This is a genomic window from Streptomyces capitiformicae (assembly GCF_002214185.1).
Lineage (GTDB): Bacteria > Actinomycetota > Actinomycetes > Streptomycetales > Streptomycetaceae > Streptomyces > Streptomyces capitiformicae.
The window spans coordinates 9,279,003-9,336,229 of the sequence record NZ_CP022161.1 but is presented as its reverse complement, the minus strand read 5'-3'; the positions used below and the strand labels follow the sequence as shown (position 1 = coordinate 9,336,229).

The 57,227-nt window shown below is 70.2% G+C and carries 49 protein-coding genes and 4 pseudogenes (1 of these 53 only partly in view); 23 read left to right on the top strand and 30 right to left on the bottom strand.

Features of this window, described 5'->3' with window-relative positions:
• The 5 genes in view from CES90_RS41865 to CES90_RS41845 are tightly spaced (at most 34 nt apart) and all read right to left on the bottom strand, a layout consistent with a single transcriptional unit that may run on beyond the window.
• Window positions 1-445, bottom strand: partial view of a 3,4-dihydroxyphenylacetate 2,3-dioxygenase gene (locus CES90_RS41865; RefSeq protein WP_189786217.1) — the start only. 482 nt of this gene lie to the left of the window's left edge; 445 of the gene's 927 nt are visible here — the first part of the coding sequence; its start codon is at window positions 443-445; the stop codon falls past the left edge of the window.
• Complete coding sequence (locus CES90_RS41860) at window positions 438-1,901, bottom strand: aldehyde dehydrogenase (RefSeq protein ID WP_189786218.1); 1,464 nt, start codon at window positions 1,899-1,901, stop codon at window positions 438-440. The genes CES90_RS41865 and CES90_RS41860 overlap by 8 nt, the downstream gene beginning before the upstream one ends.
• Window positions 1,902-1,935: 34 nt before the next feature.
• Window positions 1,936-2,742, bottom strand: coding sequence for an acetoacetate decarboxylase family protein (locus CES90_RS41855; protein WP_189786219.1), 807 nt, complete (start codon window positions 2,740-2,742; stop codon window positions 1,936-1,938).
• A 13-nt stretch (window positions 2,743-2,755) separates the two neighbouring features.
• Window positions 2,756-3,964, bottom strand: a complete 1,209-nt coding sequence (locus CES90_RS41850) for an NAD(P)/FAD-dependent oxidoreductase (protein ID WP_189786286.1) — start codon at window positions 3,962-3,964, stop codon at window positions 2,756-2,758.
• A 2-nt stretch (window positions 3,965-3,966) separates the two neighbouring features.
• Complete coding sequence (locus CES90_RS41845; RefSeq protein ID WP_189786220.1) at window positions 3,967-4,155, bottom strand: ferredoxin; 189 nt, start codon at window positions 4,153-4,155, stop codon at window positions 3,967-3,969.
• Window positions 4,156-4,510: 355 nt separating this feature from the next.
• Between CES90_RS41845 and CES90_RS41840 the strand changes: the two genes are divergently transcribed.
• The 8 genes and pseudogenes from CES90_RS41840 (at window position 4,511) to CES90_RS51460 (ending at window position 13,686) form a co-directional block, all read left to right on the top strand.
• Entirely contained in the window at window positions 4,511-5,839 is a 1,329-nt protein-coding gene (locus tag CES90_RS41840) for a glutamine synthetase family protein (RefSeq protein ID WP_373313535.1), read from the top strand.
• A 17-nt stretch (window positions 5,840-5,856) separates the two neighbouring features.
• The gene (locus tag CES90_RS41835) at window positions 5,857-7,143 is read left to right on the top strand and encodes a cytochrome P450 (RefSeq protein ID WP_189786222.1); all 1,287 of its coding nucleotides are present in this window, start codon (window positions 5,857-5,859) and stop codon (window positions 7,141-7,143) included.
• A gap of 107 nt (window positions 7,144-7,250) precedes the next feature.
• Entirely contained in the window at window positions 7,251-8,192 is a 942-nt protein-coding gene (locus CES90_RS41830) for an LLM class flavin-dependent oxidoreductase (RefSeq protein WP_189786223.1), read from the top strand.
• 112 nt (window positions 8,193-8,304) lie between these two features.
• Window positions 8,305-8,694: pseudogene (locus CES90_RS41825) on the top strand (NADPH-dependent F420 reductase); the annotation flags it as partial.
• 484 nt (window positions 8,695-9,178) lie between these two features.
• On the top strand, window positions 9,179-11,290 hold the full coding sequence (locus CES90_RS41820; protein WP_332836438.1) for a Xaa-Pro dipeptidyl-peptidase: 2,112 nt from the start codon (window positions 9,179-9,181) through the stop codon (window positions 11,288-11,290).
• A 31-nt stretch (window positions 11,291-11,321) separates the two neighbouring features.
• A complete protein-coding gene (locus tag CES90_RS51750; protein WP_332836413.1) occupies window positions 11,322-11,684 on the top strand; it encodes a hypothetical protein in 363 nt (120 codons plus the stop codon).
• A gap of 99 nt (window positions 11,685-11,783) precedes the next feature.
• Window positions 11,784-13,481, top strand: coding sequence for a hypothetical protein (locus CES90_RS41810; RefSeq protein WP_189782381.1), 1,698 nt, complete (start codon window positions 11,784-11,786; stop codon window positions 13,479-13,481).
• Window positions 13,482-13,560: 79 nt separating this feature from the next.
• Window positions 13,561-13,686, top strand: coding sequence for a hypothetical protein (locus CES90_RS51460; protein WP_268257016.1), 126 nt, complete (start codon window positions 13,561-13,563; stop codon window positions 13,684-13,686).
• 78 nt (window positions 13,687-13,764) lie between these two features.
• Here the strand turns inward: CES90_RS51460 and CES90_RS41805 are convergent, their stop codons facing one another.
• The 3 genes from CES90_RS41805 to CES90_RS41795 form a co-directional block, all read right to left on the bottom strand.
• On the bottom strand, window positions 13,765-15,405 hold the full coding sequence (locus tag CES90_RS41805) for a phospho-sugar mutase (RefSeq protein ID WP_189782443.1): 1,641 nt from the start codon (window positions 15,403-15,405) through the stop codon (window positions 13,765-13,767).
• A 280-nt stretch (window positions 15,406-15,685) separates the two neighbouring features.
• On the bottom strand, window positions 15,686-16,510 hold the full coding sequence (locus tag CES90_RS41800; protein WP_189782382.1) for a purine-nucleoside phosphorylase: 825 nt from the start codon (window positions 16,508-16,510) through the stop codon (window positions 15,686-15,688).
• 363 nt (window positions 16,511-16,873) lie between these two features.
• Window positions 16,874-17,311 (bottom strand): gamma-glutamylcyclotransferase, encoded by a 438-nt coding sequence (locus CES90_RS41795; protein WP_189782383.1) that lies wholly within the window; start codon window positions 17,309-17,311, stop codon window positions 16,874-16,876.
• A 244-nt stretch (window positions 17,312-17,555) separates the two neighbouring features.
• On the opposite strand from CES90_RS41795, the gene CES90_RS41790 reads away from it, so the two are divergent.
• Window positions 17,556-19,004, top strand: coding sequence for an NAD(P)H-quinone dehydrogenase (locus CES90_RS41790; protein WP_189782384.1), 1,449 nt, complete (start codon window positions 17,556-17,558; stop codon window positions 19,002-19,004).
• A gap of 102 nt (window positions 19,005-19,106) precedes the next feature.
• Window positions 19,107-20,123 carry a DeoR/GlpR family DNA-binding transcription regulator gene (locus CES90_RS41785; protein WP_189782385.1) on the top strand — a complete coding sequence of 339 codons (1,017 nt, stop codon included), beginning with the start codon at window positions 19,107-19,109 and terminating at the stop codon, window positions 20,121-20,123.
• A 96-nt stretch (window positions 20,124-20,219) separates the two neighbouring features.
• Here CES90_RS41785 and CES90_RS41780 read toward each other — a convergent pair whose 3' ends face one another.
• On the bottom strand, window positions 20,220-20,786 hold the full coding sequence (locus CES90_RS41780; protein ID WP_189782386.1) for a TetR/AcrR family transcriptional regulator: 567 nt from the start codon (window positions 20,784-20,786) through the stop codon (window positions 20,220-20,222).
• A gap of 295 nt (window positions 20,787-21,081) precedes the next feature.
• On the bottom strand, window positions 21,082-22,857 hold the full coding sequence (locus tag CES90_RS41775; RefSeq protein WP_189782387.1) for an acetyl/propionyl/methylcrotonyl-CoA carboxylase subunit alpha: 1,776 nt from the start codon (window positions 22,855-22,857) through the stop codon (window positions 21,082-21,084).
• A 355-nt stretch (window positions 22,858-23,212) separates the two neighbouring features.
• Between CES90_RS41775 and CES90_RS41770 the strand changes: the two genes are divergently transcribed.
• The gene (locus tag CES90_RS41770) at window positions 23,213-23,665 is read left to right on the top strand and encodes a hypothetical protein (protein ID WP_189782388.1); all 453 of its coding nucleotides are present in this window, start codon (window positions 23,213-23,215) and stop codon (window positions 23,663-23,665) included.
• Window positions 23,666-23,674: 9 nt separating this feature from the next.
• On the opposite strand, the gene CES90_RS41765 is transcribed toward CES90_RS41770, so the two are convergent.
• The 4 genes from CES90_RS41765 to CES90_RS41755 form a co-directional block, all read right to left on the bottom strand.
• On the bottom strand, window positions 23,675-24,295 hold the full coding sequence (locus tag CES90_RS41765; protein ID WP_189782389.1) for a nucleoside triphosphate pyrophosphatase: 621 nt from the start codon (window positions 24,293-24,295) through the stop codon (window positions 23,675-23,677).
• Between the two features lie 320 nt (window positions 24,296-24,615).
• Window positions 24,616-24,744 (bottom strand): morphogenic membrane protein MmpB, encoded by a 129-nt coding sequence (gene mmpB, locus CES90_RS51455; protein WP_268257014.1) that lies wholly within the window; start codon window positions 24,742-24,744, stop codon window positions 24,616-24,618.
• A gap of 71 nt (window positions 24,745-24,815) precedes the next feature.
• The gene (locus CES90_RS41760; RefSeq protein WP_149827766.1) at window positions 24,816-25,025 is read right to left on the bottom strand and encodes an acyl-CoA carboxylase epsilon subunit; all 210 of its coding nucleotides are present in this window, start codon (window positions 25,023-25,025) and stop codon (window positions 24,816-24,818) included.
• A 9-nt stretch (window positions 25,026-25,034) separates the two neighbouring features.
• On the bottom strand, window positions 25,035-26,624 hold the full coding sequence (locus CES90_RS41755) for an acyl-CoA carboxylase subunit beta (RefSeq protein ID WP_189782390.1): 1,590 nt from the start codon (window positions 26,622-26,624) through the stop codon (window positions 25,035-25,037).
• Between the two features lie 178 nt (window positions 26,625-26,802).
• Here CES90_RS41755 and CES90_RS41750 point away from each other — a divergent pair, with 178 nt between their 5' ends.
• Both CES90_RS41750 and CES90_RS41745 read left to right on the top strand, forming a co-directional pair.
• The gene (locus CES90_RS41750; protein WP_189782391.1) at window positions 26,803-27,657 is read left to right on the top strand and encodes a biotin--[acetyl-CoA-carboxylase] ligase; all 855 of its coding nucleotides are present in this window, start codon (window positions 26,803-26,805) and stop codon (window positions 27,655-27,657) included.
• Window positions 27,658-27,930: 273 nt separating this feature from the next.
• Window positions 27,931-29,058 (top strand): adenylate/guanylate cyclase domain-containing protein, encoded by a 1,128-nt coding sequence (locus CES90_RS41745; RefSeq protein WP_189782392.1) that lies wholly within the window; start codon window positions 27,931-27,933, stop codon window positions 29,056-29,058.
• 28 nt (window positions 29,059-29,086) lie between these two features.
• Here the strand turns inward: CES90_RS41745 and CES90_RS41740 are convergent, their stop codons facing one another.
• On the bottom strand, window positions 29,087-29,743 hold the full coding sequence (locus CES90_RS41740; RefSeq protein ID WP_189782393.1) for a hypothetical protein: 657 nt from the start codon (window positions 29,741-29,743) through the stop codon (window positions 29,087-29,089).
• 175 nt (window positions 29,744-29,918) lie between these two features.
• Here CES90_RS41740 and CES90_RS41735 point away from each other — a divergent pair, with 175 nt between their 5' ends.
• From CES90_RS41735 to hutH, 3 genes are all read left to right on the top strand, one after another.
• Window positions 29,919-30,758: an enoyl-CoA hydratase/isomerase family protein gene (locus CES90_RS41735; protein WP_189782394.1), complete on the top strand. Its 840-nt coding sequence runs from the start codon at window positions 29,919-29,921 to the stop codon at window positions 30,756-30,758.
• 91 nt (window positions 30,759-30,849) lie between these two features.
• Window positions 30,850-32,028, top strand: coding sequence for a GGDEF domain-containing protein (locus CES90_RS41730; protein ID WP_189782395.1), 1,179 nt, complete (start codon window positions 30,850-30,852; stop codon window positions 32,026-32,028).
• A 120-nt stretch (window positions 32,029-32,148) separates the two neighbouring features.
• Window positions 32,149-33,687, top strand: a complete 1,539-nt coding sequence (gene hutH, locus CES90_RS41725) for a histidine ammonia-lyase (protein ID WP_189782444.1) — start codon at window positions 32,149-32,151, stop codon at window positions 33,685-33,687.
• Between the two features lie 45 nt (window positions 33,688-33,732).
• Here hutH and CES90_RS41720 read toward each other — a convergent pair whose 3' ends face one another.
• Window positions 33,733-34,098, bottom strand: coding sequence for a hypothetical protein (locus CES90_RS41720; RefSeq protein WP_189782396.1), 366 nt, complete (start codon window positions 34,096-34,098; stop codon window positions 33,733-33,735).
• A gap of 110 nt (window positions 34,099-34,208) precedes the next feature.
• Between CES90_RS41720 and CES90_RS41715 the strand changes: the two genes are divergently transcribed.
• From CES90_RS41715 to CES90_RS41700, 4 genes and pseudogenes are all read left to right on the top strand, one after another.
• Window positions 34,209-34,553, top strand: a complete 345-nt coding sequence (locus CES90_RS41715) for a hypothetical protein (protein ID WP_189782397.1) — start codon at window positions 34,209-34,211, stop codon at window positions 34,551-34,553.
• A 248-nt stretch (window positions 34,554-34,801) separates the two neighbouring features.
• Complete coding sequence (locus CES90_RS41710; protein ID WP_229913746.1) at window positions 34,802-36,055, top strand: L,D-transpeptidase; 1,254 nt, start codon at window positions 34,802-34,804, stop codon at window positions 36,053-36,055.
• A gap of 149 nt (window positions 36,056-36,204) precedes the next feature.
• Window positions 36,205-36,582: pseudogene (locus CES90_RS41705) on the top strand (ABC transporter ATP-binding protein); the annotation flags it as partial.
• A gap of 279 nt (window positions 36,583-36,861) precedes the next feature.
• On the top strand, window positions 36,862-40,131 hold the full coding sequence (locus CES90_RS41700) for a S8 family peptidase (RefSeq protein WP_189782399.1): 3,270 nt from the start codon (window positions 36,862-36,864) through the stop codon (window positions 40,129-40,131).
• 64 nt (window positions 40,132-40,195) lie between these two features.
• Here the strand turns inward: CES90_RS41700 and CES90_RS41695 are convergent, their stop codons facing one another.
• Window positions 40,196-41,140 carry a helix-turn-helix domain-containing protein gene (locus tag CES90_RS41695; protein WP_189782400.1) on the bottom strand — a complete coding sequence of 315 codons (945 nt, stop codon included), beginning with the start codon at window positions 41,138-41,140 and terminating at the stop codon, window positions 40,196-40,198.
• Between the two features lie 174 nt (window positions 41,141-41,314).
• Between CES90_RS41695 and CES90_RS41690 the strand changes: the two genes are divergently transcribed.
• The 3 genes from CES90_RS41690 to CES90_RS41680 all read left to right on the top strand — a co-directional run bounded on the left by CES90_RS41690 (window position 41,315) and on the right by CES90_RS41680 (window position 43,859).
• The gene (locus tag CES90_RS41690; RefSeq protein ID WP_189782401.1) at window positions 41,315-42,358 is read left to right on the top strand and encodes an NAD(P)-dependent alcohol dehydrogenase; all 1,044 of its coding nucleotides are present in this window, start codon (window positions 41,315-41,317) and stop codon (window positions 42,356-42,358) included.
• A gap of 144 nt (window positions 42,359-42,502) precedes the next feature.
• Window positions 42,503-42,886 (top strand): VOC family protein, encoded by a 384-nt coding sequence (locus CES90_RS41685; protein ID WP_189782402.1) that lies wholly within the window; start codon window positions 42,503-42,505, stop codon window positions 42,884-42,886.
• 136 nt (window positions 42,887-43,022) lie between these two features.
• On the top strand, window positions 43,023-43,859 hold the full coding sequence (locus CES90_RS41680) for an MBL fold metallo-hydrolase (RefSeq protein WP_189782403.1): 837 nt from the start codon (window positions 43,023-43,025) through the stop codon (window positions 43,857-43,859).
• 55 nt (window positions 43,860-43,914) lie between these two features.
• Here the strand turns inward: CES90_RS41680 and CES90_RS41675 are convergent, their stop codons facing one another.
• The 13 genes and pseudogenes from CES90_RS41675 to CES90_RS41620 form a co-directional block, all read right to left on the bottom strand.
• Entirely contained in the window at window positions 43,915-44,886 is a 972-nt protein-coding gene (locus CES90_RS41675; RefSeq protein ID WP_229913747.1) for a DMT family transporter, read from the bottom strand.
• Between the two features lie 639 nt (window positions 44,887-45,525).
• Window positions 45,526-46,185, bottom strand: coding sequence for a DUF4389 domain-containing protein (locus CES90_RS41670; RefSeq protein ID WP_189782404.1), 660 nt, complete (start codon window positions 46,183-46,185; stop codon window positions 45,526-45,528).
• Between the two features lie 293 nt (window positions 46,186-46,478).
• Window positions 46,479-46,574, bottom strand: a pseudogene (locus tag CES90_RS50590) (peptide-methionine (S)-S-oxide reductase MsrA); the annotation flags it as partial.
• Window positions 46,575-47,219 carry a hypothetical protein gene (locus tag CES90_RS41665; protein WP_189782405.1) on the bottom strand — a complete coding sequence of 215 codons (645 nt, stop codon included), beginning with the start codon at window positions 47,217-47,219 and terminating at the stop codon, window positions 46,575-46,577.
• Between the two features lie 35 nt (window positions 47,220-47,254).
• Window positions 47,255-47,926, bottom strand: a complete 672-nt coding sequence (gene msrA / locus CES90_RS41660; RefSeq protein ID WP_189782406.1) for a peptide-methionine (S)-S-oxide reductase MsrA — start codon at window positions 47,924-47,926, stop codon at window positions 47,255-47,257.
• Window positions 47,927-48,062: 136 nt separating this feature from the next.
• Complete coding sequence (locus tag CES90_RS41655) at window positions 48,063-49,157, bottom strand: hypothetical protein (protein WP_189782407.1); 1,095 nt, start codon at window positions 49,155-49,157, stop codon at window positions 48,063-48,065.
• Window positions 49,154-50,800 carry a M48 family metalloprotease gene (locus tag CES90_RS41650; protein WP_189782408.1) on the bottom strand — a complete coding sequence of 549 codons (1,647 nt, stop codon included), beginning with the start codon at window positions 50,798-50,800 and terminating at the stop codon, window positions 49,154-49,156. Before CES90_RS41650 ends, CES90_RS41655 begins: the two co-directional genes overlap by 4 nt.
• Before the next feature lie 207 nt (window positions 50,801-51,007).
• Window positions 51,008-52,126 (bottom strand): hypothetical protein, encoded by a 1,119-nt coding sequence (locus CES90_RS41645; RefSeq protein ID WP_189782409.1) that lies wholly within the window; start codon window positions 52,124-52,126, stop codon window positions 51,008-51,010.
• 623 nt (window positions 52,127-52,749) lie between these two features.
• A pseudogene (locus CES90_RS41640) lies at window positions 52,750-52,918 on the bottom strand (transposase); the annotation flags it as partial.
• Window positions 52,919-53,069: 151 nt separating this feature from the next.
• Window positions 53,070-53,747, bottom strand: a complete 678-nt coding sequence (locus CES90_RS50580; RefSeq protein WP_229914455.1) for a cupin domain-containing protein — start codon at window positions 53,745-53,747, stop codon at window positions 53,070-53,072.
• Between the two features lie 9 nt (window positions 53,748-53,756).
• Entirely contained in the window at window positions 53,757-54,491 is a 735-nt protein-coding gene (locus CES90_RS41630; protein ID WP_189788097.1) for an SDR family NAD(P)-dependent oxidoreductase, read from the bottom strand.
• A 74-nt stretch (window positions 54,492-54,565) separates the two neighbouring features.
• Complete coding sequence (locus CES90_RS41625) at window positions 54,566-55,672, bottom strand: alanine racemase (RefSeq protein WP_189788096.1); 1,107 nt, start codon at window positions 55,670-55,672, stop codon at window positions 54,566-54,568.
• Window positions 55,673-55,791: 119 nt separating this feature from the next.
• Window positions 55,792-56,277, bottom strand: a complete 486-nt coding sequence (locus CES90_RS41620) for a RidA family protein (RefSeq protein WP_189788095.1) — start codon at window positions 56,275-56,277, stop codon at window positions 55,792-55,794.
• Between the last annotated feature and the right edge of the window lie 950 nt (window positions 56,278-57,227).

Below are 57,227 nucleotides of genomic sequence, written 5' to 3'. Positions count from 1 at the left end.
TGGTCACCCACCGCTTGTCGGGCAGCCCCTCGCCGAGGAACTTCCACAGGTTGATGGTGGCGTAGTAGATCGGCAGGTGGTCGTCGTCGATCGCGGTGATCCAGGTGCCGTGCCGGTCGGCGAACTTCTCAATGTTCCCGGCCAGTTCGGGATCACCGGGGAAGTCGTACGGCATCCGGCACATGCCGCGTGGCAGTTCCTCGGAGGTGAACAGGCCGGCGCGGCGGGCTTGCGCGGTGACGACGAACTCGACGGTGGTGGCCCAGTGGGAGTCCAGGACGACGACGGTGTCGTAGTCGTCGCGGGCGAAGACGTCCTGACGGAGCTGGTTCAGGCCGGTGACGAGGGTGATCTCCTTGCCCCCGTTGAGCTCCAGCCGGGTCTCCTCGGGCAGCACGATGGTGGGGACGTGGGCGAGCAGGCCCGCCCCGACGATCTCACCCATGGTTCCTCCAACCGCTCGGGGCGGTCACGGTGTTCTTGACGTCGCAGTAGAAGTCGAAGCTCCAGGTGCCGCCCTCGCGGCCGACGCCGGAAAGCCGGGAGCCGCCGAAGGGTGCCTGCAGGTCGCGGACGAAGAAGCAGTTCACCCACACCGTGCCCGCGACCAGCCGCGCGGTGACGCGTTCGGCGCACTCGTGGTCGCCCGTGAAGACGGTGGCGGCCAGGCCGAAGCGGGTGCCGTTGGCGAGCCGGACGGCCTCCTCCTCGTCCGTGAAGGTCTGCAGCGTCAGGACAGGGCCGAAGACCTCCTCCTGCACGATCTCGGAGTCCTGGGCTACATCGGTGAGCAGGGTGGGCACGTAGTACTGGCCGTCCCCCCGGTGGCCGCCGATGACGGCGCGGGCACCGGCGGCCACGGCCCGCTGCACGAACCCGTCGATCTTCTCCAGCTGGCGGGGGTGGATGTTGGGCCCGATGTCGGTGGCCTCGTCGCGCGGATCACCCTGCTTCAGCGCGCTCGCCTTCTCGACGAACCGGCGCGTGAACTCCTCCGCGACCGACTCCTCGACCAACAGCCGGGTACCAGCCAGGCACACCTGGCCGGCGTTGTCGTACTGCTCCACCGCCAGGTCGACGGCGAGGTCCAGGTCCGCGTCGGCGAACACCAGCAGCGGCGACTTGCCGCCCAGTTCGAGACTCAGGGGCGTGAGGTTCGCGGCCGCCGACTCCGCGATGCGCTTGGCCGTGGGTACCGAGCCGGTGAAGCTGATGCGGCGCACGTCCGGGTGCGAGGTCAGCGCGTCGCCGATCTCGGAGCCGTAGCCCTGGACGACGTTCAGGACACCCGCCGGGAGCCCCGCCTCGGCGGCGATGTCGGCCAGCAGGGAGGCGGTCAGCGGCGACCACTCGGCCGGCTTCAGCACCACCGTGTTCCCGGCGGCCAGCGCCGGGGCGACCTTCCACGTGGCCAGCATGAGCGGGGCGTTCCACGGGGTGATCAGGACGCAGGGCCCGGCCGGGTCCCAGCTGACGTGGTTGCTGTGGCCGCGTGTCTCGAAGTCCTCGTGCTCCAGCGAAAGCAGCCAGTCCGCGAAGAAACGGAAGTTGTGGGCGACCCGCGGCATCACCCCACGGCGGTGGGAGCGCAGAAGGGCTCCGTTGTCGGTGGTCTCGACGATGGCGAGCTCTTCGATCCGCTTCTCGACCCCGTCGGCGATCGCGTGCAGGATGCGGGCGCGTTCCGCGCGGGAGGTGGCGGCCCAGGCGGGGAACGCGGCCTTCGCGGCGGCCACGGCGGCGGCCGCCTCCATGGCTGTGCCCCGGGAGATGTCGCCGATCGTGCTGCCGTCGATGGGCGAGACGTCCTCGAACGTCTGTGTAGAGGCGACGCGTTCGCCGCCGATCCAGTGCCGGGTGTCGACGGCGACCCCGGCCACGGTGATGGTGTGTTCGCTCATGCTCTGTTCCTCCGGTCTCGCGAGGTGGTGGGGTCTACTCGGCGCCGGAGGTGCCGGATTCCAGCAGTCGGCCGCCGTCCCAGACGACGCCGACCTGGCGGTAGTAGGCGGCGATCGGCTCGCGGATCTCCAGGCGGGCCAGTTCTTCGGTGGGCGCCTCGAACAGCTCCAGCTCCGCGTCGCCGCGCCAGGCCTGTCCCGCCTCGAAGGACGCGGCGCCCGACTCGATCAGCTCGTCCAGGGCGAGGCCCTTGCCCTTCTCGATGGAGGGCAGCCAGCGGTGGTGGGCCATGGGGTGGGCGTTGACGAAGCCGTTCGTCTCCGACGGCTCGCGCAGGGTGACCACGGTGTGGGCCAGGCGCCGGTCGGCGGCGGCGAGCGTGGCGCCGAAACGGGCCCCCGCCTCGATGCGCGGGGCGGGGCCGTACGGGTGCGGGCGCGTCTGGTGGATCGAGCCGAGCTTCTTCGGGTAGCCCTGGTGCAGCCCGCGCGCGATGGCGAAGTCCTTGTCGACCCAGATGTAGACGCAGCGCGAGTAGGTCTGTCCCCGGTACTTGCAGCGGACGACCGCGAAAGCCTCCTTGTACTGGGAGAGCACCGGGTCGAGCAGTTCCTCGCCGGACGCCGAGCAGGACTGCCAGTCGGCCCAGATCAGCGCGACCGCGCCCGGGTCCTCGTCGGCGAGCTCCAGGGGCTCGGGAAGCAGTTCCCGCACGCGGGCCGGGTCGGTGCGGTACTCGACGGTGAGCAGGTCACCGGAGTACCGGTAGGGCGGTGAGGGGATCAGCGACGAGGCTCCGCTCGCCGTCTTGGGGAAGAAGAATCCACGGACGGTGGTCATGTCAGCAATGTCCTTAGGCGGTGAGGGCGGGCTGCTTGAGCAGTTCGGCGCGGTAGCGGGAAGCGGGGGCCGCCGCGGCCTGACCGCCGAGGGCGACGACACCGGCCAACCGGCCGCCGGCGTGGTAGCCGACGACGACGTCACCGTCGAGGTCGCCTTCGAGCACGCGCACGTCCTCCTTGCCGAGCACCGGAGCCCCGAAGGACTGCAGGCGGAAGTCGTGCTGGTCGCTCCAGAAGGTGGGCAGCGGCGCGAACGGGGACAGGTCGTGGCCGGTGCCGGTCAACGCGGCGACGAGGGTCTTCGCGGCGTGCTTGGCGGTGTCCGTGGGGATGCACCAGTGCTCCACACGGCGCGGTACGCCGTCGTAGCGGGCGTTGGGGAAACGGGCGACGTCACCGACGGCCACCACGTCGGGCCGTCCGCCGACGCGCAGGTGCTCGTCGGCGAGGACGCCGTCGCTCAGGTCGAGGCCGTTGCCGTCCAGCCACTCGGTGTTGGCGACCGAGCCGACCGACTCGACCACCACGTCGGCGGGCAGGACGGTGCCGTCGCCGAGGGCGACGCCGGTGACGTGGTCGTCGCCGGTGAAGCCGGTCACGCCCGTGCCGAGGGCGAAGCGCACGCCGCGTTCTTCGTGGCGCTTCAGCAGGGCCCTGGCGAGGAGCTCACCCAGGGGGCCGACCATCGGCAGCGGCAGCGGGTCGACGACGGTCACCTCGCGGGCGCCCAGAGCGACGGCGGTGGCGGCGACCTCGCAGCCGATGAAGCCGCCTCCGACGACGACCACCCGTGCTCCGGGCCTGGTGAGGGCCTGTCGCAGGCCCTGCGCGTCGTCGATGGTGCGGACCGTGTGCCGGCCCGCGAGCGGGCCGGGGCAGCGCAGGCGCCGGGGCCGCATTCCGGTGGCGACGACCAGTCCGTCGTAGGAGAGTGCCTCGCCGTCGTCGAACTCGACGATGTTCTCAGCGAGCCGCGCGGCGACGACCCTGGTGCCCAGCCGCCACTCCGCGTCGGCCACGCTCGCCCGCGGGCGGAAGGCGAGGGACTCGAAGGGTGCCTTGCCGGCCAGGACCTCCTTGGACAGGGGTGGCCGGTTGTAGGGCATATGCGGCTCGTCACCGACGAGCGTGATGGCTCCGGTCCAGCCGGCGGCCCGCAGTTGCTCGGCCGCGCGCAGGCCGGCCATGGAGGCGCCGGCCACGACGATGCGTGCGTTCATCATCAGCCCTCGAGACGGATGGCCTGGAGCGGGCACACGTCGGCGGCTTCCTCGACCTCGTCGCGCAGCGCGTCGTCGGGGTCGGAGACGTACGCCAGGTGGCCGCTGTCGTCCATGGAGAAGACATCGGGGGCGGCGAAGACGCACTGACCGTGGTCCTGGCACTTGTTCATGTCGACGACGACCTTCATGGCCGGTCCTCCTGAAAGTGAGGGCGTCGGGGCGGGGGGCGAGGGGAGGAAAGAGGGGCCCGACCGCTGTGGGCCGGGCCCCGGCCAAGGGCCCGGCCGACTGACCGAGCCCTTACTCATTTGGCTTCAAACAAGATAGGAAGCAACCCAGCCCTGGTCAATACCTATCCATGCGGATAATTTTTTTCCATCCCCTCTTGCGGGGCGCCCGTAGCACCCATACCGTTTGGCACCAAACAAGTCACCCCTGTGCCTCCACCAGCACCGGCCCTCTGACTTCCCTCGCCACCCACACCCCCAAGCGCCCGAGGAGACATCGGTGAGCGCAGTCCCAACCCCCAGCCTCCGTCAGCACATGCAGCGGCTCGCCGCCGAGGGCATCGACGTGGTGCGCGTGACCTATCCCGATCTCATCGGCACCGACCGCGCACGCGACATCCTGCTGGACCACCTGCCGTCGGCCTGCGACCACGGCCTGGCCTTCTGCCGGGCCGCTTACCACACCAGCCCCCAGGGCGACGTGGTCCCCGTCTCCGGCGGCCTCGACGCCGGTCTGCCCGACATCACCGTGCGACCGGACCTGGACAGCCTGGTCCCCCTCCCCTGGGAGCCCGGCGTCGCGTCCTGCCTCGCCGACGTCACCGACCCGGCCACCGGCCTGGTTGCACCGGAGTCGCCCCGCGATCTGCTGCGCACCGTCCTCGCCCGGTGCGCCGAACACGGCCTGCGTCCGGTGGTCGGCCCCGAGCTCGAGTACTTCCTCTGCGACGAGAACCCTGCCTCCCCGAGCGGCTGGAAGCGTTACTCGGGCGCCGCCGGCGTCGTCTACACCGCCGGTCTGCGCGCCGACGGCGACAACCACCTGCTGCGCACCCTGCGCCTGCTGCGGGACATGAACATCGGCGTGACCAGCGGCAACCACGAGTTCGACGGCGGGCAGTTCGAGATCAACCTCACCCACTCCGACGCCCTGTCCGCCGCGGACCGCGCCTTCCGCTTCAAGTCCGCGATCAAGGAGCTGGCCCGGAAGGAGGGGAAACTCGCCACCTTCATGGCCAAGCCGTTCAACGACGCCGGAGGCTCCGGTTTCCACCTCCATCTGTCATGCGACAGCTCCGACGAGGAAGGCGCCGGTAACGCCTTCGACGATCCCGCCGGGCCGTACGGGCTGTCCTCCACCGCCCGCCACGCCGTCGCCGGCATCCTTGCCCACGCCCCGGCCCTGGCCGCACTGGCCAACCCGACCGTGAACTCCTACAAGCGTTTCGGTCCCGACACCCTCGCGCCCTGGCTGATCGACTGGGGCCTGGACAACCGCAGCGCCATGGTCCGCATCCCGCCCGAGCGCGGCTCCGGCGCACGGTTCGAACTGCGCCTCGGTGACGCCAGCGCCAACCCGTACCTGCTGATCGCGGGCACGGTCGCCGCCGCGCTGCTCGGGGTGCTGGCCGGCGAGGAGCCCCCCGCCCCACTGGAGGGGTACGGCTACGACACCGCCAAGGCAGCCGTACTGCCCATGAGCCTGCCGGCCGCGCTGGACGCCCTGGAAGCGGACACGGAACTGACCGACGTCCTCGGCAAGGACTTCACCGCCTCCTACCTCTCCTACAAGCGCAACGAGGTCGAACGCTTCCAACGGCACGTCACCGACTGGGAGTTCACCGAGTACGCCTACCACCTGTGACGACTGGGAGCCATGCGATGACGACCGAGACCCCGACCGCCGCCGTGAACGAGCCGATGCCGCTTGCGGACGTCAACCTCGCCGACCTGGACAACTTCACCGACGGCATCACCCCATGGCGTATGTTCCACACCCTGCGCCACCAGGACCCGGTGCACTGGCAGCCCGAGGAGGCCCCCAACTCCGGCTTCTGGGCGGTGACGCGGCACGCCGACATCGCCCGCGTCGACCGCGACGCAGAGACCTTCACCTCGATGAAGTTCGTCAACCTCGAAGAGGTCGACGAGGACCAGATCAAGACGCGTGCCTCCATCCTGGAACTGGACGGCGTCCGCCACCGCGCCATGCGCAGCCTGCTCCAGCGCCAGTTCGGCGCGAGCGTCATCAACAGCTACACCGACTTCCTGCGCGGCCTGACCGCCACCACGCTGGACGCGGCGCTCGCCAAGGGGAGCTTCGACTTCGTCAAGGAAGTCTCCGCCGACTTCCCCATCAACGTCCTCGCCCGCCTCCTCGACGTACCCCCGGAGGACAACCAGCAGCTCATCGACTGGGGCAACCGCATCATCGGCAACACCGACCCCGACTACGCCGACGTCCTGCTCGACAGCGCGGAGAGCGAGCAGTACCGGCACCTCCCGTTCCGCTCGCCCGCCTCGCTGGAGGTCTTCGAGTACGGCCGTGAACTGGCCCGGCAGCGGCGCGGCGGCGACGGCACCGACCTGGTGTCGAAGCTGGTGAACACCACCCCGAAGGACGGTGTGCCCCTCTCGCCGCAGGACTTCGACAACTACTTCCTGCTCCTCGTCGTGGCCGGCAACGAGACCACCCGCCACACCATCACCCACTCCATGCTCGCCCTGCTCCAGCACCCCGAGCAGCTGGCCCGGCTTCAGGAAGACCCCTCCCTGATCCCGACGGCGGTGGAGGAGTTCCTGCGCTGGGCGTCGCCCGTCTACCACTTCCGGCGCACGGCGACCCGTGACGTGGAACTGGGCGGCAAGCGGATCAAGGAGGGCGACAAGGTCGTCATGTGGTACGCCTCCGGCAACCGCGACGAGGAGGTCTTCGGCAACCCCTACGACTTCGACGTCGCCCGCGCCGACAACGACCATGTGACATTCGGCAAGGGCAGCCCCCACCTGTGCCTGGGCAACCTGCTCGCGCGCACCGAGATCCGCATCATGTTCGAGGAGCTCATCCCGCGCATCGCCGACATCAAGCTCGCCGGCGACGTCCCCCGCGTGCGCTCCAACTTCGTCAACGGCATCAAGAAGCTGCCGGTCGAGGTCACCCTCGCCTGACCGCCTGCCGCAGCCGTCCGGACGGCTGCGGCCGCTGCGGCGCCCCGACCCGCACGAGCGGTCGCCCCTCACACCTGACCTCAACCACACTCGTCCCGAGGATCGCCATGATGACCACTCCCCGCATGCAGCTCGTCCTGAGCGAGAACTGGACCATGACCGGCGGCCGCGCGGACCTGCCGACCGTGATCCGCTGGGCCCGCGAGGCCGAGGACGCCGGATTCGACTCCGTCATGATCAGCGAACACATCGTGCTCGGCCCCGACGCCGGAGCAGCCGGCGTGATGGGCAACCCCCGCGACTACGCCCTACCGGGCAACCAGGACCCCCGCACCCCATGGCCCAACTCGCTCATGCTCCTCAGCGCGATCGCCGCTGTCACCGATCGCCTGCGCCTGGCCGCCTCGGCGGTCATCGCTCCCCTGCGGCATCCCCTGCTCCTCGCCCGCGAGCTCGGCACCCTCGACCTTCTCTCCGAAGGCCGACTGATCGTGCTGCCCAACGTCAGCTGGAGCCGGGACGAGTACGCCGCACTCGACGTCCCGTTCTCCCGGCGCGGCAAGCTCCTCGACGAACACCTGGACATCTGGGCGAAGCTGTGGGGCCCCTCCCCCGCGTCCCACGAGAGCGAGTACTACGCCTTCCAGGACGTCTACTTCGAGCCCAAGGCATACCGCCCGGACGGCCCCCGACTGTGCTTCGGCGGCGCGGGCATGCACGACGCGATGGTCCGCAGGATCGTCCGGTACGGCCACGCCTTCAACCCGCTGGGCAAGGTAACGCCCGAGCACATGAAGACGCTGAAGACCGCGATGGCCGCCGCGGGCCGCGACATCGCCGACCTGGAGATGATCGGCAGCACCCGCGCCGTGTTCCCCGACGACAACTCCTGCGCCGACCTGGCACAGGCTCTCGATCCCATCCCCGAGCAAATCGCCCAGGGCTTCACCACCTTCTGCATCAAGCCCTCGCAGTTCACCGACGACCCGAACGGAGTGGGCGCGTTCTGCCGCGAGGTGATGCGCCGCGTGGAGTCCCTGACCGCCTGACGGCGCGATTCGGTGTCCGGCATCGCGGCCCGAGCGGTCCGCTGACGACGAATGGCACCTGGCCGCAGAAGAGCGAACCGAACGAGCCGAGGACCGCAGCATGACGACTTTCGACGAGGAACTCGCCGGCAAGATCGTGGTCGACTGCGTCAACCCGCTCGGCTTCGGCAAGAAGGGCCTCCGCACTCAGGCCCGAGGAGGGCAGCGCCGCTCAGCAGGCTGCCGCCCTGTTGCCGGACTCCCGGGTGACCGCCGCGTTTCACCTTCTCTCCGCCGTCACTCTGGAAGACCGGCAGATCGAGAAGATCGACACCGACGTACTCGTCCTGGACGACGAACGCGCCGCCACCGACACCGTCCAGGCACTCGCCTCACGCCTCCCGGGCGCACGCGGCCTCTACGGCGGACGACTGTGCAACGCCCAGCAAGTGGAGTGTCGGTAGCCAACCTGATCTCGGTGAACCGCCGCTACAAGGCCCGCGCCGGCCTGCGCCTCAGCGATCCGTCAGGCCGGCGCCGTCTTGCGCTGCCCGCTGGCCACTCGCTTGTGGATCAGCCTCGCGTAAACGGATGGGGAGGTCAGTCGCACAAGCCCGGCTTGTCGTCTGTCTCGAGGTTGGCATAGGCATGCCCGTGCTGGTCGCGGACCGGGAGGCCGGCCGGAGATGCCGTTCCGCGGGACTGTAAATCGTTTGACAGCCCTCTTGATCCTCAAGCAGAACGTGGCCCGGACGGAGAGCTGCAGGGACACGATGCAGGAGCATCTCGGTTCCAGCTGCGACACCGGAGTCGCTCCCGGTGATGGTCGATCGGCTCGGCGTCCTTGGCCATTCGGCGGGGGTGGTCCGGAAGCTCGGCAGACGCGTCAAGGCGTCGGGACCGGCGACGTTGTGCGCATGACTCAGACGGAGTTCTCGCACGAAACGCCACCTCCACGGCACGCGATCATCGTGACCGTGCCCACGGTCGTTGGGCCGCCTCCGCGTATGCAGAAACGCACGCGCTTCACGATCTACAGAACGTACGCGACCGCGTCCGTCGCCGCCCTGCTGGCCGCCTTCCTCACCCCGGCGGCGGCCCAGGCCGCCCCCGCCCCGAAGGAAAGCCAACCGGTCCACTCCTACGCCCATGCCGTCCGTGAGTCCGTCTGGGTGGACACCGGCCTCGACGGCGACGGCGACGGGAGGACCGACCGCGTCGCCGCCGACATCGTCCGGCCCCGCGAACCCGCCCGGCAGGGCCGCAAGGTCCCCGTCATCATGGACGCCAGCCCGTACTACTCCTGCTGCGGGCGCGGCAACGAAAACCAGAAGAAGACGTACGACACGCGCGGTCGCGTCGCCCGGATGCCGCTGTTCTACGACAACTACTTCGTTCCCCGCGGCTACGCCTTCGTCGGCGTCGACCTCGCCGGCACCAACCGCTCCGACGGTTGCGTCGACGTCGGCGGCCGCAGCGACATACGGTCCGCGAAGGCCGTCATCGACTGGCTGAACGGCCGCGCCAGGGCCTACACCAGCCGCCGCGGCGGCACCGCCGTCAAGGCGACCTGGACCAACGGCCGCACGGGCATGATCGGCAAGAGCTGGGACGGCACCATCGCGGGCGGCGTCGCCGCCACCGGCGTCAAGGGCCTGAAGACGATCGTTCCGATCAGCGCGATCTCCTCCTGGTACGACTACTACTTCGCCAAGGGTGCCCCGTTCTCCGAGTTCGGCCCCGACTGGCTGTCCTTCGCAGTGCAGAGCGACAACGCCTCCAGGCACTGTGCGGCCACGGAGCGCAAGCTCATCGACGGAGCCCCGCGCAGCGGTGACTGGACGCCCCTGTGGACTGAGCGCGACTACGTCAAGGACGCGGCGAAGGTACGCGCGAGCGTGTTTCTCGTGCACGGGACGCAGGACCTCAACGTCCGTGCCAAGCACTTCGGGCAGTGGTGGGCAGCCCTCGCGAAGAACGGCGCCGAACGCAAGATCTGGCTCTCCCAGACCGGTCACGTCGACCCCTTCGACTTCCGGCGCGCCGACTGGGTCCGCACCCTGCACCGCTGGTTCGACCACGAACTCCTCGGCTACGACAACGGCATCGACCGTGAGCCCATGGCCGACATCGAGCGCCACCCCGACCAGTGGGTCACCTCGAATGTGTGGCCGCCGCACGCCACGCACACCACCACCCTTCACCCGGCCACCGGAAATCGGCCGGGCGTAGGGACCCTCGGCCTGAGCAAGGGCACCGGCACCGGCACCGGCACCGGCACCGGCACCGAGAGGTTCACTGACAACCGGGCGCGCAGCGAAACCGACTGGGCGGCACGGATCGGCAGCACGACGCCCGAGAAGGCCGGCTTCCTGACCAAGCCGCTCACCCGTGACCTGCGTCTGTCCGGCTCCACCAAGGTCACCGTCACCGCCACCCCGACCACCTCGACGGCCCACCTGTCCGCCGTCCTCGTCGACCTCGGCCCCGCCACCATCCGGGACTACGCCGACAAGGCCGAGGGCATCACCACCCTCACCAACCGCACCTGCTGGGGCAGCAGCACCAAGCGGGACAGCGCCTGCTTCAAGGCAACGCGGGCAAAGAAGAAGTCCGTCGACTACACCGTGTTCAGCCGCGGGTGGGCCGACCTCGGCAACCACGCCTCCGACGGTGCCCTACTGCTCGGGGTTGATGGGTTGGGGTTCTCTGGGCCGCTCCACGCGACGGGCATGACGTACCGGCACGGCCCCTTCCGCCGTCTTGCGGCCGCCCCGTTGGCGTGGCTTGCGGGCGGCCCGTCGTTGGGGTTGCGGGGTGGTCGCCGTGGGGGTTGGGGGGTCGGGCAGAATCGGGGGTATGAGCAACCCGGATCGGGCGTCGAACGAGCAGAAGTCGACGCCGGCAGCAGCCGCGAAGCCCGTGTACAAGGATCGGGTCTATCGGTCGCCTGCTGGGCTGGTGGGGGGTGTGATGCTGCTCGGGATCTTCGGGTGGCTCGGGGGCGATGCGGTGGTTTCGGGGGAGGGGCGTACGCCCTGGTTGGCGTTGGCGGCGATGTTGTGTGCTGTGCCGGTGGTGGTGGCGTTCTCGCTTCGGCCCGCTGTTTTCGCCAATGATGATCGGCTGCGGGTACGTAATCCGTTCCGGGTGATCGAGTTGCCGTGGGCGAGCGTGGCCTCGTTGCGTTCGGGGTTCTCGAACGAGGTGATCGACGAGGCCGGGACCAAGTACCAGTTGTGGGCCATTCCCGTTTCGCTCCGGGCGCGGAAGAAGGCCGCTCGGCGGCAGGCCCGTGAGGCGCGGGGGGACAGCAGCGGTCGTACCTCTCTGGTCGACCAGCCCATGCGGTCCGAGGGCGATCAGATCATGGCCGATCTGAGGGATTTGTGCGAGGCCCGGGCCAAGGCCACCGGGTCCCAGGGGGAGCCCAGTGTGCGGTGGGCCTGGGAGATCATGGGGCCGGCGGTGGCGGGGGCCGTGCTGCTGGCGGTTCTGATCGCGTTGGGGTGACCGGTCGGCGGTCTCTTGGGGTTCCTGCGAACGGGCTTCGCGTTCGGGTCGTACCCATGGCTGGCAAACCACTGTGACGATCCGAGTGTCTGGGTGTCGATGAGCGCGCATATCGAGTTGCAGGGGCAGCCGTCACGGCGGTTGCCCGAGTCCGCCGTGCCCGAGGGGTGTCACTCCTGGGGCGGGGAGCGGGTGCGGGCGTGGGCCAAGGCTCAGCCTCCGGTGTGGGTGCCGGTGCGGACGCGGTCCATCCATGTGCTTGCCGTGGCCGTGGTCGGGCTGTTGTGCGGGCTCTGGCTGGCGAATCTCGTTGATGTGCCGCCTGGTCCTGCCGCGCTGTTCTCGTTGCAGTTGGTGTGGACTCTGGTGCGGCCCGAGGTCGTACGGGTGTCCGCGCCCGTGTTGTTCTTCGTGCTGGCCTGGTACGGGGGATCGCGCGATGTGGCGACCCTGGTGGCCACTCTGGCCGTGACCGCGACCTGGGCGATGGCCGAGATTCGGATGAGTGCGCGGCGGACACAGCGGCAGTGGGCCCTGGCGGCCGCCGAGGGGGTGATGGCCTCTCTGCCGGACGGGGTCGGGCCGCTGCGGCGTGGGCGGTTCCTCGTCGGGCTGGGGCTTGTGCCGGCTGTTCTCGGTGGGGTGCTGGTCTTCTTCGGGTCCGGGTTGGACGTTGCCGCCGATCGGCTCGAGGCGACGTTGGCCGGGTGGTTCGTGGTCGGCTTGGGGGTCACCTCGGTGCTCTCCGGCTGGCTGGGCCGGCGGCGGGCCGCCGCGTTGCGGGGGGCTCCTGTGCCTGTGCTGCGGGTGCTCATGCGTGACGGCGCGAACGGGGACGTCGAGGTGTTCGCCGCCGATGACGTGGACGCGGTGCGGCCGTTGTTCACCGTCGCCGCCGAGGAGTGGTACGGCGACGGGGACGAGGATGACGACGAGGGGGAGCGGCGGCTCAGTCAGGAGGAGATGGATGAGCTGCTCGACTCGCTCGAGAACGATGAGGGGGACGACGAGCAGGCCGGGGCGTTGCGTGATGCCGTGTTGTACGGGGCCCCGTACGAGGGTGGCGAGATCGTGATCGTCAGTGCGCCCGAGGACCTCGATGACGTGGACGAGGAACTCGTCGTGGAGTCCTCCGCCGGGCCTGTGCGGGCGCTGTCCGAGCGGGCCGTACGGCGTCGGGTCGGGGCGGAGAAGGCCCGGGTCAGGCGGAACGCGGCCTATGCGGACCGGCGGGAGGCCGCGGCGGCGGTGACGGCGGAGCACCTGGGGTCGGGTGCGGTACGGCGGTGGCGGGCCGGGTGGCTGGACTGGGCCGTGTGTACGGTGCTCGTGGTGTGGGCGGCTCTCATGGTGCTGCCCGAGGGCGGGTTGTGGCGGTACATTCCGGGCGCCCTGCTCGGGCTCGGCGGCGCGTTTCTCCTGCCCGGCATGGCCGCTTGGTGGATCACCGCCGACCGGGACGGGCTCTGGTTCAACGGCATGGGCCGGGTTCGGCACATCGAGTGGGACCACGTCATGACCGTGAAGTGCGAGGGCGGCGAGCTGAAGGTGGACAGCCGCCGGGCGCGGTTCGGGGCACCGTGGACGACGCATGCGCCGCGGTGGGCCCGGCTGGAGCGGCGGTTCGGGCTGATCCACCCGTACGAGAGGGTGGCCGCCGAGATCACCGCCATGTGGAAGGACCCCGCGCTGCGGCCCACCGAGGTCAGCGCCGAGCGGGCGCGCGGCCGCGTGCTGTGGCCGCTGGGCGTGGTGCTCGCCGTGTTGTGGGTGGCGGTACTGGTGCTGGTGCCATAGCGGGGCGGTGGGTGTGGGAAAGCCCCGGTCGGTGCTTGGGTTCCAGTGGTCGTCGCAACACCCCAGCTCAAGGGGTGCGATGGACTTCAAGATCCGGGAGAACCTGGACACCGTCGCCGCCGAACTCAACGGCCGCCCACGCAAAACGCTCGGCTGGGAAACCCCAGCCGAGCGTCTCGCCAAGCTCCTGGTCACAGCCAGTTGATCAACTTGTGTTGCGACGACCCCTGGAATCCGCCGTGGTCCGGCCGGGGCTTCGTCGTGGGGCGTCTGGCGCTCTGGCTCAGATGCCCGCTGCTGTCGACAGATCCCGCTTGATGGCGGCCAGCAGGTCCGTCGCCTTGGCGTGGGCCTCGGGCAGGCCCTCGTGAGAGGCGACCGGAACGACGACCTCCAGGTAGCACTTGAGCTTGGGCTCCGTGCCGCTGGGGCGGACGATCACACGGGCGCCGTCGAGCGTGTAGCGCAGGCCGTCCGTGGGCGGGAGCTCGTCCGTGCCCCGGGTGAGGTCCTCGGCCCTGGTGATGGTGAGGCCCGCGAGGGCGGTCGGCGGCTGCTCACGGAGCCGCTCCATGGCACGGGCGATGACCGACAGGTCCTGGACGCGGACCGAGAGCTGGTCGGTGGCGTGCAGGCCGTACTCGACGGCGATGTCGTCCAGGAGGTCGAGCAGGGTGCGGCCCTCCTCCTTCAGCTGCGAGGCCAGCTCGGTGATGACGAGGGCCGCGGTGATGCCGTCCTTGTCGCGTACGCCCTCGGGGTCGACGCAGTAGCCGAGCGCCTCCTCGTAGCCGTAGCGCAGGCCCTCGACACGGGCGATCCACTTGAAGCCGGTCAGGGTCTCCTCGTAGGGGAGGCCGGCCTTCTCGGCGATACGGCCGAGGAGGGAGGAGGAGACGATCGACTCGGCGAAGGTGCCGCGCGCGCCGCGCCGGACCAGGTGGGTGGCGAGGAGCGCGCCGACCTCGTCACCGCGCAGCATCCGCCAGGCCCCACCTTGATTGCCCTCCTTGACTGCCACGGCGCAGCGGTCGGCGTCGGGGTCGTTGGCGACGATCAGGTCGGGGTCGGTCTCGTGGGCCTTCGCGAAGGCGAGGTCCATCGCGCCCGGCTCCTCCGGGTTCGGGAAGGCGACGGTCGGGAAGTCCGGGTCCGGCTCCGCCTGCTCGGCGACCAGCACGGGCGCCGGGAAGCCGGCTCGGGCGAAGGCGGCGAGGAGGGTGCCCTTGCCGACGCCGTGCATGGCCGTGTACACCGTGCGGGCGGTGCGGGGGGAGCCGGGGGCGAGGACCGCGTCAGTACGGGCCAGATAGGCGTCCAGGACGGTGTCGTCGAGGGTGTCCCAGCCGGCGTCCGGGCGGGGGACGTCGTTCAGGGACCGGACGGCGTCGATCTCCGCCGCGATCTCGGCGTCCGCCGGGGGCACGATCTGGGAGCCGTCGCCCAGGTAGACCTTGTAGCCGTTGTCGCGGGGCGGGTTGTGGCTGGCCGTGACCTCCACACCGGCCACCGCGCCCAGGTGCCTTATGGCGAAGGCCAGGACGGGCGTGGGGAGGGGGCGGGGGAGGACGGCCGCGCGGAGGCCGGCGCCGGTCATCACGGCGGCCGTGTCGCGGGCGAAGTCGGCGGACTTGTGGCGGGCGTCGTAGCCGATGACGACGAGGCCGCCGGTGGCGCCCTTCCTGTTCAGGTACGCGGCGAGGCCGGCGGCGGCGCGGATGACGACCGAGCGGTTCATGCGCATGGGGCCGGCGCCGAGTTCACCGCGGAGGCCGGCGGTGCCGAACTGGAGGGTGCCGCTGAAGCGTGCGGCGAGCTCCGCGGTGTCCCCGGCGTCGATCAGCTTGGCGAGTTCGTCGCGGGTTTCCGGGTCGGGGTCCTCGGCCAGCCACGCCTTGGCGCGGGCGATCAGGTCGTCGTGCACGGGGGTCAACCTCTCGTCCTTTGTTTGTGTGTGGGGTCGATTTTTCTCGCCCCCGCCGCCCCTACCCTTCCCATCCCCCAGGGGCTGCGCCCCTTCGACCCCCGCAGAAGAGCTCGGGGGATGCGGTAGGTGTGGCGGGTGCGGGTGGGTGGGGATTGTTCGCGCAGCTCCCCGCGCCCCTGAAAGACAAAAGCACGGGGCGCAACCCCTGCTTCTCAGGGGCGCGGGGAACTGTGCGAGCGACCACACACCACCCGCACGTCCGAGCTCTGCCGCGCCGTTACAGCCGGTCCAGGACCTGGGTCAGGAGGGCGCCCATGCGCGCCGCCGAGTCGCGGCCGGCCTGGAGGACCTCCTCGTGGTTGAGGGGCTCACCCGTCATACCGGCGGCGAGGTTCGTCACCAGGGAGATGCCCAGGACCTCGGCGCCCGCCTCGCGCGCGGCGATGGCCTCCAGGACCGTCGACATGCCGACCAGGTCCGCGCCGATGACGCGGGCCATGCGGATCTCCGCCGGAGTCTCGTAGTGCGGCCCGGTGAACTGCGCGTAGACGCCCTCTTCGAGGGAGGGGTCGATCTCCTTGCAGAGGGCGCGCAGACGCGGGGAGTAGAGGTCCGTGAGGTCCACGAAGTTCGCGCCCACGATCGGCGACGTCGCCGTCAGGTTCAGATGGTCGCTGATCAGGACCGGCTGACCGGGACGCATACCCTCGCGCAGACCGCCGCAGCCGTTGGTGAGGACGATGGTCTTGACGCCGGCGGCGACGGCCGTACGGACGCCGTGTGCGACGGCGGCGACACCGCGGCCCTCGTAGTAGTGCGTGCGGCCCAGGAAGACGAGCGCGCGCTTGTCACCGATCTTGTAGGAGCGGACCCTGCCGCCGTGGCCCTCGACCGCCGGCGGCGGGAAACCGGGCAGCTCGGTAACCTGGAACTCGGCCTCGGGGGCGCCAAGGGCGTCCACGGCCGGGGCCCAGCCGGAGCCCATCACGAGGGCGACGTCGTGGGTCTCGGCGCCCGTGAGCTCACGCAGGCGCGCGGCGGCGGCGTCGGCGGCGGCGTACGGGTCGCCCTGGATGTCGTCCGGAAGAAGAGAAGCGTTCACGCGACGAGGGTATCCGGTCCTGGCCTACGCGCGTAGATGATCAGGCTCACGGGATTGGGATCGTTGTCTTGTCGTTTCCAACCAAAGGATGCGTGCGGCGGCCGGGTGGTCACTCGCCCGGAACGAAGATGTCCTTGTCGTTGAAGACCTCGACAATGAAGATCAGTAGGCGGCCCACGCTGACCGTGTACTCGATGAGGGTGCTCTGCGTCAGCCGGATCGTCCGGTCTCGTCTCCGGTGGAGCTTATGGGCCGGGACAGGTCGGGGAACGGGTCCTGGGCCGGCATCGTGATGCCCTTGTCGAACGCGGCACGCTGCTGCGGGTCGTGCGTCGGTCCGGCCAAGCCTGGGGCCGGCCACCCTCAGCAAGGCCGCTTGCGCAGCTCCATCACGTAATCGTGTGGTGCGCCCGCCGACTCGGCGGCGTCGGCGATCTCGCCGAGGTAGCGCGCCGAGGGCAGGCCGCCCTCGTAGCTGTTGAGGACGTAGACCCAGGCCGGTTCCTCGCCGTCCAGGGTGTGTACGCGGACCCGCATCCGGCGGTATATGTCGAGGCCCACCCCGACCCAGCGGTCCATCGCGTCCTCGTCCATGGGGGCGATGTCGTACAGCGCCACGAAGACCTGGGAACGCGGGGCCTCGACGACCGTCGCCAGGGCGCCCTCCCAGCCCATGTGCTCGCCGCCGAAGGTCAGTCGCCAGTCGTTCAGCCAGCCGGTTGCGCGCAGCGGGGAGTGGGGGGCGCGGCGGGACATCAGGCGGGCGTCCATGTTGCCGGCGTAGGCGGCGTAGAGCGACATGGGGGAGAGGGTACGGGAGCGGGAGCGCTCCGCTTGGAGTGCCGGGTAACTCGGGTTGTGCTTCGGGTGCGGGTGGGTGAGGGCTGAGCGCTCCCCCACTCTCGGCTTCGCTCGAGCGGGGGGACCCCCATCGCGGCGGAGCCGCATATGTCACAGCCCTGCGCCCCTTAAGGCGGGGGCGGGCCCCGGCCTTTAAGGGGCGCCCGGTACCCCGGCGCAGTGGCACGGCCCGTAGTACGGGACAATGGGGTACGTGACTCGGATCGTGATCATCGGTGGCGGACCCGGCGGCTATGAGGCGGCGCTGGTGGCCGCGCAGCTCGGTGCGGAGGTGACCGTCGTGGACTGCGACGGTCTGGGCGGGGCGTCGGTGCTGACCGACTGCGTGCCGTCGAAGACGCTCATCGCCACCGCCGAGGTGATGACGACCTTCGACTCCTCCTACGAGGAACTCGGGATCATCGTCGCGGACGACACGCCGCACATCGATACGCCCGCGCGTGTCGTGGGCGTCGACCTCGGCAAGGTCAACCGGCGTGTGAAGCGGCTCGCGCTGGCGCAGTCGCACGACATCACGGCGTCTGTGACGCGCGCCGGCGCGCGGGTCATGCGCGGGCGCGGGCGGCTGGAGGGCCAGCAGGACCTGGACGGGTCGCGGAAGGTCGTGGTGCGGGCCGCCGACGGGTCCGAGGAGATCCTGATCGCCGATGCCGTGCTCATCGCCACCGGTGGACATCCGCGCGAGCTGCCCGACGCCCAGCCCGACGGGGAGCGGATCCTCAACTGGACGCAGGTCTACGACCTCGACGAGCTGCCCGAAGAGCTGATCGTGGTCGGGTCGGGTGTGACCGGTGCCGAGTTCGCCGGTGCCTATCAGGCGCTCGGGTCGCGGGTCACGCTCGTGTCCAGCCGTGATCGGGTGCTTCCCGGTGAGGACCCGGACGCAGCCGCCGTCCTGGAGGACGTGTTCCGGCGGCGCGGCATGAACGTCATGGCGCGGTCACGGGCCCAGTCCGCCAAGCGGGTCGGGGACCGGGTCGAGGTCACGCTCGCCGACGGGCGGGTCATCAGCGGCACGCACTGTCTGATGGCCGTCGGTGCCATCCCCAACAGCGCGGGCATGGGACTGGAGGAGGCCGGGGTCAAGCTCAAGGACTCCGGGCACATCTGGACCGACAAGGTCTCCCGCACCAGCGCGCCGGGCGTGTACGCCGCCGGTGACGTCACCGGTGTCTTCGCCCTCGCTTCCGTGGCCGCCATGCAGGGCCGTATCGCCATGTACCACTTCCTGGGCGACGCGGTGGCCCCGCTCAACCTGAAGACCGTGTCCTCCAACGTCTTCACCGACCCCGAGATCGCCACCGTCGGCTACACCCAGGCCGACCTCGACTCCGGAGTCATCGACGCCGTCGGGGTGAAGCTGCCGCTGCTGCGCAACCCGCGCGCCAAGATGCAGGGCATCCGGGACGGCTTCGTCAAGATCTTCTGCCGGCCCGGCACCGGGATCGTCGTCGGCGGTGTCGTGGTCTCCCCGCGCGCCTCGGAACTGATCCACCCCATCTCGATCGCGGTCGACAACAACCTGACCGTCGAGCAGATCGCGAACGCCTTCACCGTGTACCCGTCCCTGTCGGGTTCGATCGCCGAGGTCGCGCGCCAGTTGCACACGCGCAAGTCCGGTGGCGGCGTCTGACGAGGACGGATCGGTCGCGTTTCTGTCCGGTTGGCCCCTATATCACTTCTCGACCCGCTGTACGTGCAACTTCTGTTATTCGGCGCAAACTGCTGAAAGCAGATGGTCGTTGGCGTTACTGTCAGTTTCGTGTTCGCTGCAGAACGTCGCCAATTGATCCTCGAAATGGTGCGGGCCAACGGAGCCGTGTCGCTCCGTGAGCTCGCCCGCGTCGTCCAGACCTCCGAAGTGACCGTACGGCGGGACGTGCGCGCTCTGGAGGCAGAAGGACTCCTCGACCGCCGGCACGGCGGTGCGGTATTGCCGGGCGGGTTCACGCGGGAGTCCGGCTTTCCGCAGAAATCTCATCTCGCGACCGCCGAGAAGACGGCCATCGCCGATCTCGCCGCGAGCCTCGTCGAAGAGGGCGAGGCCATCGTGGTCGGGGCGGGGACCACCACGCAGGAGCTGGCACGCCGGCTCGCGCGGGTCCCCGGGCTGACCGTCGTCACCAACTCCCTGTTGGTGGCCCAGGCGTTGGCCCACGCCAACCGTGTGGAGGTCGTGATGACCGGCGGCACCCTGCGCGGTTCCAACTACGCCCTGGTCGGCTCCGGCGCCGAGCAGTCCCTCCAGGGGCTGCGTGTCTCCAAGGCCTTCCTCTCCGGGAGCGGACTGACCGCCGAGCGCGGGCTGTCCACGTCCAACATGCTGTCGGCGTCCGTCGACCGCGCGCTGGTCCAGGCCGCCGCCGAGGTCGTCGTCCTCGCCGATCACACCAAGCTCGGCACCGACACGATGTTCCAGACGGTGCCGACCGATGTGATCACCCGGCTGGTGACGGACGACCCGCCCGGCCACGACGACCGTGCGGTCACCGAGTTGCAGGCCCTGGCCGACCAGGGTGTGCAGATCGCGGTCGCCGGGGCGTCGGGCGGCGGCGGTGGTACGGGAGGCGATCCTGTCCCGGCGCGCCCGTCGCAGTCACGCCGGGAGGTGCCCCTGCCCGGGCCGCGCCGCAACCAGGTCCACGGCTCCGCACCGCAGCTGCGCAGCGCCACGGTCCTCGGGGACCAGCCGACGGCCGGTGAGCGGGACAGGGAGCGGGCGGCCCGGGTCGCGGACCTGCGGCGCCGGTAGCCTCCTGCCTCCGGCGGCCACACGGGATCGGGCCACTGTCGGTTACGGTCCCATGCCGGTCAATGCCGGTTACGGTCCCATGCCGGTCAATGCCGGTTACGGTTTCAGGCCGCGCACGGTCAGCGTCAGCAGGCGGTCGGCCAACTCCGGGTCGTCCGGGGTTTCCTCGGCCGCCAGCGCGATGGCGTTGGTGAGCTGGAGCAGGTCGCCGATGGACACGTCGTCGCGTACGGCGGCCGCCGCCTGGGCCCGCTTCAGCAGGGCCTCGCCGGCCTCCCGGATGGGGGCGCAGCAACGGGCCAGGTCCGAGGTGTCCTCTTCGGGGCCGGGGGTGGCGGTGTACGACACCGTCATCAAGGCCTGGGACAGGCCTCGGTATTCGCCCGCGTGGGTGATGATGTCGCGCAGCCAGGCCACGAGTGCGGTGCAGGGTTGGGCCGCTTCGAGGTGGGCCTCGGCTCGGGTCAGGAGGTCAGCCACCGCGTCCTCGAAGACCGCGCTCAGTAGGGCTTGGCGGTTGGGGAAGTGGCGGTAGAGGGTGCCGATGCCTACGTTCGCGCGGCGGGCGATGTCTTCGAGAGAGGCGGCTGTTCCTTGGGCCGCGAAGACGAGGCGGGCCTCTGCGAGGAGGCGCTCGTGGTTGCGGCGGGCGTCTGCTCGCATGGGGCGAACCCCTGCCGGAGGCTGAGCCGGGCTGGTGCGCACCATGGGTTCACCTGCTCTCTTCGCTGGGCATGTCTTCAGCCTAAGAGCTCGGGTGAGTGGGGGTGGATTGGCGGCTGCGGGTGGGCGGGGTTGATCGCGCCCGCGCGGCGGAGCCGCATATCAATACAGCCCCGCGCCCCTAAAGGGGCGCGGACCCCGGCCGGGAGTATCAAGTTGCCGCCCGAACGGTCGAGCGCCCGACCGCTGGCTGAGCCAGTTCGCCGGGCGCTCTGAGCGTCGTACGAGCCTTGTGTCAGTCCTTGATCTCGCAGATCACCGCGCCTGAGGTGACCGAGGCGCCCACCTCGGCCGACAGGGCCTTGATGGTGCCGGAGCGGTGGGCGTTGAGGGGCTGTTCCATCTTCATGGCCTCCAGGACGACGACGAGGTCGCCTTCCTTGACCTCCTGGCCCTCCTCGACGGCGACCTTGACGATCGTGCCCTGCATGGGGGAAGCGAGGGTGTCGCCGGAGGCCACAGGGCCCGACTTCTTTGTCGCGCGGCGCTTCGGCCTGGCGCCTGCCGCGAGGCCGGTGCGGGCCAGGGTCATGCCGAGGGAAGCGGGGAGGGAGACCTCCAGGCGCTTGCCGCCGACCTCGACGACGACCGTCTCGCGGTCGGCCTCGTCCTCGGCCTCGGCGGTGTCGGCGGGGGCCGCGAAGGGCTTGATGTCGTTGACGAACTCGGTCTCGATCCAGCGGGTGTGGACCGTGAAGGGGTCCGTGCCGTCGGTGAGTTCGGGGGCGAACGCCGGGTCCCTCACCACCGCGCGGTGGAACGGGATCGCCGTGGCCATGCCCTCGACCGTGAACTCGTCCAGGGCGCGGGCCGCGCGCTGGAGAGCCTGCTGGCGGGTGGCGCCGGTGACGATCAGCTTCGCGAGGAGGGAGTCCCAGGCCGGGCCGATGACCGAGCCGGACTCCACACCCGCGTCCAGACGGACACCGGGACCCGTCGGCGGGGCGAACGTCGTGACCGTGCCGGGAGCCGGGAGGAAGCCCCGGCCCGGGTCCTCGCCGTTGATGCGGAACTCGAAGGAATGGCCGCGCAGCGGCGGGTCGTCGTAGCCGAGTGCCTCGCCGTCGGCGATACGGAACATCTCGCGGACCAGGTCGATGCCGGTGACCTCCTCGGTGACCGGGTGCTCCACCTGGAGACGGGTGTTGACCTCCAGGAAGGAGATCGTCCCGTCCAGGCCGACGAGGAACTCGACGGTGCCGGCGCCGACGTAACCGGCCTCCTTGAGGATGGCCTTCGAGGCCGCGTACAGCTCGGCGTTCTGCTCGTCGGAGAGGAACGGGGCCGGGGCCTCCTCCACCAGCTTCTGGTGGCGGCGCTGGAGGGAGCAGTCACGGGTGGAGACCACGACCACGTTGCCGTGGCTGTCGGCCAGGCACTGGGTCTCGACGTGGCGGGGCTTGTCCAGGTAGCGCTCGACGAAGCACTCGCCGCGGCCGAAGGCCGCGACCGCCTCGCGGACGGCCGAGTCGTACAGCTCGGGCACTTCTTCCAGGGTGCGGGCGACCTTCAGGCCGCGGCCGCCGCCGCCGAACGCCGCCTTGATGGCGATCGGCAGGCCGTGCTGCTCGGCGAACGCCACGACCTCGTCCGCGCCGGACACCGGGTCGGGCGTGCCCGCGACCAGCGGGGCGCCCGCGCGCTGCGCGATGTGACGAGCCGCCACCTTGTCGCCGAGGTCGCGGATCGCCTGCGGGGGCGGACCGATCCAGATCAGGCCCGCGTCCAGGACCGCCTGCGCGAAGTCAGCGTTCTCCGAGAGGAAGCCGTAGCCCGGGTGGATCGCGTCCGCGCCGGAGTCCTTCGCGGCCTGCAGCACCTTGGCGATGTCCAGGTAGCTGGTCGCCGGGGTGTCACCGCCCAGGGCGAACGCCTCGTCCGCGACACGCACATGCAGCGCGTCCCGGTCCGGATCGGCGTACACGGCCACGCTCGCGATCCCGGCGTCCCGGCACGCCCGGGCGACGCGGACAGCGATTTCGCCTCGGTTGGCGATCAACACCTTGCGCACGATGGCTCCCTCTCCTTGAAACAAGCCGAGTTTAGGGACTGCCGACACGGCGTTTCGACCCGTCCTCAATGGTGAGCTTGCCCACACGGAGCGTGAGACGAGGCTCGCTCGAACGGCGAAATCCCTTGTCGCACAGCATGGCGCAGGACACCACGCGAAAACCCTAGCCCTCTCATGTGGTCAAGGTCTCTGTTCGGCCGCGCTGCGGCCGGTCGGGTTTCTTTGTGGAGTCCCTACTAATGGCCCAACGATTCTTTGCTCTCGCGAGAACCCTTGTCCCGTGGTTTACCCGTTAGTAGCGTTCGCGATGGCTCGAACACGTGCTTGGGGTAACGGCGGAAGTGGGTGGGGACCGGTGGTCCGCAGACCGGTGGCGGTGGTCACGGCGATCGTGCTGTTCGCGGAGGGGCTCGGGATCGCCGGGCTGCAGTGGTTCCTCGGCACCGTCGTCGACCGGCAGAAGATGTCCCTCGCCGGGCTCGATCCCGACGCGATGTCCGTGTCGACGAAGGCCGGGGGTGTTCTCTTCGGCCTCTACTTCGTCTTCTGTGGCGTCGTCGCCCTGCTCGTCGCGCTGCGCAACCGGCCCGCCGCCGGGCTCGGGAGGATCCTGCTCATCAGTGCCGCCGTCGTGCACGGGCTGCTCGGCGCGCTCACCGTGGGGCTGGTCGGGTGGGGGGCGTTCGTGTTCATGATGGTGGTGCTGGGGCTGGTCGTGTTGACCTTGATGACGTACGACCGGCCCGGGAGTGGCAAGGGTGACGGCTCGGTCATGCCCTCCTCGCCTTCGACGCCGAGCCCGTCCTGACGCCTTACGTCACTTGTTCCTGGGCGTCCACAACTCCGTGATCCCCACGTCCAGTTGGGCCAGCAGGCGGCGTAGCAGGGGCAGGCTGATGCCGATCACGTTGCCGTTGTCGCCCTCGATGCCGTCGATGAACGGGGCCGAGCGGCCGTCCAGGGTGAACGCGCCTGCCACGTAGAGGGGCTCTCCGGAGGCCACGTACGCGGCGATCTCCTCGTCGGTGGGGTCGCCGAAGTGGACGACCGTGGAGGCGACGGCGGAGACGTGGCGTTCGCTGACCGTGTCCCATACGCAGTGGCCGGTCTGGAGTGTGCCCGCGCGGCCGCGCATCGACTTCCAGCGGGCCGTGGCCTCCTCGGCGTCGGCGGGCTTGCCGAGGGCTTCGCCGTCGAGGTCGAGCACCGAGTCGCAGCCGATGACCAGGGCGCCCTTGACCTCGGGCTTCGCCGCCACGACGGAGGCCTTTGCCTCGGCCAGGGCCAGGGCGAGGTCGGCGGGGGTGGGGGCGGTGACGGCGTCCTCGTCCACGCCGCTGACGATCACCTCGGGGGACAGGCCGGCCTGGCGGAGCAAGTTGAGGCGGGCGGGGGACTTGGAGGCGAGCACCAGGCGGCGGGGCTGCGGTTCAGTCATGTGGCCCAGGGTATCGACAGCGGGGTGCCTCCGGCGGTTGGGCGGGGGTGCGTGGGGTGCGTTGGGGGGCGGGGCGGTGTCGGTGTCGGTGTCGGTGTGTCTGTCCGTGGCTTGGTGTGGGGTGTCTCTGGTGGTTGGCGGGGGTGCGTGGGGTGCGTGGTGGGGCGGGGTGGTGCCGGTACGTCTGCCCGTCGCTTGGTGCCCTACTGCTCGGGGTTGATGGGTTGGGGTTCTCTGGGCCGCTCCACGCGACGGGCATGACGTACCGGCACGGCCCCTTACGCCGTCTTGCGGCCGCCCCGTTGGCGTGGTGGCTGTTTTTAGAGGATGCCCAGTACCAGCATCGCCAGGACCATGGCCAAGGCCATGAGGATGCCGAGCCGCCGAAGCATGGCCTGCGTGTCGCGCAGTTCCTTCGGCGGCTCGTTCTCAGGGTCGGACCAGAGCATGGTCCGATGGTGCGGTGGGCCGGAGGGCGGGCGCCTGAGTACGCGTACTCAAATGGGGCCGGGCGTTCCGCTCAGGTGGGCCAGTAGGTGCGGCTCCAGGTGGTGGGGCCGGGGGCGGGGAGGCGGTGGGCGGCGATGCGGGACGGGTCGGACCAGGAGTCCCGGGGGGTGGGCGCGCCGGGCGGCTCGGTGGCTGCCGCCGCGGCGCGGGCGCGGACCACCGCCAGTGCGGCGGCCAACTCCTCGGGGGTGGGATTGCCCCGTACGACCTTGATCGTCACAGCGGCTCCTTACAGGGGGATGTTGCCGTGCTTCTTCGGGGGGAGGGACTCGCGCTTCGTGCGGAGGTGGCGTAGGCCGCGGATGAGGTGGCGGCGGGTGTCGGAAGGGCTGATCACGGCGTCGACGTAGCCGCGTTCGGCCGCCGTGTAGGGGTTGAGGAGGGTGTCCTCGTACTCCTGGATGAGGCGGGTGCGGACCTCTTCGCGTTCGGATTCGGGGGCCGCGGCGATCGTGCGGCGGTGGAGGATGTTGACCGCGCCCTGGGCGCCCATGACGGCGATCTGGGCGGTGGGCCAGGCGAGGTTGAGGTCGGCGCCGAGGTGCTTGGAGCCCATGACGTCGTAGGCGCCGCCGAAGGCCTTGCGGGTGATGACCGTGATCAGGGGGACGGTGGCTTCGGCGTAGGCGTAGATCAGTTTGGCGCCTCGGCGGATGATGCCCTCGTGTTCCTGGCCCACGCCCGGGAGGAAGCCGGGGACGTCCACGAAGGTCAGGACCGGGACGTTGAAGGCGTCGCAGGTGCGGACGAAGCGGGCCGCCTTCTCGGAGGCGTCGATGTCCAGGCAGCCGGCGAACTGGAGGGGCTGGTTGGCGACGATGCCGACCGGGTGGCCCTCCACGCGGCCGAAGCCGGTGAGGATGTTCGGGGCGAAGAGGGCTTGTGTCTCGAAGAACTCGGCGTCGTCCAGGACGTGTTCGATCACCGTGTGCATGTCGTACGGCTGGTTCGCGCTGTCGGGGACGAGCGTGTCGAGCTCGCGGTCCTCGTCGGTGAGGGTGAGGTCCGCCTGTTCGGGGAACGACGGGGGCTCGCTGAGGTTGTTCGACGGGAGGTAGGAGAGGAGCTGCTTGACGTAGTCGATGGCGTCCTTCTCGTCGCCCGCCATGTGATGGGCGACCCCGGATGTGGCGTTGTGGGTGCGGGCGCCGCCCAGCTCCTCGAAGCCGACGTCCTCGCCCGTGACCGTCTTGATGACGTCCGGGCCGGTGATGAACATGTGCGAGGTCTGGTCGACCATGACCGTGAAGTCGGTGATCGCGGGGGAGTAGACCGCGCCGCCCGCGCACGGGCCGACGACCAGGGAGATCTGGGGGATCACGCCGGAGGCGTGGGTGTTGCGGCGGAAGATCTCGCCGTACATGCCGAGGGCCATGACGCCCTCCTGGATACGGGCGCCGCCGGAGTCGTTGATGCCGATGACCGGGCAGCCCGTCTTGAGGGCGAAGTCCATGGCCTTCATGATCTTCTGGCCGAAGACCTCGCCGAGGGAGCCGCCGAGGACCGTGAAGTCCTGGGAGAAGATCGCCACCGGGCGGCCGTCGACCGTGCCGTAGCCGGTGACGACGCCGTCGCCGTACGGGCGGTTGCTCTCCATGCCGAAGTCGGTGGAGCGGTGGCGGGCGAACTCGTCGAACTCGACGAAGGAGTCCTCGTCGAGGAGCAGCTCGATCCGCTCACGGGCTGTCAGTTTGCCCTTGGCGTGCTGCTTTTCCACCGCGCGTTCCGAACCGGCGTGTGTCGCTTCGTGGACACGGCGCTGGAGATCCGCGAGCTTCCCCGTGGTTGTGTGGATGTCGATCTCTTCCGGCTCGGACATCGGGATGCGGCTCCCTGGCTGCTCAATGGGGACGTGAGAGTGACTTACTGGGTGGCTTGCTGAGTGATTGCCCAGTACATGTGGTACGTGCTCAGAAGTGGGGGCGGTTACTCATCCGTAGAGTAGTGCGGCGCCTACCGTTCGGCAGTGCGGCGTTGAACACACCTAGGGTGGTTGCATGACGCCGCGAGATGCAGCAGACGACAGCCGCTGGTCCGATCTGGAACGGCCTCCTCTGAACGCGAACGCCCTGCGCCGGGCCCTCGTCCGGGAGGGCGGGCTGTGGAGCTCGCTGGACGTGGTGCCCGTCATCGGGTCCACCAACACCGACCTCGCGGGGCGCGCCGATCGGCTGCCCGAGGGGGCGGTGCTCGTCGCGGAGGAGCAGCGGGCCGGGCGGGGGCGGCTCGAACGGAGCTGGACGGCGCCGGCGCGGTCGGGGCTCTTCTTCTCCGTGCTGCTCAAGCCGGTCGAGGTGCCGGTGGAGCGGTGGGGGTGGCTGCCGCTGCTCACCGGGGTAGCCGTGGCGACCGGGTTGTCCCGGGCCGCCGGGGTCGACACGTCACTCAAATGGCCCAACGATGTGCTGGTGACCGTGGGGGGCGAGGAGCGGAAGGCCGGGGGGATCCTCGCGGAGCGGGCCGGGGCCGATGGGGTCGTGCTGGGGATCGGCGTGAATGTGAGTCTGCGGGCGGATGAGCTGCCGGTGCCCACGGCGGGGTCGCTGGTGCTTGCGGGGGCCGTGAACACGGATCGGGATCCGTTGCTGCGGGCCGTGTTGCGGGCGTTGGAGGAGTGGTACGGGCGGTGGCGGTCGGCTGGGGGTGATCCGGGGCTGAGCGGGCTGCAGGAGACGTATGCGGCGGGGTGCGCGACGTTGGGGCGGAAGGTGCGGGCCGAGTTGCCCGGGGAGCGGTCCGTGGTGGGGGAGGCGGTTGCCGTGGATGGGGACGGGCGGTTGGTGCTGGCCACGGGGGAGGGGGTGCAGGAGCCCGTGGGGGCGGGGGACATCGTGCATCTGCGGGCCGTTTGACGGGGGGTTTCGCCCCCGCCGCCCCTACCCGTCCCTCCCCCACTCTCGGCTTCGCTCGAGCGGGGGGACCCCCATCCAGGGGCTGCGCCCCTTCGACCCCATGTGCGGGTGGGTGGGGGCTTGTCGCGCCCACGCGGCGGAGCCGCATATGTCACAGCCCCGCGCCCCTTACGGGCGCCCTCGGGCTACCTTCCGGAGTGAGCTGGCGCACACCTGCCGTAGAGTTGAGGCCGGTCGAGTACGTGACCGTGGGAGATCGGAAGGGCAGCAGGCGTGAGCGTCGAGGACACGGGCTCCGGGACGGACGCGCATGGCCGCGTGGACCTTCCGGGCGCGGACGCCGGCGAGGAGGACCCGCTGGCGCTGCGGCTCGAAGGGCTCATCCTCGGTGCCGAGCGCCGGTACACCCCGTTCCAGGCGGCGCGCAGCGCGGGCGTGTCCATGGAGCTGGCGTCCCGTTTCTGGCGGGCCATGGGCTTCGCGGACATCGGGCAGGCCAAGGCGCTCACCGAGGCCGACGTGCTGGCGTTGCGGCGGCTCGCCGGTCTTGTCGAGGCGGGGCTGCTGAGTGAGGCCATGGCCGTGCAGGTGGCCCGCTCCACGGGGCAGACCACGGCCCGGCTCGCCGAGTGGCAGATCGACTCCTTCCTGGAGGGCCTGACCGAGCCGCCGGAGCCGGGGATGACCCGCACCGAGGTGACGTACCCGCTGATCGAGCTGCTGCTGCCGGAGCTGGAGGAGTTCCTCGTCTATGTGTGGCGGCGGCAGCTCGCGGCGGCCACCGGGCGCGTCGTGCAGGCCGCCGATGACGAGGAGATGGTCGACCGGCGGCTGGCCGTCTGCTTCGCCGATCTGGTCGGGTTCACCCGGCTCACCCGGCGGATGGAGGAGGAGGAGCTCGGCGAGCTCGTCGAGGCCTTCGAGACCACCGCGGCGGATCTGGTGGCGGCGAATGGCGGGCGGCTCATCAAGACGCTGGGGGACGAGGTCCTGTACGCCACCGACGACGCCGGTGTGGCCGCCGAGATCGCCCTTCGGCTCATCGAGACCATGGCGAACGACGAGACCATGCCCGAGCTGCGCGTCGGCATGGCCTTCGGCACGGTGACCACCCGGATGGGCGACGTCTTCGGGTCGACCGTGAACCTCGCGAGCCGACTGACCTCGATAGCGCCCAAGGACGCGGTGCTCGTCGACGGTGCCTTCGCCGAGGAGCTGACCCGTACGGGAGAGGCCCCCGCCTCGGAGGCGGAGGCCGCCGAGGCCGCGGCCGCCGCCGAGAAGGAGGGCGAGGAGCCGCCTTCGTACCGCTTCGCCCTTCAGCCGATGTGGCAGCGTCCGGTGCGTGGCCTGGGTGTCGTCCAGCCGTGGCTGCTCACTCGGCGGCCGGGGAAGCCGTGATGGCGTAGCCGAAGCCGTGTGTGGGGCTTCACCGGCTCAGGGTGTCGTCCACGCACAGGCCGACGACCGGTACGCACAGGCCGCCCGGGTCCGGCTTCTGGGGCTTCGTGGGCTCGTCCGCCGTAGCGGCCGGTTGCTGGGGTGCCGCCGAGGGCTGGGAGGTGGTCGCGCTCGGGGCCTCGGGATCCGGGTTCGCCGGGTGGGTGGTCGGGGTCGAGGGGGCTCGGTGGGCGCGGGGGCCGCTGGGGAGTTCGACGCCCACCGAGGCGGTGGACGGTGGTGCCGAGGGCGAAGGTGTCGCGGTGGTCGCACCCGGTGACGCCGGTGGCGTCGGTGTGGCGCTCGCGTTTCCCATGGCGGTGTCGGCGGTCGGGCCGTCCGGGCCCGCCGAGGGCACGCTTCCCACGGTCGCCCCGGCGCTGGTCGCCTCGTCCGTGACCTCGTCCGTGATCTCGTCCGCGGACTTCGGCGTCGCGCCTGCCGCACCCACACCTCCGCCGACCGGGTCCGAGGCCAGCCGTACGAGGCTCAGCGCCCCCGCCGCCAGAGCCAGCCCGCCGAAGGCGAACAGCACCTTCCGGGGGCGGGGCCTGCGGTGCCGTCCGCGCTGGCTGGGAATGTGTGGCGCCCCCGCCGCGCCCGCCGCCGCGCCCGTCGTCGGCCTCGTCACCGTGCTCGTCGTCATGGCCTGTCCTCCCCTCCGCGCCCGTGTCCCCCGGTGCGCCTGTGCGGAGCGCAGGTTATGCGCCAGGGTGGGAGGCGTGGCCGGAGAAGGGCTGGATGTCACTCGAACGGGGAAACCGCCCCCTGTGCGATGATCGGGCCGACGGTTGTTAACCCGCGTTAACCGGGAGGGTGTCATGGGCGTCGGTGCCGCAGCGGAGCGGGCGGAGCAGGGTGACCAGGGGGGCGAGCGGCGGTACGGCGAGTTCGTCGTCGTACGGCGGCACGCGTATGTCGCCGAGCTTGTTCTTGACCGGCCCAAGGCCATGAACGCCGTGTCCACCGACATGGCCCGGTCCATCGCGGGGGCGTGTGCGGCGCTGTCCGGCGACCGGGACGTACGGGTGGCCGTGCTGACGTCGACGCACGAGCGGGCGTTCTGCGTGGGGGCCGATCTGAAGGAGCGGAACTCGTTCAGCGACGCCGAGCTGGTGCGGCAGCGGCCTGTCGCGCGGGCTGCCTACACCGGCGTACTGGAGCTGCCGATGCCCACGATCGCCGCCGTCCACGGCTTCGCGCTGGGTGGTGGCTTCGAACTCGCCCTCTCCTGCGACCTGATCGTGGCCGACCGCACGGCGGTGGTGGGGCTGCCCGAGGTGTCCGTGGGCGTCATTCCGGGTGGCGGCGGTACGCAGTTGCTGCCGCGTCGCGTGGGGGCCGCCCGGGCCGCCGAGCTGATCTTCACGGCGCGGCGGCTGGAGGCCGTGGAGGCGCGGGAGTTGGGGCTCGTGGACCAGCTGGTGGACGAGGGGCGGGACCGGGCGGAGGCCTTGGCGCTGGCCGCGCGGATCGCCGCGAACTCGCCCGTCGGGCTGCGCGCGGCCAAGCGTGCGCTGCGGCTCGGGCACGGGCTCGATCTGCGGGCCGGGCTGGAGGTCGAGGACGCGGCTTGGCGTTCGGTGGCGTTCTCGGGGGACCGGGCGGAGGGTGTGGCCGCCTTCAACGAGAAGCGGAAGCCGGAGTGGCCGGGGGAGTAAGGGGGCGCCGGGACAAGGCGGTCGCGTGGGTGCGCCCCCTGTTCGCCGCACCAATGTCTCAAAACGGAGCAAAGCTCCCTAGCCTGGAGTGATGGGTGAGGACAGACGGCTGAGGGCCGTGGTGGCGTTGGCGCGGGGCATGGCCGCGGCGCACACACCGCGCGAGTCGTGGCGGGCCGCCGCGGACGGCGCGTGCCGGGCCCTGTCCGGCAGCTTCGCCGCGCTGTCCGTGTGGGAGCGGGAGCGCGGGCTGCTGCGGGTGCTGGTCAATGTGGGGAGCCTGGCTCCGGACGAGGAGGAGTTCCCCGGGGACGAGACCTATCCCGTGCACGAGTTCCCGGAGATCGCGGAGTTCCTGCACGAGCGGTGGCTGGAGGGCGGCGAGCCCAATGCCTGGGTGGAGACGGCGGCCGGGCCGCTGGCGGAGCGGCGCAGCCGGGGCGGTTACTGCCATCAGCGGGTCGCGGCGCTCCGGCGGCGCGGGCGCGGGTGCTGCGTGGTGGCGCCCGTCGTGCTGAACGGGCGGGCGTGGGGCGAGTTGTATGTGGCCCGGCCCGCAGGGGAGCCGGTCTTCCACGGTGACGACGCGGCGTTCGCGACCGTGCTCGCCTCCGTCGTGGCGGCCGGTATCGCCCAGTCGGAGCGCCTGGAGGAGGCCCGGCGGCTCGCATTCACCGACTCCCTCACCGGCCTCGGCAACCGGCGCGCGGTCGATCTGCGGCTCGACGAGGCGATGGAGGCACACCGGCGCGACGGCACGGTCATCAGCCTGGTCGTCTGCGACCTCAATGGCCTGAAGAAGGTCAACGACTCCTACGGACACGCGGTCGGGGACCAGGTCCTGGAGCGGTTCGGCTCCGTGCTCTCGCGCTACGGGGCGGAACTGCCCGGCGTGCTGGCCGCACGGCTCGGCGGCGACGAGTTCTGTCTGCTCGCGGTGGGGCCGTCCGCCGACGAGGTGGTACGGGTCGCCGGTGATCTCTGCGTACGGGCGCGGGAGTTGGAGCCGGGCGAGGGGGTCGCCTGCGGGGTCGCCTCCACGGGGGACCCGATCGGCCCGCTCCGGTCGGCCCGCCGGCTGTTCCGGCTCGCCGACGCCGCGCAGTACCGGGCCAAGGCCGCCGGATCCCTCGAGCCGGTCGTCGCCGGCCGCGAGGGCGAGGGTGCCGAGGACCCGGTCGTCAGCCTCGCCGACCACCCACCGGCCCCGGCCGACCCGGCCCATCCGGGAGAGCGACGCCGCATTCGGGGGCGCCGGCCCCAGGGGTAGGGGACTTTCAACATCCCAGTACTCCCCGTCCCTCCGGTGGCCGGTAAGGAGTCCCACCCCCGACCGGTCGTGACATTCGACGATTCAGTCCCTACGATCCTGAATATGGATATGCACTCTGTGGACACGGTGGTGCTCGGGACGACCGGTGCCACCGCGGCCGACGTCCTCGCCGTGGCGCGCGCCGGCGCCCGGGTCGAGCTCTCCCAGGAGGCGGTGGCGGCGCTCGCCGCGGCCCGCGAGATCGTGGAGGCGCTGGCGGCCAAACCGGACCCCGTCTACGGGGTCTCCACCGGGTTCGGCGCCCTCGCGACCCGGCACATCAGTCAGGAGCTGCGTACCCAGCTCCAGCGGAACATCGTCCGCTCGCACGCGGCCGGCATGGGCCCGCGGGTGGAGCGCGAGGTCGTACGCGCGCTGATGTTCCTGCGGCTGAAGACGCTCTGCTCGGGACGTACGGGTGTACGGCCCGAAGTCGCGCAGACCATGGCCGACCTCCTCAACGCCGGGATCACCCCCGTCGTCCACGAGTACGGCTCCCTCGGCTGCTCCGGCGACCTCGCGCCGCTGTCCCACTGCGCGCTCACCCTTATGGGAGAGGGCGACGCCGAGGGCCCGGACGGCGTCGTACGGCCGGCCGGTGAGCTGCTCGCCGCGCACGGCATCGCCCCCGTCGAGCTGCGCGAGAAGGAGGGGCTCGCCCTCCTCAACGGCACCGACGGCATGCTCGGCATGCTGGTCATGGCGCTGGCGGACCTGGAGACGCTGTACACGTCCGCCGACATCACCGCCGCGATCTCCCTGGAGGCGCTGCTCGGCACCGACAAGGTCCTCGCCCCCGAGCTGCACGTCATCCGCCCGCACCCCGGGCAGGGTGCCTCGGCCGCCAACATGCTGGCCGTGCTGAAGGGTTCGGGGCTCACCGGGCACCACCAGGACGACGCGCCCCGGGTGCAGGACGCGTACTCGGTGCGGTGCGCCCCGCAGGTGGCGGGGGCGGGGCGCGACACCATGGCGCACGCGCGGCTCGTCGCCGAGCGGGAGTTGGCGTCGGCCGTCGACAACCCGGTCGTGCTGCCGGACGGGCGGGTCGAGTCCAACGGCAACTTCCACGGGGCCCCGGTCGGGTACGTCCTGGACTTCCTCGCGATCGCGGTCGCGGACCTGGCGTCGATCGCCGAGCGGCGTACCGACCGGCTGCTCGACAAGAACCGGTCACACGGACTGCCGCCGTTCCTCGCGGACGACGCCGGGGTCGACTCCGGGCTCATGATCGCCCAGTACACGCAGGCGGCCCTCGTCAGCGAGCTGAAGCGGCTCGCCGTGCCCGCCTCCGCCGACTCGATCCCGTCCTCCGCGATGCAGGAGGACCACGTCTCGATGGGGTGGTCGGCGGCGCGGAAGCTGCGGACCGCCGTGGACAACCTGACGCGGGTGCTCGCCGTCGAGTTGTACGCCGGGACGCGCGCCGTCGAGCTGCGGGAGGGGCTGACGCCGGCGCCGGCGACCCGCGCGGTCATCGAGGCCGTACGCGAGGCCGGGGTCGAGGGGCCTGGTCCGGACCGCTTCCTCGCGCCCGACCTTGCGCTGGCCGACGCGTTCGTCCGGGACGGGCGGCTGGTGGCGGCGGCGGAGTCGGTGACGGGGCCGCTCGCCTGACGGCCTCTCCGGTCGCCGTTGAAGGGAAGCGCCTTCGGGCGCTTCTCAGTACGCCTCCAGACGCCCCCGCCGTACCGAGTACGCCACGAAGCCCGCGCCGAGGCCCAGGAAGAGGGTGCCGCCGACGATGTACGGGGTGGTGTTGGGGCTTCCGGTGTCGGCGAGTTCGGCGGCGCGGTCGTCCGTGTCGGAGGTCGTGGCCGAGTCCGCGTCCGCCGTCGAGTCCGCATCCGAGTCCGCATCCGAGTCCGCGTCCGTCGTGGTCGACGCCGTCTGCCGTATGTCCGCCGTGTCCTCCTGCGTCGCGTTCGCCGACGGCACGAACCACAGGGCACCCAGGAGGGTCCCCGCGGCGGTGGCGGTCAGGAGCGACCGGCGGGCGGTGGACGACGCTCGACGTGCGACGGACACGAAATATCGATCCCCTTGTGGCGCGGGCGAATTGGCCGTAGAGAGCGATGCTAATGAAAGGCGCGGGTCGTGGGAAAGTCGCGCGACCCGTGAGCCGTACGCTCCGAGGCATGAGTACAACTGAGACATCACAGTTCGTCCGGCTTCGCGTGGAATTGGTAGTGGAAGTCGAGGACGTAGAGGCCCTCACCGGGGCCGCACTGCGGCGGATTTCCGGCGACGCCGATATGCCGGCCGACGAGCGGGTACACGCCGTGAGCGCCGTGACGGAGGACACAGCAGAGGCTCTCGCCTATCTGATCGACCCGTTCGACCTGGTCGGCGAGGTGCCCGGGGTCGAACTGGCCCAGGCGTCCTGGAGCAGCGAGAGCATCGACTACGACCCCGATTCGCCGGAATGGGGTCTTGACGAGGATGATGAGGGCGAGGGCGAAGAGGAAGACCGGCTCGGCTGAGGCGGCTTGGGGCATTCGTGACCCCGGGCGGCGGCTGCCGCCCGGGGTTTCCGTCGTCTCATGGGGCGCACTTGTCACCCGCGCATCACCGCCGGGGTCGCCGTCGAAACCCGGGAGTGGTCGGAGTGGCGTATCCCACACCTCGATGCGAAGTGGAACGGCTCGGTGCCGTCGCGGTGTTTTAGTGCTTACGGGGATTCTCAGGGTTTCGTGGTTTTGGGGATTCGGCAACGATGGAGAAGCGTGTGATGACGAACAGTAAGCGGCGCAGGGGCCTGTCGGTCGCGTCCGCACTGCTCGGCGGGGTGCTGGTGCTCTCTGCGTGCAGCGGGGGCGACGGCGACAACGCGTCCGGGAACGACGGCGGGGACTCCTCGCAGGCCAAGGTCGACGAGGCGGCCGCCAAGAAGAACTCCGAGGCCGAGATCGAGATCACGCCGAAGGACGGCTCAGACAACGCCTCCATCAACAACTCGGCCAAGGTCACCGTGAGCAAGGGCACGCTCACGGAGGTGACCATGACCACCGCCGACGGCGCCGCCGTCGAGGGCGAGATATCCGCCGACAAGAAGAGCTGGGCGCCGAGTGCCCAGCTGGAGCGGTCCACCAGCTACAAGATCACCGCCGCCGCCACGGACTCCGAGGGCCGGGAGGCCCACGAGAACGCCTCGTTCACCACGGTCTCGCCGGCCAACAGCTTCATCGGCAACTTCACGCCCGAGGACGGTTCCACCGTCGGCGTCGGCATGCCGGTCTCGATCAACTTCGACAAGGCGATCACCAACAAGGCCGACGTCCAGAAGGGGATCACCGTCTCCACCAGCTCCGGCCAGGAGGTCGTCGGGCACTGGTTCAACGCCAACCGTCTCGACTTCCGGCCCGAGGACTACTGGCAGGAGGGCTCCACCGTCACCCTCAAGCTCGCGCTCGACGGGGTGGAGGGCGCCGAGGGCGTCTACGGCGTCCAGCAGAAGACGGTCTCCTTCACGATCGGCCGGAACCAGGTCTCGATCGTCGACGCCAACACCAAGACGATGAAGGTCACGCAGGACGGCAAGGTCGTCAAGACCATCCCGATCTCCGCCGGCTCCCCCGAGAACAAGACGTACGAAGGCATCATGGTGATGTCGGAGAAGTTCAAGGAGACGCGCATGAACGGCGCGACCGTGGGCTTCACCGACGACGACGGCAAGGGCGAGTACGACATCAAGGATGTGCCGCACGCCATCCGTCTCACCACCTCCGGGACGTTCATCCACGGCAACTACTGGGGCGCCGACTCCGTCTTCGGCAACGTCAACACCAGCCACGGGTGCGTCGGCCTCAACGACACCAAGGGTGCGAACGATCCCGACACCGAGGGTGCCTGGTTCTACAACAACTCGATCGTCGGTGACGTCGTGGTCGTCGAGAACACCGGCGACAAGACCGTGGCCCCCGACAACGGCCTCAACGGCTGGAACCTGAGCTGGGCCGACTGGAAGGCGGGCTCGGAGGTCTGACCTCCGCCGCGCCGATGAACTCGGTGTGAGTGCGTCGGCGGGTGCGGGTTGTGGTGGGTTGCTCGCGCAGTTCCCCGCGCCTCTAAGGGGCGCGGGGAACTGCGCGACCAGCCCCCACTCGGCCGCACTCGCACGCTGACCGCGCAGGAAACGTGGAGACGGCCCTCCTACCGCTCGGTGTGAAGACGAAGGAGCGGCGGGAACGGGCCGCCGAGGCGCTGGAGTCGGTGGGGCCGGGGAAGCGGCTCGGGCATCTGCCGGCCGAGTTGTCGGGCGGTCAGCAGCAGCGCGTGGCGATCGCCCGGGCGCTGGTGAAGCGGCCGAAGGTGCTGCTCGCCGACGAACCCACCGGCAACCTCGACGAGTTCACGCGTGACGAGATCATGGGGGTGCTGGAGACCCTGTGGAAGGAGCACGGGCTCACATTCGTCATGGTCACCCATGACTCGACGCTGGCGAAGAAGGCCCCGAGGGTCGCGACGATCCGCAAGGGGCGGATCACCGTGAAGGAGAACGCCGGGGCATGACATCTCCAGGGGTGCGGGGCGCGTTGTAGGGGAGCTCGGGGCGCGTACGGGGCGCGCGTGGCCCCGGGCTCCTCGGCTTGTCGGAGTAGCTATTGAGCCTGAGTTGACCCCTCGTCATACTTCGTATTTCGGGGGTGTTGACGCGTATGGCGTGTATGGCATGTATGCGTATGTACGTTGACATAGGCCGCTTTGCGGCGCTCCCCCGGCCGCACTTCTGCTGCTTCAGGGGGAAACTTGCGCAGACAAGTGGGAAGAGCGTGCACGGTCTCGATCGCCATGGTGTCCACCGTGGCCCTGACAGGGGGAACGGCCGGTCCGGTGTCCGCAGACGGGACCGCCGATGTCAGGGCCCGCCACCGCATCACCCTCATCACCGGTGACCGTGTCCTCGTCGACGCCGGCGGCCGTGTTCGCGGTCTGGAGCGGGCGAAGGGCCGTGCGGGGGTTCCCGTGCAGGTCCGGGAGGCCGACGGGCACACGTATGTGCTGCCGGCCGACGCGGCCCGACTGATCTCCGCCGGGAGGCTCGACAAGCGGCTGTTCGACGTCACCGAGCTGAACAGGTCCGCCACCCGCAAGTCCCACAGGCAGGGCCTGAAGCTGATCGTCGGCTACACGGGGACCGCCGCCGGCGCTCGGGCCGACGTACGGGACGCGGGCGACACCAAGGTCCGCCGCACCCTGGAGACGCTGAACGCCGACGCGGTCCTCACACCCAGGGACGACGCCGCCGAGCTGTGGAAGGCGGTCACCGACGCCGACGGCACCACGGCCAGGGGCGTCGCGAACATCTGGCTGGACGGCGTCCGCAAGGTGCGCCTCGACAAGTCCGTCCCGAGGATCGGCGCCCCGACGGCGTGGAAGGCCGGCTACGACGGCAGGGGCGTCACCATCGCCGTGCTGGACACGGGCATCGACGCGACCCACCCGGATCTGAAGGACCAGGTGATCGCCGACAAGAACTTCTCCACCTCGCCCGACACGACGGACAAGTTCGGCCACGGCACGCACGTCGCCTCCATCGCGGTCGGCACCGGGAAGCGGTCCAAGGGCAAGTACAAGGGCGTCGCGCCCGGCGCCAAGCTGCTCAACGGCAAGGTGCTGAGCGACGATGGCTACGGCGACGACTCCGGGATCATCGCCGGCATGGAGTGGGCCGCCGAACAGGGCGCCGATGTCGTCAACCTCAGCCTCGGCGGCAGCGACACCCCCGAGGTCGACCCGATGGAGGCGGAGATCGACAAGCTCTCCGCCGAGAAGGGCATCCTCTTCGCGATCGCCGCGGGCAACGAGGGCGACGCGGGCGAGCGGACGGTCGGCTCCCCGGGCAGCGCGTCCGCCGCGCTCACCGTCGGCGCGGTCGACGGCAAGGACGAGCTCGCCTCCTTCTCCAGCCGAGGCCCCGGCCTCGACGGCCAGATCAAGCCCGATGTGACCGCGCCCGGTGTCGACATCACCGCCGCCTCGGCCGAGGGCAGCGTCATCGAGCAGGAGGTCGGCGAGAAACCCGAGGGCTACCTGACCATCTCCGGTACGTCGATGGCGACCCCGCATGTCGCGGGCGCCGCCGCCCTCCTCAAGCAACAGCACCCGCAGTGGACGTACGCCGAACTCAAGGCCGCCCTCGTCGCGTCCGCCAAGGGCGGCCCGTACACGCCGTTCCAGCAGGGTTCCGGCCGGATCCGGGTCGACAAGGCCATCAAGCAGACGATCGTCGCCGACCCGGTCTCGGTGAGCTTCGGAGTGCAGGAGTGGCCGCACACCGACGACAAACGGAAGACCGAGAAACTCACGTACAAGAACCTCGGCACCAAGGCCGTCACCCTCGACCTCACCGTGACCGCCACCGACCCGAAGGGCAAGCCCGCCCCCGCCGGCTTCTTCACGCTCGGCGCCAGGAAGGTCACCGTCCCCGCGGACGGCGAAGCGGCGGTGAAGCTGGCCGTCGACACAAAGCCGGGCGGCAGCCTCAACGGCGCGTACACCGCGTACGTCACCGCCACCGGCGGCGGCCAGAGCGTACGGACGGCGGCGGCCGTGCAGCGCGAGGTGGAGTCGTACGACCTCACGCTCAAGGTCGTCGACCGCGACGGCGAGGCGGCCGTGGACTACATGATCGACCTCACCGGGGTCTTGGGGCTCGCCGCCGATGAGTGGTTCACGCCCTACGACAAGGACGGGACCGTCAAGGTGCGGGCGCCGAAGGGGAGTTACGTCCTCAACGCCGGGATCACCGTGGACCCTGAGGACCTGAGCAAGGGAACGGACTGGCTGGCCCGGCCGGTCCTCACCGTCGACCGGAAGACCTTGCTCACGCTGGACGCCCGCAAGGCGAAACCCGTGAACATCACCGTGCCCGAGGCCGCCGTCGAAGCGGTGTCCGCGGCACCGGAGTTCACCTTGCGGGTGGGCGAGAACCCGTACCTCTTCGGCTGGCTGCTCGACACGTACGACGGGTTCCGTACCGCGCACCTCGGCCCTCCGGTCACCGGCGGCAGACTCACCCAGAACTGGGTGGGCCACTGGACCAAGGGCGACACCGTGCTGTACGCCACCGTCACAGGAGGCAAGGTCGACAAGCTCGCCACCGGCTACACCAAGCGCTGGAAGAAGAGCGAACTGGCCACAGTGAAGACCGGCCTCGGCGCCTCCACCCCGGGCAAGCAGGGCGCGGTCGTCCCCTGGGCCAGGCTCCCCGACAGCGGCGGCTCCGCGATGGCCGGCGTCCCGCAGCCGCTGCCCGGCACCCGCACGCTGTATCTCTCCGCCACGCAGGGGGTGAGGTGGAGCCTCGACTTCGAGCAGTACGGCGGAGAGGACGAACAGGGCTTCCCGATCCTGGACGCGTACTACACCACCGGCGACAGTCGCGCCTACGAGCGTGGCAAGAGCTACGCCGAGACCTTCAACGCAGGGGTCTTCGGCCCGAAGATCACCGCCGCGTACGGCATTCGCCGCGACGGCGATCACCTGTACGGCATGCTGCCGTTGTTCGCCGACGGCAAGGGGCACGCGGGGTCGTCGGTGTACGAGAAGGTCACGACGACCCTGTACCGCAACGGTAGGAAGATCACCTCGGGTGAGGACCCGTTGGACGGGTCGGGCCAGTTCAAGGTCCCGCCGGGGCCCGCCACCTACCGGCTGACGACCTCCGTCTCCCGGTCCGCGGACGTGGCCAGGGCCTCCTCCCGCATCGACGCGAGCTGGACCTTCAAGTCCCGGAAGACGGCGGACGACACGACACTGCCGGTCTCCACTGTCCGCTTCGGCGCCCCCTTCCTGGGCCTCGACAGCACGGCTCCGGCCGGCGGAAAAGTCAGCGTTCCGATCACTGTGCAGGGGGCGGCCGCCGGCCGGAACCTCAAGTCGCTGACCGTGTATGTGTCGGACGGCGGCAAGAAGTGGACCAAGGCCGCCGTCAAGAACGGCAGGTTCAGCTGTGTGACGCCGGGGGCGGGGGAGAGCGTTTCGTTCCGGGCCGAGGTGACCGACAAGAAGGGGAACAAGGGGACGGTGTCGATCTACGACGCGTATTTCGGCAAGTGACGCGTATTTCGGCGATGACGCCGTGGCCCAAGCCGGCCAGGGGCTACGGGCTACGGGCTACGGGCTACGGCGTCACCGTCGGCGCCCGGGTCGCGTCCGTGCCCCAGCTGGCCAGGAGGCGGAGGGCGTCGGCCGAGGGGGAGCCCGGTTCGGCGTGGTAGATGATCAGGAACTGTTCCTGGTCGTCGGGGAGGGGGAAGGTCTCGAAGGAGAGGGTGAGGTCGCCGACAAGGGGGTGGTGCATGCGCTTGACGCCATGGCTCTTCTCCTTGACGTCGTGCGTGGCCCACAGCCGCCGGAACTCCTCGCTCTTCACCGACAACTCGCCGACCAGCGCCGACAGCCGTGGATCGTCCGGGTGGCAGCCCGCGTCCATCCGCAGAAAGCTGACCATGTCGGCGGCCTTCTGGTCCCAGTCGATGTACAGGTCCCGGTACTCGGGCCGCAGGAACACCAGCCGCGCCCAGTTCCGCTCCTGCGGCGGCAGCTCCGACCAGTCACCGAACACCGCGGCCGCCATCCGGTTCCAGATGAGGATGTCCGAGCGCCGCCCGGTGACGTACGCGGGAACGTCGTCCAGCGTGTCGACCAACTGGCGCAGGCCCGCCCGCACTTGCTGCGGGCGGGCCGACGGCTTCTTCTTGTGCGCCTTCGGCTTGGCGAGGTGCGTGAGGTGGGAGTGCTCGGCGGCGTTCAGCCGGAGGGCGCGCGCGATGGCGTCGAGCACCTCCGCGGACACATTGCGCCCGTTGCCCTGCTCCAGCCGGGTGTAGTACGCCACGGACACGCCCGCGAGCTGGGCGAGCTCCTCCCGGCGCAGCCCGGGGACCCGCCGGTGCCGCCCGAAGGCCGGCAGTCCCACGTCCTCCGGCTTCAGCCGGGCCCGCCGGGTGCGCAGGAACTCGCTGAGTTCGGCACGCCGGTCGAGGGCGCCGGTGGGCGGGTCCTGGGGGTCCCGCGGGTCCCGCGCGTCCTGCGGGGCTCGGGCGGCTCGGGGCTGTTCTTCCATACGTCAAGTATTCACGGTCGTACGACCGTGAGCCTGACCCCGCCAGTAGTAGGACCAGCGGACGTACGCAGAGCCGTGACCTGGGTGAATACCTTGGCGTGAGGCAGGCTGGTGGTCGCACCCGGCCCGAAGGCAGGCCGGGCGCGACGGTACGACGACCAGGAGAACCCCGGCATGACCACCACTGTTGCCGCCTACGCGGCCCCCGCCGCCAAGGCTCCGCTGGAGCGCACCACCATAGAGCGCCGCGAGGTCGGTGAGTTCGATGTGCTGATAGACATCAAGTTCGCCGGAATCTGCCACTCCGACATCCACCAGGCCCGGGAGGGATGGGGCGAGGCGATCTTCCCGATAGTGCCGGGTCACGAGATCGCCGGTGTCGTCGAGGCCGTGGGCTCCGGCGTCACCAAGTTCGCCGTCGGCGACCGGGTCGGGGTCGGCTGCATGGTCGACTCCTGCGGCGAGTGCGAGAACTGCAAGGCCGGTACGGAGCAGTTCTGCCTCAAGGGCAACGTCCCCACGTACAACGGCCTCGACAAGAACGGGGAGCCCACCTACGGCGGCTACTCCGAGAAGATCGTCGTGGACGAGAAGTACACGGTCCGTATCCCGGACGGCTTGTCCCTGGACGTGGCCGCACCGCTGCTGTGCGCGGGCATCACCACCTACTCCCCGCTCAAGCACTGGAACGCCGGCCCCGGGAAGAAGGTCGCCGTCGTCGGCCTCGGCGGGCTCGGCCACATGGGCGTGAAGATCGCACACGCGCTGGGCGCCGAGGTGACGGTCCTCTCCCAGTCCCTGCGCAAGAAGGACGACGGGCTGAAGCTGGGCGCCGACCACTACTACGCCACCAGTGACCCGAAGACCTTCGAGGAACTGGCCGGCACGTTCGACATCGTGCTGTCCACGGTGTCGGCGCCGCTCGACTTCGGCGCGTACCTGTCGCTGCTGAAGACCGGGGGCGCGCTGGTGAACGTGGGCGCGCCCGAGGAGCCCATCGCGCTCAACCTCTTCTCCCTCATCGCCGGCAACAAGACCCTCGCCGGCTCCATGATCGGCGGCATCGCCGAGACGCAGGAAATGCTGGACTTCTGCGCTGAGCACGGTCTCGGGTCGGAGATCGAGCTGATCGACGCGTCCGAGATCAACGAGGCGTACGAGCGAGTGCTGGCCAGTGACGTCCGCTACCGGTTCGTGATCGACACGGCGACGATCTGAGGACCTCGCGCAGTTCCCCGCGCCCCGTCAGGGGCGCGGGGCTGTGGCATACGCGGCTCCGCCGCGTGGGCGCGACAAGCCCCGACCCTGGGGGGCCGGGTAGCGTGGAAAACGTCCGTGCACCCTCACATGGGGAGGCACCCGATGTCCGTCGCGCTGAACCACACGATCGTCGCCGCTCATGACAAGGAGGCCTCGGCCCGGTTCCTGGCCGACATCCTGGGGCTGGAGGTGAGCCCTCCGTTCGGCCCCTTCATCCCGGTGGAGATCCCCAACGGCGTGACCCTCGACTACATGGACTCACCCGATCCCATCACGCCCCAGCACTACGCCTTCCTGGTCACCGAGGACGAGTTCGACGAGATCTTCGCCCGCGTCAAGGCGGCCGGCCTCACCTACTGGGCGGACCCCTTCCACCGCCGGACCATGGAGATCAACAGGAACGACGGCGGTCGCGGCACCTACTTCGACGACCCGAACGGCCACAACCTGGAGATCATCACCAGGCCGTACGGCAGCGGATCCTGACGAGCCCTTCGGTGGTGCCATCGAACCGACCCGCCGAGCGGATGCGGCGTCGGCGGGGAGGCCGGACCATGGGTGAGGGAGAGACAGACGGTCGCGGCACGATCACCTCTCGGGGGTCTTCAGAGGTGTGAGTGACATGCCCCTTCAAAAGGTCCGTCCGGGCACGGTGCACAGGGTCCGCCCGGACATCAGCGTTCTGGCCGACAGCCTCGAGGTACCGGGCATCGGCCACATCCCGGTGAACGCGTTCGTGCTGCACGGTGCCCAACCGCTGGTCATCGACACAGGCCTGGGCCTGCCCGACCGGAACTTCGTCGAGACCCTCAGCACCGTGCTGGACCCCGTGGACGTCCGCTGGATCTGGCTCACCCACCCCGACCGCGACCACACGGGCGGGATCTTCGACCTGCTGGCGGCGGCGCCCGACGCACGCGTCGTGACGACCTTCATCGGCGCCGGAATCCTCTCCTGCGAACGCCCGCTGCCCCTCGACCGCGCCTACCTGCTGAACCCCGGCGAGACCATGAACATAGGCGACCGCACCCTCACCGGCTTCCGCCCGCCGCTGTTCGACAACCCGGCGACCGTCGGCTTCTTCGACAACCACTCCGGTGTCTGTTTCAGCTCCGACTGCTTCGGTGCCCCGCTCCCCACCGCCGACCTCGCCCAGGCCGACGACGTCCGCGCCGTCGCCGTCGAGGATCTGCGCGCCGCGCAACTCCTGTGGGCCACGGTCGACAGTCCCTGGGTCCACAACGTCGACGTGGAGAAGTTCGTCACGACGTTCCAGCCCCTCAAGGACCGCAAGCCCGACCTGGTCCTCTCCACCCACCTGCCCCCGGCCACCGGAATCACCGGCTCCATGCTCGACACCCTCGCCTTCGCCCCCTCCGCCCCGCCGTTCATGGGCCCGGACCAGGCGGCGTTGGAGCAGCTGCTGGCGGGCTTCGAACCGAACGGGGGTGGCGACTGAGGGGTGGGCGGCCACCGGTGGATGGCGGCCGCCCACGGATGGGTGAGAAAGGGCGCTACTTCCTCCGGCCACCGACGCGGAAGGGGACCGTCAGCAGGACCAGGCCCAGCGCGAGGACGGTCAGTCCGCACCAGGAGATGACGGGCAGGCGCTCACCGAGGACGGTGACCCCCAGGATCGCCGCGACGGCGGGCTCGACCAGCGTCAGCGACGTGGCCGTCGACGCCGGCGTACGACGCAGTCCGTGTCCGAAGAGCCGGTAGGCCAGCCAGACGGTGAACAGGGCCAGGTATCCCGCCACGGCCGCGCCACGGGCCGTGACCAGCCAGTGCGCGTCGAGGAACACCACGAGCGGCAGCACCAGCAGTCCGGCCGCGCCGAACAGCACGCCCATCACCGCGTCGGAAGGGTGCCCGGTGGTGATGAGCCTGCCGCCGATCAGCGAGTACGTGGCGTACGACAGCCCCCCGCACGCGGCGAGCGCGACGCCCGTCAGGTCCATCGGCGTGGCATGCCCGGTGAGTGTGGGGCCCAGCACCAGCAAGGTGCAGCCCAGTACGGCGGCCGTCGTGGCACCGGCCCAGCGGGCGGTCGGCCGCGCCTGCCCGGTGATCCAGGCCAGCAGCCCGGCGAAGACCGGCGCGCTGCCCAGCGCGATCACGGTGGCCACGGCCACACCGGTGCGGGCCACCGCCGGATAGAAGGTGACCGGATAGCCGGCGACCGCCAGGGCCCCGAGGGCGAGCAGCCACCGCTCACGGCGGGTGCAGCCGACGGGCAGGCAGCGGGCGCCGCGCGAGGTCAGGAACAGCAGGATGCCGCCGAGGACGAGCCCCGCACAGCCGACAGTCGCCGCGGGCGCGGCCTTGGGCGCCAGGGACCCGGCGGCTCCGGTCGTGCCCCACAGCACGGCCGAGGTGAGGATCGGTGCGGGGCCGCCGAGGAGCGCGGTACGTGAGGCAGGGCGCGGGTCATCGGTCGATGTCGTCCGGCGCGAGTGAGGCAAGGGGGTGGTGCGGTTCGGCACAGTCGTGTTCTTCCGTCGTCGAATACGGGTGGAATCGATCCGCGAACGGGCGCACGACAAAAGCCCCTGACCGAACTTCGTGTCGGTGGGGGCCGGGGATCAGAACCGCCGAAGCCTGCGCCCGATCAGACGCAGGGAGGCGGAGTAACGGCGTGCCAGTAGGTACTCACTCGGCGATGGTACCCGGCCCGCCCACACTTCTTGGGGCCGGGGGCCGGGGGCCGGGGGCCGGGGGCCGGGCCAGGGCCAGGGCCACTTGATCAAGGAAGGCCGACCGGATCGTCCGACGCCGACCAGTTCGCCTCACGCCGGTCCGGTCGGCGACTCGGCCCGGATACCGGCGCGGACGCTCGCCCCGCGAAGGCCGGGGTCGACTGCCGGGCCGACCGCACGTACAGCCGTCCACCGCGGGCACGCCGTGAGCTGGGCCCACAGGTCGACCGCCGCCGCCAAGCCCAGCGCGGCGACCTGCTCACGAGGTCGTCGGGTGGGCGGCGTCGAGTCCGTGTCCGGGCGCGCTGTTGTGCCATGTGGCCCTGGTCTGTCGAGCGCGCGGACTGGTTGCCCAGCACTGCTCGCGAGGCTCCGGCCTGAGCATCCCTCCTGTTCTTGGTCCGTCCCAGTCGGTCGGGTGGCCAGTCAGGCCGTCGTCGCCGGTGCCGCCTCCCGCCCGCCCATGTCGAGCCGGAAGGGCGGGTACTGGTCGGTCAGCAATGCGGCATAGGCGGTTACCCGGGCGACCCAACGGGCCAGACCGAGCAGCAAGTCGAAGAGGTGCCCTGGGTAACGGGCCTTGACCGCCAGGATGATCACGGCGACCAGTGACAGAAAGGGAATCAGTCCGCTGTAGCGCCAGCCTTCGTCATTGCCCCAGCCTCCGAGGAGAATCCCGACGACGACATACTGCGGAATCGCCAGCAGCCACCACTTCACCAGGACCAGACCGCGGGAGAGGCGCTCTGGATAGGCGATGTCGAAGTGCGCCGGATAATCGGGCACGTCGGCGAGCGTGAACGGTGGGTACCGGTCGGTGCCGAGTGCCGTATGGGCGTAATAGCTGACACGCCAGTTCCAGCGCAGTACGCCGACACTGAAGTCGAAGAGGGGTCGCGGATACCGGCCGGTGATCAGGATGGCGAAGAACGCGACGACGGTGACCAGCATGAAGCCGATCCACAGGAAACACAGCACGATGTAGTGCGGAATGGCGAGTAGCCATTTCACCAGCCACATCCATCGGGACAGCCCCGGATCGAGAGACGCCTCGATACGCACGTCTGACGCGGTTACGGGAATCATGGAGGCACAAGTCCTTTCGAGCGCCCCGCTCGGCAGAAGCCGGGCCGAGGTGATCGCCGATCGGAACTCAGCCTCACATGCGGTGCGGAAAGCCGCGAATTCTCACTCCGTTTCGAGTGAGACGAGTGCGTCGACCGCTCTCACCCGCCCGTCGGCACCTCTGCGAGAGGTGACGTCCCGGACGGCAAGACGGGTGTCTGTGTCATGTGCTCATCGTCTCGCCGCCGGTCAACGGCGGCTGTCAGCCCGAACCGGGCTGCGCGCGCGTACGTTCCGGAGCTCATCCGGCGACGTCAGCCTTCGGCCTTGGCGACGCCGATCGGGCAGGACACCCCCGTACCGCCGATCCCGCAGTACCCGGCCGGGTTCTTGTCCGGGTACTGCTGGTGTCAGTGCTCGATCGCCAAGGAGGCCGTAGCGGCGTACGTGAGCAGGTTCGCGAAGCGCAGCCACGGGAGCAGGTACATGTTCAGGGGCGAGTAACCGGGCCGGGTAAGGCCGCGGATACTGTGGACGGTGTCGGTCAGTTCCGCTGCGGCCGGGCGGTCGAGGCGGCCGAGGGTCTTGAGGTAGGACGAGGCGCAGTCATCGAGCCGGGCGCGAAGGTGGCTGAGTTGGCGTACGTCGATGTCGGGGGAGAGCGTCTCGTCGGGGTACGGGACGCGCTGGAACGCCGAGTGCCGATTCGCCACGGCGGCGATCAACCCCAGCCGGGAAGGGGGCGTCGAACTCGGCCAGCGCGGACCACGCAGAGTGGCCATGTCGGATGCTCGTGGGGTTCGGCGGCCAGCCGCCTTCTCCAGCCTGCGGCGGGCGGCGAAGACGGCCATTTCGGCGAGGTGCGCGGCTCGGCTCTCCTCCAGCGTGCCCAGCGCGCGCGACAACGCCGCGGAATCCCTTCGCAGATCGGGGGCGGGGCACGCCGTCGCGCTCAGATACGCCCAGGTCGCGTTGAAGCCGAGCGGGCCGTAGTCCCCGACGGCACACCTCAGCGCCGTGTGCCGTCGGACGAGCGGCAACCGCTCGTCACGCACTCTGCGGGCGTACGTTCCGAAGGCCACCCGTGACGTCAGCCTTCGGCCTTGGCCACGCCGATCGGGCAGGACACCCCGGTGCCACCCAGCCCGCAGTACCCGTTCGGGTTTTTGCTGCTTGAAAGGTACTGCTGGTGGTAGCCCTCGGCGGGGTAGAAGGTGCGGCCCTCCGCCGGGAGGATCTCGGTGGTGATCTGTCCGTAGCCGGAGCCGGTCAGGACCTTCTGGTAGGCCTCGCGGGAGGCTTCGGCGATCGCGGCCTGCTGCGGGGTGTGGGTGTAGACGGCGGAGCGGTACTGGGTGCCGACGTCGTTGCCCTGGCGGTAGCCCTGGGTGGGGTCGTGGGACTCCCAGAAGACCTGGAGGAGGCGCTCGTAGGAGATGAGGGAGGGGTCGTACACGACGCGGACGACCTCGGTGTGGCCGGTGAGGCCGGAGCAGACCTCTTCGTAGGTGGGGTTCTCCGTGAAGCCGCCCTGGTAGCCGACCAGGGTCGTCCACACGCCGGCCGGGAGCTGCCAGAACTTCCGCTCCGCGCCCCAGAAGCAGCCGAGGCCGAAGTCGGCGGTCTCCAGGTGCTCGGGGTACGGCCCGAGGAGAGGGGTGCCGAGGACGGTGTGGCGGTCGGGCACCGTGAACGGCGGTTCGGCGCGGCCATGCAGAGCCTGCTCGGGGGTGGGCAGCTGGGGCGTGCGGCCGAAGAGCATCGATACTCCTTGGGAACGTACGGACGGACCCGCGCCCCGTGCGGACACGGAAGGGCGGCACCTGGGACAACGTCCCTGATGCCGCCCGAATTCCGCCGCCCGGCCCGCCTGTCCGGCGGGGCCTGTTCGGCTCGCTCTATTCGGCCGCCGCCGCCACCGCCTGGGCCGTCGCGTTGCGGATACGGCAGTAGTACGCGGCCATCGCCTCACCGTCGCCCTGATAGCGCCAGGGCAGGGCGTTGACGTATCCATCCACCAGCCGGAACTGTTCGAGCGCGGCGTCGTCCCGGTCCTGGAGGGAGAGGTAGTACGCCAGCAGGTGCCGCAGCTCGGGCAGGCGCGGGTGCGTCGGGTCGGCCGCGGCGGCGTCGGCGAGGCCCGCGTCGACCCGGCCGATCATCTTCGGCGTACGGTCGACGCTGTTGTCGTCCGACTTGTCGTGCTCGAAGTGGGCGATCAGCGGGAGGACGGTGAGCAGACTGCCCAGCGGGGCGTCGGCCGCCGCGCGCTCGGCGAAGTCCGTCGCCAGCTTCTCCGAGCCGCGCCACTTCGCGCACCAGTACTGCAGCGCCGAGAAGTGGGCCTCGTAGTGGTGCGGGGCGCGCGCGGTGATCTCCGTCCACAGCTTGTCCATCTCGGAGTTCGGGTAGCCGAGGCCGAGAGCCACCCAGATCTCCGTGATGTACGGCGTCGGGTCGTCGGGGTTGAGGACCGCCGCCCGGCCGATCTCCTCGCGGGAACGTTCCAGCATCCGGTGGAAGCCTGTGAACTGCTCACTCGTGGTGTGCTTGGCGAGCTTCCCGCCCCGCAGGTTCCAGGCCAGGATCACCGTGCTGCGGGCCCGTACGACGGCCGCGTCCGGGTCGTCGGGGCGGTCGGACTCCCAGGCGAGCAGCCAGTCGTCCTCCTGGGCCGCGATCTCGGCCAGCAGATACGCGGTCGAGGACCGGCGCTCCCAGTCCCGGCCGATGTCCTGCATCAGCTTGGCGGCCGCCTTCCAGTCGCCGCCGCGCACGGCCGCGAGCGTCGCGTCCACGCCGGCCGGCAGCGGGCCCGCGTACTTGGTGTTCTGCCGCTCGGCGGGCAGCAGGCCCAGCGCCTCGGCGGCGTCCGGGTCGACCTCGTCGCCACTCGGACGGAAGAACTCCTTGAGGAACACCCCGGCGATCCACAGCGCGAAGAGAACGAACGGGGTGGCCAGCACGGCCAGGACCCACATCAGTACGGTCATCGCGGGGCGTCCGTTTCTCGGGCGGCGGGGCCATGGGGAGCGGGGGGCGGCAGCAGCGCGCGCAGTGGGCCGGTGTCCGGGTGGTCGGCGACCGCGGCCTCGATCGCGGCGCCGAGGTCGGTCTCGCCGCCGTCCGGCGCGGGGGGCAGATGCACGGAGGCCGGATCGGACCAGGAGAACTCCCAGCGCAGCCGGGCGTGGGCGCTCAGCTCGGCCAGCACCATGTTCTGCAACGCGTCCGCCAGCGCGGGGCGTACGAACTCGCGGAACGCCCGGCCCTGCGCCTCGGCCGCCTGGTCGGACAGCGGCAGCCGCCGCGCCAGCTGCCAGAGCTGACCGTCGTCGATCACCTTGAGCAGCGCGGGCAGGCTCGGATGGTCCTTGGTGTACATCGCCAGCGCCCGGTGCAGCGCGGTGTCGAGGGAGGCGAGGTTCGCCGCCATCGAACCGTCCAGCAGCTCCTGCCAGTCGCCGGTCCGCCGGAACCGCAGCACCTCCTCGTTGAGGACCGCGTCCTCCAGCGCCGCCAGGGTCCGGTCCGGGTCGGCGAGCAGGCCCAGCGCCGCGCCCTTGCCCTCGTCGGCACGGCCGTCGGCGGGCAGTGCCTCGACGCGCTCGACACGGTCGGCGATGGGCGGGTGCGAGTCGTACGGCGATGTCGGCTCGGTCGGCAGGTCGGTGCGCAGGCCGACCAGTTCGAGCTGGCGGGCGGTGAGCATTCGGCCGTAGCCACCGAAGAACTCACCGCGCGGCGGCAGCAGCCGGGCCTCGGAGCCGAGCGTGGCGTAGCTGTTCATGTAGAACCCGAACGCGGCGTCCAGCGCCGGTATCTCGCGCAGCGCCGACGCGGTGGCGTCGCGTCCGGCGATCCGGGCGGCCGCGACGTCGGCGGCGTACTCCTGGCGGCGCGAACCGGCGAGCGTGGCGCGGAAGTACAGCTTGGCGTAGCCGATGTAGATCTTCGCCATCGTGCGGTACGTGATGCCCGCGTGCCCGGTGTCGATCTCCTTCGTGTTCCTCCCCTTGGCCGCGGCCTTGGCGTTCTTCTTCTCCTGCCGGGCCCGCTCGCGTCCGGCGGTCCGGTCGGCCCGCTCCTCGAAGTGCCCGATGGTGCGCAGCACCTGGGCCCGGCCGCGCACGGTGATCGCGGCGAGCCGGGTGTCGGAGTTCGAGTAGTGGCCCAGCTCGTGGGCGAGGACCGCGCGCAGCTGTGCCTCGGTCAGGCCCTGCAGCAGCGGTACGCCGAGATAGAGGCGGCGCGGTCCGGGCAGCAGGCCGAGCAGCCGGGCGTCCTCGCTGACGGCGGCGTTGACGTCGGGCGTCAGCACGATCCGGGACGGCGCGCGGGTGCCGACCTGGTCGGCCAACTCCCGCACCGTACGCCACAGGTCGGGCTCGTCGGCCTCCGTGACCGGCAGCCCCGGCGGCTCCTCACCCTTCGGCGTCCGCAGCATGAACAGACCGCGGACCAGCGGGATCGCCAACAGCACGGAGACCACGTACAACTTGACGGCGAGGCTGGACGGGGCGTGCAGGTACAGGAGGTAGTCGGCGCCGGCGAGCGCCGCGAGCAGGATCACGCCGAGCAGATAGAAGCCGGCGAGCAACACAAGAGCGCGCAGCGCGCGCAGGGTCGCGCCCATTGGACAGAGGTCCCCCCACGGGAAAATCGCGAACGATCACGAACGATCAATCACGAACGATCAACAAAACGGTGAAATCGGGTGGTCGAGGACGTGTCCATGACCAAGAGGTGTGGGGGCGGAGTATTTCCTACAGGCGCGGGGGTGGCAAGGCCTTACTGGGTGGTGGACCTTGGGTTTGTGGGGGTGGGTGCGGGCCCTCGGCCTTCAGTGCGGCAACGTCGCCGGACTTCCCCCGTTCGCCTCGAACCCCGCCACCGCCAGCGCCCGGTATATCGCGTAGTTCGCGGCCGGGTCTGAGGCCAGGCTCCAGGGGAGGGCACCCACGTGGCCGTCGATGTGGACGAGCTGGTTCATGGCCTCGGCCCAGCGCTCGCCGCTGACCAGGAAGAAGACCAGCAGATGGCGGACATGGGCCAGCATCGGGTCGTCGGGCCGGGCGTCGTGCACCGCGAACAGGGCGCCGTGGACCGCCTTGGTGACGACCTCGCTCTGATAGAAGCCCTGCACGAGGTTCACCTCGGGCAGGTGCTCGAACACCGCGAACAGCGGCATGGCCGCGAGCAGTGACCCCTGCGGGGCGCGGGCCGCGGCCGACTCGGCGAACGAGTACGCCAGCTCGCGCGAGCCGTGCCACTTCTCGCACCAGTAGTGCAGGGCGGCCAGATGCGCGCCCATGTGGGCCGGCGCGCGATCGAGGATCCTCAGCCAGAGCTGCTCGAACTCCTCGCGCGGGTACGCCAGTCCGCGCGCCACCGACAGCTCGATGATGTACGGGATCGGGTCACCGGGGGCGAGCAGCGCCGCGTCGCCGCACGCCGCCTTCGCCTCCTCCATGATGATCCGGAACTCCTCCGTGCCCGGCGTCGCGGTCCGCCACGCCTGCTGCACCAGGAACTCCGCGTGCACCGCCGCGCCGCCCGCGTCCTTGGGCGCCTCGGCCCGCCACACCCGCAGCCACTGACCACCCGGCGACTCGCCCACCCCGTCGGGCCGCTGGGCAAGCTCCAGCGAAGCGGCGCCCGCGAACGCCTGCACCCGCTGCCACCGAACCTCACCCTCGGCCTCGGTCCCTGCCAGCAGCTGCTTCGCCGCCCGGTAGTCCTGCGACCGCTGCACCACATCCAGCACGTCCAGCAGATCCTGGTCCCGCCCGGGCATCCGCACGTCCAGCAGCTCCTGCCGCATGAACCCGTAGTTCGCCGGATCCGCGGCGTCAGGGTGCCCCGAGTGAACCAGCTCAATACCGGCCCGCCTGCGCGCCACGATCGGCCACAGCACGAAACCGATCATGAGCAGAGCCATCAGCCCCCAGAGAATCTCCATACCCCAAGGGTTCCAGACCCCACCAACAATTGGCGAACGACCCCGCCCCCCTGTGGAAAACCCCGCCGCCCGGGCGCGACGGCCCCGCAGTTCTTCGAGGCGGCCGCAACCCCGTCAGCGGCGCGGGGCTGTGACATGTGCGGCTTCCGCCGGGTGGGCGCGACCGGCCACGACGGCGTCCCAGCTCTTCGAGGCGGCCGCAACCACAACAGGGGCGCGGGGAACTGCGCGACCAGCCACAAACAACCCGCCGTCGCCGAATCACAGTCGCTCCGGAGTACTAGATGCAATACCGGTGATTTAGGTTGTTTTCCGGCGGGTCGGCCTGGCCTTGGTCGGCCCGACGAGGGTCACACGGGGAGCTGTCACGGACGACCACCGTCTTGCCGCCCTTGCCACCGCTGCCGACGGACCGGCTGGTCCCGGTACCGCAGGCGGAGAGGGAAGGAAGTGCGGCGAGGGCGGCGAGGCCGCCTGCTCCGCGCAGGAGCGCTCTACGACCGATCTGGGCATCACTCATGGCAATACTCCTCAATTTGGGGACGCGTGGGACCAGCTGTGCGGGGGCTTTACCTCGCGGGTGCGGGGGGTGGGATGGTGCAGGGTGGCGAGCGCGGACAGAGCATTGCCCGCTTGTGTTGCCGATCGCCGCTTTGGGCGCGTGTTCGCCGTGGATCGACGTCCCCGACGACCTTGTCGTCGGGACGAGGCCGGCTAGAAGACCGGGTGAGTGGCGGTGGGGAAACTGGAGCCGTGACAGGCGGTGGCCAGCGGGGTGGGGGCGGTCCTCACCAGAGCCGCGGCATGAGGGCACTCGTGAGGGATGAAGCAGAGCCAGGCCTGCGGCTGAGGGACGGGCCGAGCGGTCCATCGGCCCCGGCGACGTGGCTCAGCAGGTGGCTTCGCGAGAGATCCCGAAGACGATCGGGGCCCGGCATCGACATCACATCACGGTCACGTAGATCTTGCGCACGGTTTCAATGGTCTTCCAGACACCGACGTAGCCAGGCTTCATGACGAAGCTGTCGCCGGCCTTGTAGATCACCGGCTCGCCGCCTTCGGGGGTGAGTTCGACGATGCCGGAGAGGATGTGGCAGAACTCGAAGGTCTCACCCTTGATCGAGCGCAATTCGCCGGGCGTCGCTTCCCAGACGCCCGTATGGATCGACTCCCCACGGGCAACATCCTGGGCCCAGGTCTTGAAGGCGGGGTTGCCGGAAATCAGGCGTTCCGGGAGCGGGCCGGACTCTCGCGGCGCGAAGGGGGGATTGGTATCGATGGCCTTCAGGAGCGACATGTTGTTCCTTTTTGGGCTTGAGAAGTTGGTGGCCGCGGCCACGGTGGAGGAGCCGTTGCCGAGCGGTGTCTGGCACGTACTCGTGGGCGTGGCCCGTTCCCGGTGTGCGGAGGTCGGCGACGCGTCGCGGCTGTGCCAGCGGGGCCGGGTGGCGCGGATGCGGTTGTCGGCACGGGCGCACTGTGGGTGGCACCGTTCGAGTGCGGCGAAGGGGGGACGCGCTCGACGCGTGTTCGACAGTTCATGCCGCAATCGGTGGTCGCCCGAGGCAGAAGGCGAGCCGGAGAGCAGGTCGTTCAGCCCATTGCTGATGGTGATGCCCAACAGGGGTGTTCAGGAAGCGGTGTACCCGCCGTCGACGGTCAGGACCGATCCGGTCACGTACGACGACTCCGACGATGCGAAGAAGAGCACCGCGTCGGCGACCTCTTCGGGGGTGGCGAGGCGTTGGAGCGGGATCGTGCTCTCGCGCTGGCGGCGGTAGCCCTCGGGGTCGGGCCTGCGCTGGAACGCCGCTTCGATGATCGGGGTGGCGGTCAGGCCCGGAGCGACGACGTTGACACGGATGTTGCGCGGGGCCCACTCGATCGCCGCACCCTTGGCGAGCATGATGAGGCCCCCCTTGGCGGCGGAATACAGGACCTGCCCGGCCATGCCGACCATGCCCAGCCGTGAACTGACGCAGACGAATGAGCCACCGGTCTCGGGCATCAGCGGCGCGAAGTGCTTCATCACCAGGAACGCACTGAGCAGGTTGCTCTCCAGTACGTTCCTCGCGTCGCCGCAGGCCATCTCGGTGAGCGGGCTGGTGGCCTGCAGGCCGTGGTTGAGGACGACGACGTCGACGGTGCCGAAGGAGTCAGCGGCCTGCTTGGCCAGGTGCTCGACGAACGCCTCGTCATTGAGGTCGCCGGGAACGTACAGGTCGTCGGGCTCAGCGCTGTCGAGCCGCTCCCTGCGGCCGGTGAGCAGCAGCCGCGCCCCCTCGCGGCGGAAGTGGGAACTCACCGCCTGTCCGATGCCACTGCTGGCGCCTGTCACCAGGGCCGTGACGTTGTTGAGTCTCATGTCAGGCACTCCTTTACGGGGAGATGGGTCGTCGGGTTGCGGGCTCGGCCACGGGGTCTTGTCCCTGGGGCCGGTCAGTTGAGGAATCCGCGGGCGTCGACCGGCCAGCGCTGCAGCGACGTGCCCGTGCTGTCGGTGACGATCAGTTCCTCGAAACCGAGGACGACCGGGCACACGTGGTTGGGCACCACGGGGACGACGGTGCCGATGCTGGGGCGGAACTCGCCGTCCGGCAAGGGGAGGAACCCGTGGTACTCGTTGACCTTGGACAGGACCGCCTTCGTGCCGGCGATGCCGCCGTAGCCGATCTCGGGGCTGCCTTCTTTGCTGAGGGCCTTGTTGCCCACATCGAGGATGACCTGGTCGGGGACCCAGTCGCTGACCACGGTGCCGGCGACGAACAGCGCGATCTGGTCCTCCGTGCAGGCGCCCAGCCGGGCGTTGTTCAGATCGCCGAAGACGTACTCGCCGGGACGGATCTCGGTGATCACGCTGCTGGTGGAGAACTCGAGAGTGGGAGTGGAGCCGGCGCTGACCACCTCAGCGGTGACCCCGACGCCGGCGAGGCTGCGGACCGCGGTGGTGAGCGCGGCCTCCTGGTCCTGCGCGGCACGCCGGCGAGCGTCCCGGCCGGCGCAGCCGTGACCGGGATAGGTGAAGACGCCTACCGGCACCAGACCGCGCTTGCGGGCGGCGAGCGCGAGATCGCCCGCGGCCTCGGCCGGAGCCCCGGAACGACGGGCGCCGCAGTCGACCTCGATCACGACCTGCAGCCGCTCGGGTTCGTCTCCCATCGCGTCGGCGAGGGCTTCGATCGCCGCGACGTTGTCGACGCCGACCCGCAGCCGGGCGGACTCGGCGAGCCGGCGGATCCGGGCTCGCTTCGTTCCCGCGGCCCAGATCGGGTAGGCGAGGAAGATGTCGTCGAACCCGGCCGCGGCGAAGACCTCGGCCTCACCGACGTTTCCCGCGGTGATCCCGACCGCGCCGGCCTCGATCTGGCGTCGCCCGATCTCCACGCACTTGTGTGTCTTGACGTGCGGCCTGACCTTGAGGTTTTGCTGGTCGGCGAAGCCCTGTATGCGGTCGATGTTGCCCTGCATGACGTCGACCAGCACGATCGGCGCGGGGGTGTCGATCCGCTCGACCAGAGCGTCGAGTGCTCGTTGCAGCCGGTTCACGCTGCTCTCCTTGTGGTTCTGCCTGGAATGATCGAGGGGCACGGGTGCTGACTCCCCCTGGATGCCGAACGCGCGGCCCGCGATATCGCGCGCTTGCGTACACCGCCGTAGGGTCCGCCCTACACAGCGGTGCAGACCATCTGGATCTCGACAGGGGTGTTGAGAGGCAGCCCGGCGACACCGATCGCGGTGCGGGCGTGCCGTCCGTTCTCACCCAGCACCTCGATGAGGAGTTCACTGGCCGCGTTGGCGACCTGCGACTGCTCACCGAAGTCCGGCGCGCTGGCCACGAAGACCAGCATCTGCACGATCCTGACCCGATCCAGATCGCCCACCGCCTGCACAGCGGCAGCGAGGCAGTTGAGCGCGGCATGGCGCGCGAGTGACCGCGCCGTCTCCAGCTCCACGTCCCGGCCGACAGTGCCCTGCCCCAGCAGCCAACCGTCCTTGTAAGGCAGTTGGCCCGAGATGTAGATGCTGGGCCCCACCGTCCGGTGGTGCACGTAGTACGGGTTGTCACGGAGCTCGGGAAGAGCCAGACCCAAGGCCTGGAGCCGATCGGAAGCCGAGTCGGTGTTCGCTGCGGGAGTCACGAACTGGCTCATCGCGCCACCTCCGCGGACGGAACAGGGCACAAACCCTCGTAGTTGGCCACGAGAACCCGCTTCGTACGAATCTTGATCATCTGTACTCGGCTCTCCTCTCGAGTAACAGTGGCGGCAAGAAGACGCCTTATGGTGGCTTAAAATCGCCACCGTATTGTCGTTTGTCGACCATATGGGTGCCCGTCGAGCACTGTCAATACAGACTTCAGCCTCGACTGCGACCTCGCGGCACCGCGTGCGGCAAGAGCGGCTTGGCCTGCTGCCTGGTTGTTCCGGCAAGGCCTACAGTGACTGGCTGCAAGCCCGTGGTGACGAGCTCGGCAACGGCGTCGCGTGGCGGTACTGGACCCGTTCGCGGCCGGAAGGGCGCCGCCGGTCTTCAGGCGGATCCGGCAGGAAGACGACGGTGGCGTGGAGGCAACTCACCGATGAACAGCGGAGGTTGATCGCGTCGTTCCTGCCGATAGGCAAGTACAGGCCCCTACCCTGAGCGGCTGCGGAATCGGTTCGAGGGTGCGATGTGGCGGTTCAGAGCAGGCGCGCGGTGGCGTGAGATTTCCAGGCGAGTTCGGAACTGGTCGACCGCCTATGGGTGTTTGCAGGTCGGGAGGAACGCCGGTCTCTTCATCGCGCTGCCGGAAGGCCTGATCGCCGAAGCCACCCGCCAGGGCGAGACGGATTTGTCCGGCGGTCAGCGTGGACTCCACGACCGTCCATGCCCACCATGACGCGCCGGGATGATCGCCGATAAAGATGTCATGAAGCCTCTTGAGGAAGCTGCCGCCGAGTAGGAACAAGCCCGGCCCCTATGGCGTCTTGTCGTCCGTGGTCGCGCCTCCAGCATGGCGCACCGAGCCGGGCCACGGCTGAGGCCCGGATGCTGCGGCAGTGCTCAGGGGTGGCGTCCGGGTCGGCCAAGAACGCGTGCTCGGACGGACAGCGCGCATTCG

Bases quoted from the DNA above. Each gene is read 5' to 3' on its own strand.
- CES90_RS41860 (WP_189786218.1), bottom strand. From the start codon at position 1,901: ATGAGCGAACACACCATCACCGTGGCCGGGGTCGCCGTCGACACCCGG.
- CES90_RS41855 (WP_189786219.1), bottom strand. From the start codon at position 2,742: ATGACCACCGTCCGTGGATTCTTCTTCCCCAAGACGGCGAGCGGAGCC.
- CES90_RS41850 (WP_189786286.1), bottom strand. From the start codon at position 3,964: ATGAACGCACGCATCGTCGTGGCCGGCGCCTCCATGGCCGGCCTGCGC.
- CES90_RS41845 (WP_189786220.1), bottom strand. From the start codon at position 4,155: ATGAAGGTCGTCGTCGACATGAACAAGTGCCAGGACCACGGTCAGTGC.
- CES90_RS41840 (WP_373313535.1), top strand. From the start codon at position 4,511: ATGCAGCGGCTCGCCGCCGAGGGCATCGACGTGGTGCGCGTGACCTAT.
- CES90_RS41835 (WP_189786222.1), top strand. From the start codon at position 5,857: ATGACGACCGAGACCCCGACCGCCGCCGTGAACGAGCCGATGCCGCTT.
- CES90_RS41830 (WP_189786223.1), top strand. From the start codon at position 7,251: ATGATGACCACTCCCCGCATGCAGCTCGTCCTGAGCGAGAACTGGACC.
- CES90_RS41820 (WP_332836438.1), top strand. From the start codon at position 9,179: ATGCAGAAACGCACGCGCTTCACGATCTACAGAACGTACGCGACCGCG.
- CES90_RS41810 (WP_189782381.1), top strand. From the start codon at position 11,784: ATGAGCGCGCATATCGAGTTGCAGGGGCAGCCGTCACGGCGGTTGCCC.
- CES90_RS51460 (WP_268257016.1), top strand. From the start codon at position 13,561: ATGGACTTCAAGATCCGGGAGAACCTGGACACCGTCGCCGCCGAACTC.
- CES90_RS41795 (WP_189782383.1), bottom strand. From the start codon at position 17,311: ATGTCGCTCTACGCCGCCTACGCCGGCAACATGGACGCCCGCCTGATG.
- CES90_RS41790 (WP_189782384.1), top strand. From the start codon at position 17,556: ATGGGGTACGTGACTCGGATCGTGATCATCGGTGGCGGACCCGGCGGC.
- CES90_RS41785 (WP_189782385.1), top strand. From the start codon at position 19,107: ATGGTCGTTGGCGTTACTGTCAGTTTCGTGTTCGCTGCAGAACGTCGC.
- CES90_RS41780 (WP_189782386.1), bottom strand. From the start codon at position 20,786: ATGCGAGCAGACGCCCGCCGCAACCACGAGCGCCTCCTCGCAGAGGCC.
- CES90_RS41765 (WP_189782389.1), bottom strand. From the start codon at position 24,295: ATGACTGAACCGCAGCCCCGCCGCCTGGTGCTCGCCTCCAAGTCCCCC.
- mmpB (WP_268257014.1), bottom strand. From the start codon at position 24,744: ATGCTCTGGTCCGACCCTGAGAACGAGCCGCCGAAGGAACTGCGCGAC.
- CES90_RS41755 (WP_189782390.1), bottom strand. From the start codon at position 26,624: ATGTCCGAGCCGGAAGAGATCGACATCCACACAACCACGGGGAAGCTC.
- CES90_RS41750 (WP_189782391.1), top strand. From the start codon at position 26,803: ATGACGCCGCGAGATGCAGCAGACGACAGCCGCTGGTCCGATCTGGAA.
- CES90_RS41740 (WP_189782393.1), bottom strand. From the start codon at position 29,743: ATGACGACGAGCACGGTGACGAGGCCGACGACGGGCGCGGCGGCGGGC.
- CES90_RS41735 (WP_189782394.1), top strand. From the start codon at position 29,919: ATGGGCGTCGGTGCCGCAGCGGAGCGGGCGGAGCAGGGTGACCAGGGG.
- CES90_RS41730 (WP_189782395.1), top strand. From the start codon at position 30,850: ATGGGTGAGGACAGACGGCTGAGGGCCGTGGTGGCGTTGGCGCGGGGC.
- CES90_RS41715 (WP_189782397.1), top strand. From the start codon at position 34,209: ATGAGTACAACTGAGACATCACAGTTCGTCCGGCTTCGCGTGGAATTG.
- CES90_RS41710 (WP_229913746.1), top strand. From the start codon at position 34,802: ATGACGAACAGTAAGCGGCGCAGGGGCCTGTCGGTCGCGTCCGCACTG.
- CES90_RS41700 (WP_189782399.1), top strand. From the start codon at position 36,862: ATGGTGTCCACCGTGGCCCTGACAGGGGGAACGGCCGGTCCGGTGTCC.
- CES90_RS41695 (WP_189782400.1), bottom strand. From the start codon at position 41,140: ATGGAAGAACAGCCCCGAGCCGCCCGAGCCCCGCAGGACGCGCGGGAC.
- CES90_RS41690 (WP_189782401.1), top strand. From the start codon at position 41,315: ATGACCACCACTGTTGCCGCCTACGCGGCCCCCGCCGCCAAGGCTCCG.
- CES90_RS41685 (WP_189782402.1), top strand. From the start codon at position 42,503: ATGTCCGTCGCGCTGAACCACACGATCGTCGCCGCTCATGACAAGGAG.
- CES90_RS41680 (WP_189782403.1), top strand. From the start codon at position 43,023: ATGCCCCTTCAAAAGGTCCGTCCGGGCACGGTGCACAGGGTCCGCCCG.
- CES90_RS41670 (WP_189782404.1), bottom strand. From the start codon at position 46,185: ATGATTCCCGTAACCGCGTCAGACGTGCGTATCGAGGCGTCTCTCGAT.
- msrA (WP_189782406.1), bottom strand. From the start codon at position 47,926: ATGCTCTTCGGCCGCACGCCCCAGCTGCCCACCCCCGAGCAGGCTCTG.
- CES90_RS41655 (WP_189782407.1), bottom strand. From the start codon at position 49,157: ATGACCGTACTGATGTGGGTCCTGGCCGTGCTGGCCACCCCGTTCGTT.
- CES90_RS41650 (WP_189782408.1), bottom strand. From the start codon at position 50,800: ATGGGCGCGACCCTGCGCGCGCTGCGCGCTCTTGTGTTGCTCGCCGGC.
- CES90_RS41645 (WP_189782409.1), bottom strand. From the start codon at position 52,126: ATGGAGATTCTCTGGGGGCTGATGGCTCTGCTCATGATCGGTTTCGTG.
- CES90_RS41630 (WP_189788097.1), bottom strand. From the start codon at position 54,491: ATGAGACTCAACAACGTCACGGCCCTGGTGACAGGCGCCAGCAGTGGC.
- CES90_RS41620 (WP_189788095.1), bottom strand. From the start codon at position 56,277: ATGAGCCAGTTCGTGACTCCCGCAGCGAACACCGACTCGGCTTCCGAT.